At 66.9% G+C, this 56319-nt stretch carries 56 protein-coding genes (2 of these 56 only partly in view); 38 read left to right on the forward strand and 18 right to left on the reverse strand.

The features are described 5' to 3' along the window. Positions 1–283: the end of a dipeptide ABC transporter ATP-binding protein gene (locus G5V65_RS11515; RefSeq protein ID WP_165050159.1), read on the forward strand. Its footprint begins 1802 nt before the window's first position; 283 of the gene's 2085 nt are visible here — the last part of the coding sequence; the start codon falls outside the window, past its left edge; the stop codon is at positions 281–283. Between the two features lie 213 nt (positions 284–496). Here the strand turns inward: G5V65_RS11515 and G5V65_RS11520 are convergent, their stop codons facing one another. From G5V65_RS11520 to G5V65_RS11535, 4 genes are all read right to left on the reverse strand, one after another. Continuing rightward, positions 497–1096, reverse strand: coding sequence for a lytic transglycosylase domain-containing protein (locus G5V65_RS11520; protein ID WP_165050161.1), 600 nt, complete (start codon positions 1094–1096; stop codon positions 497–499). A 61-nt stretch (positions 1097–1157) separates the two neighbouring features. Further along, positions 1158–1709: a helix-turn-helix transcriptional regulator gene (locus G5V65_RS11525; RefSeq protein ID WP_165050163.1), complete on the reverse strand. Its 552-nt coding sequence runs from the start codon at positions 1707–1709 to the stop codon at positions 1158–1160. Between the two features lie 56 nt (positions 1710–1765). Then, a complete protein-coding gene (locus tag G5V65_RS11530; RefSeq protein WP_165050166.1) occupies positions 1766–2287 on the reverse strand; it encodes a cytochrome b/b6 domain-containing protein in 522 nt (173 codons plus the stop codon). A 95-nt stretch (positions 2288–2382) separates the two neighbouring features. Continuing rightward, on the reverse strand, positions 2383–2640 hold the full coding sequence (locus tag G5V65_RS11535) for a PepSY domain-containing protein (RefSeq protein ID WP_165050168.1): 258 nt from the start codon (positions 2638–2640) through the stop codon (positions 2383–2385). Between the two features lie 354 nt (positions 2641–2994). Between G5V65_RS11535 and ssb the strand changes: the two genes are divergently transcribed. From ssb to G5V65_RS11580, 9 genes are all read left to right on the forward strand, one after another. Beyond that, the gene (ssb, locus tag G5V65_RS11540; RefSeq protein ID WP_165050170.1) at positions 2995–3537 is read left to right on the forward strand and encodes a single-stranded DNA-binding protein; all 543 of its coding nucleotides are present in this window, start codon (positions 2995–2997) and stop codon (positions 3535–3537) included. A 98-nt stretch (positions 3538–3635) separates the two neighbouring features. Beyond that, on the forward strand, positions 3636–5009 hold the full coding sequence (locus G5V65_RS11545) for a vanadium-dependent haloperoxidase (protein ID WP_165050172.1): 1374 nt from the start codon (positions 3636–3638) through the stop codon (positions 5007–5009). A gap of 5 nt (positions 5010–5014) precedes the next feature. Continuing rightward, positions 5015–6607: a CRTAC1 family protein gene (locus G5V65_RS22675; RefSeq protein WP_165050174.1), complete on the forward strand. Its 1593-nt coding sequence runs from the start codon at positions 5015–5017 to the stop codon at positions 6605–6607. 72 nt (positions 6608–6679) lie between these two features. After that, on the forward strand, positions 6680–7039 hold the full coding sequence (locus G5V65_RS11555) for an SUF system Fe-S cluster assembly protein (protein WP_165050177.1): 360 nt from the start codon (positions 6680–6682) through the stop codon (positions 7037–7039). Between the two features lie 66 nt (positions 7040–7105). Then, positions 7106–7465, forward strand: coding sequence for a HesB/IscA family protein (locus tag G5V65_RS11560; protein ID WP_165050179.1), 360 nt, complete (start codon positions 7106–7108; stop codon positions 7463–7465). 304 nt (positions 7466–7769) lie between these two features. Beyond that, a complete protein-coding gene (gene tpiA / locus G5V65_RS11565) occupies positions 7770–8513 on the forward strand; it encodes a triose-phosphate isomerase (protein WP_165050181.1) in 744 nt (247 codons plus the stop codon). Between the two features lie 79 nt (positions 8514–8592). Continuing rightward, on the forward strand, positions 8593–9513 hold the full coding sequence (locus G5V65_RS11570; protein WP_165050183.1) for a DMT family transporter: 921 nt from the start codon (positions 8593–8595) through the stop codon (positions 9511–9513). A 7-nt stretch (positions 9514–9520) separates the two neighbouring features. Beyond that, entirely contained in the window at positions 9521–10744 is a 1224-nt protein-coding gene (locus G5V65_RS11575) for a cytochrome P450 (protein WP_165050185.1), read from the forward strand. A gap of 68 nt (positions 10745–10812) precedes the next feature. Continuing rightward, the gene (locus G5V65_RS11580) at positions 10813–11073 is read left to right on the forward strand and encodes a hypothetical protein (protein ID WP_165050187.1); all 261 of its coding nucleotides are present in this window, start codon (positions 10813–10815) and stop codon (positions 11071–11073) included. A gap of 19 nt (positions 11074–11092) precedes the next feature. Here G5V65_RS11580 and G5V65_RS11585 read toward each other — a convergent pair whose 3' ends face one another. Continuing rightward, positions 11093–11554 (reverse strand): Lrp/AsnC family transcriptional regulator, encoded by a 462-nt coding sequence (locus G5V65_RS11585; RefSeq protein ID WP_165050189.1) that lies wholly within the window; start codon positions 11552–11554, stop codon positions 11093–11095. 137 nt (positions 11555–11691) lie between these two features. On the opposite strand from G5V65_RS11585, the gene cobA reads away from it, so the two are divergent. The 6 genes from cobA to G5V65_RS11615 all read left to right on the forward strand — a co-directional run bounded on the left by cobA (position 11692) and on the right by G5V65_RS11615 (position 16579). Then, the gene (gene cobA, locus G5V65_RS11590) at positions 11692–12465 is read left to right on the forward strand and encodes a uroporphyrinogen-III C-methyltransferase (protein WP_165050191.1); all 774 of its coding nucleotides are present in this window, start codon (positions 11692–11694) and stop codon (positions 12463–12465) included. Further along, positions 12462–12764, forward strand: a complete 303-nt coding sequence (locus G5V65_RS11595; RefSeq protein WP_165050193.1) for a DUF2849 domain-containing protein — start codon at positions 12462–12464, stop codon at positions 12762–12764. The genes cobA and G5V65_RS11595 overlap by 4 nt, the downstream gene beginning before the upstream one ends. Positions 12765–12844: 80 nt before the next feature. Further along, entirely contained in the window at positions 12845–14515 is a 1671-nt protein-coding gene (locus G5V65_RS11600) for a nitrite/sulfite reductase (RefSeq protein WP_165050195.1), read from the forward strand. Then, entirely contained in the window at positions 14505–15263 is a 759-nt protein-coding gene (locus tag G5V65_RS11605) for a phosphoadenylyl-sulfate reductase (protein WP_165050197.1), read from the forward strand. Before G5V65_RS11600 ends, G5V65_RS11605 begins: the two co-directional genes overlap by 11 nt. Further along, positions 15260–15667, forward strand: coding sequence for a DUF934 domain-containing protein (locus G5V65_RS11610; protein WP_165050199.1), 408 nt, complete (start codon positions 15260–15262; stop codon positions 15665–15667). The genes G5V65_RS11605 and G5V65_RS11610 overlap by 4 nt, the downstream gene beginning before the upstream one ends. A gap of 75 nt (positions 15668–15742) precedes the next feature. Beyond that, complete coding sequence (locus tag G5V65_RS11615; protein WP_241250539.1) at positions 15743–16579, forward strand: ferredoxin--NADP reductase; 837 nt, start codon at positions 15743–15745, stop codon at positions 16577–16579. A gap of 171 nt (positions 16580–16750) precedes the next feature. Here the strand turns inward: G5V65_RS11615 and G5V65_RS11620 are convergent, their stop codons facing one another. Next, positions 16751–17314, reverse strand: coding sequence for a hypothetical protein (locus G5V65_RS11620; protein ID WP_165050201.1), 564 nt, complete (start codon positions 17312–17314; stop codon positions 16751–16753). Between the two features lie 259 nt (positions 17315–17573). Here G5V65_RS11620 and infC point away from each other — a divergent pair, with 259 nt between their 5' ends. Then, positions 17574–18062, forward strand: coding sequence for a translation initiation factor IF-3 (gene infC / locus G5V65_RS11625; RefSeq protein ID WP_449301103.1), 489 nt, complete (start codon positions 17574–17576; stop codon positions 18060–18062). 117 nt (positions 18063–18179) lie between these two features. On the opposite strand, the gene G5V65_RS11630 is transcribed toward infC, so the two are convergent. From G5V65_RS11630 to G5V65_RS11650, 5 genes are all read right to left on the reverse strand, one after another. Then, positions 18180–19181, reverse strand: coding sequence for a molybdopterin-binding protein (locus G5V65_RS11630; RefSeq protein ID WP_165050204.1), 1002 nt, complete (start codon positions 19179–19181; stop codon positions 18180–18182). A 2-nt stretch (positions 19182–19183) separates the two neighbouring features. Then, positions 19184–20185, reverse strand: coding sequence for an XdhC family protein (locus G5V65_RS11635; RefSeq protein ID WP_165050206.1), 1002 nt, complete (start codon positions 20183–20185; stop codon positions 19184–19186). Positions 20186–20430: 245 nt separating this feature from the next. Continuing rightward, entirely contained in the window at positions 20431–22587 is a 2157-nt protein-coding gene (locus tag G5V65_RS22105) for an OmpA family protein (RefSeq protein WP_206526779.1), read from the reverse strand. 129 nt (positions 22588–22716) lie between these two features. Continuing rightward, complete coding sequence (locus G5V65_RS11645) at positions 22717–23973, reverse strand: vWA domain-containing protein (protein ID WP_165050208.1); 1257 nt, start codon at positions 23971–23973, stop codon at positions 22717–22719. A gap of 144 nt (positions 23974–24117) precedes the next feature. Further along, a complete protein-coding gene (locus tag G5V65_RS11650) occupies positions 24118–25032 on the reverse strand; it encodes an AAA family ATPase (protein ID WP_165050210.1) in 915 nt (304 codons plus the stop codon). A 131-nt stretch (positions 25033–25163) separates the two neighbouring features. Here G5V65_RS11650 and G5V65_RS11655 point away from each other — a divergent pair, with 131 nt between their 5' ends. The 17 genes from G5V65_RS11655 to G5V65_RS11735 all read left to right on the forward strand — a co-directional run bounded on the left by G5V65_RS11655 (position 25164) and on the right by G5V65_RS11735 (position 41570). Beyond that, positions 25164–26174 (forward strand): glycosyltransferase family 2 protein, encoded by a 1011-nt coding sequence (locus G5V65_RS11655; protein ID WP_165050212.1) that lies wholly within the window; start codon positions 25164–25166, stop codon positions 26172–26174. A 198-nt stretch (positions 26175–26372) separates the two neighbouring features. Continuing rightward, a complete protein-coding gene (locus tag G5V65_RS11660) occupies positions 26373–27395 on the forward strand; it encodes a phosphoadenosine phosphosulfate reductase (protein ID WP_165050214.1) in 1023 nt (340 codons plus the stop codon). Between the two features lie 59 nt (positions 27396–27454). Next, positions 27455–28495, forward strand: coding sequence for a dihydroorotase (gene pyrC, locus G5V65_RS11665; RefSeq protein WP_165050216.1), 1041 nt, complete (start codon positions 27455–27457; stop codon positions 28493–28495). Positions 28496–28621: 126 nt separating this feature from the next. After that, positions 28622–29302 (forward strand): orotate phosphoribosyltransferase, encoded by a 681-nt coding sequence (locus tag G5V65_RS11670; RefSeq protein WP_165050218.1) that lies wholly within the window; start codon positions 28622–28624, stop codon positions 29300–29302. A gap of 227 nt (positions 29303–29529) precedes the next feature. Continuing rightward, entirely contained in the window at positions 29530–31032 is a 1503-nt protein-coding gene (locus G5V65_RS11675; RefSeq protein WP_165050220.1) for a replicative DNA helicase, read from the forward strand. An 8-nt stretch (positions 31033–31040) separates the two neighbouring features. After that, complete coding sequence (locus tag G5V65_RS11680; RefSeq protein WP_165050222.1) at positions 31041–31829, forward strand: SDR family oxidoreductase; 789 nt, start codon at positions 31041–31043, stop codon at positions 31827–31829. Between the two features lie 239 nt (positions 31830–32068). Next, positions 32069–33130: an alanine racemase gene (alr, locus tag G5V65_RS11685; RefSeq protein ID WP_165050224.1), complete on the forward strand. Its 1062-nt coding sequence runs from the start codon at positions 32069–32071 to the stop codon at positions 33128–33130. Next, positions 33127–33912, forward strand: coding sequence for an MlaE family ABC transporter permease (locus G5V65_RS11690; protein WP_165050226.1), 786 nt, complete (start codon positions 33127–33129; stop codon positions 33910–33912). The genes alr and G5V65_RS11690 overlap by 4 nt, the downstream gene beginning before the upstream one ends. After that, positions 33909–34655, forward strand: coding sequence for an ABC transporter ATP-binding protein (locus G5V65_RS11695; protein ID WP_165050229.1), 747 nt, complete (start codon positions 33909–33911; stop codon positions 34653–34655). The genes G5V65_RS11690 and G5V65_RS11695 overlap by 4 nt, the downstream gene beginning before the upstream one ends. Beyond that, positions 34655–35029: a hypothetical protein gene (locus tag G5V65_RS11700; protein WP_165050231.1), complete on the forward strand. Its 375-nt coding sequence runs from the start codon at positions 34655–34657 to the stop codon at positions 35027–35029. Before G5V65_RS11695 ends, G5V65_RS11700 begins: the two co-directional genes overlap by 1 nt. Positions 35030–35162: 133 nt before the next feature. Further along, complete coding sequence (locus tag G5V65_RS11705; protein ID WP_165050233.1) at positions 35163–35930, forward strand: DNA repair protein; 768 nt, start codon at positions 35163–35165, stop codon at positions 35928–35930. 36 nt (positions 35931–35966) lie between these two features. Continuing rightward, positions 35967–36395, forward strand: a complete 429-nt coding sequence (locus G5V65_RS11710) for a paraquat-inducible protein A (protein ID WP_165050235.1) — start codon at positions 35967–35969, stop codon at positions 36393–36395. 31 nt (positions 36396–36426) lie between these two features. Continuing rightward, the gene (gene radA, locus G5V65_RS11715) at positions 36427–37785 is read left to right on the forward strand and encodes a DNA repair protein RadA (protein WP_165050237.1); all 1359 of its coding nucleotides are present in this window, start codon (positions 36427–36429) and stop codon (positions 37783–37785) included. Between the two features lie 32 nt (positions 37786–37817). Continuing rightward, positions 37818–38411: a CvpA family protein gene (locus G5V65_RS11720; protein WP_165050240.1), complete on the forward strand. Its 594-nt coding sequence runs from the start codon at positions 37818–37820 to the stop codon at positions 38409–38411. A gap of 97 nt (positions 38412–38508) precedes the next feature. Then, a complete protein-coding gene (purF, locus tag G5V65_RS11725; RefSeq protein WP_165050242.1) occupies positions 38509–39972 on the forward strand; it encodes an amidophosphoribosyltransferase in 1464 nt (487 codons plus the stop codon). A 108-nt stretch (positions 39973–40080) separates the two neighbouring features. Beyond that, positions 40081–40743: an SDR family NAD(P)-dependent oxidoreductase gene (locus G5V65_RS11730; RefSeq protein WP_165050245.1), complete on the forward strand. Its 663-nt coding sequence runs from the start codon at positions 40081–40083 to the stop codon at positions 40741–40743. A gap of 92 nt (positions 40744–40835) precedes the next feature. Beyond that, positions 40836–41570 carry an SDR family oxidoreductase gene (locus G5V65_RS11735; RefSeq protein ID WP_165050247.1) on the forward strand — a complete coding sequence of 245 codons (735 nt, stop codon included), beginning with the start codon at positions 40836–40838 and terminating at the stop codon, positions 41568–41570. Between the two features lie 118 nt (positions 41571–41688). Here the strand turns inward: G5V65_RS11735 and G5V65_RS11740 are convergent, their stop codons facing one another. From G5V65_RS11740 to G5V65_RS11765, 6 genes are all read right to left on the reverse strand, one after another. Continuing rightward, on the reverse strand, positions 41689–42804 hold the full coding sequence (locus G5V65_RS11740) for a cystathionine gamma-lyase (RefSeq protein WP_165050249.1): 1116 nt from the start codon (positions 42802–42804) through the stop codon (positions 41689–41691). A gap of 136 nt (positions 42805–42940) precedes the next feature. After that, positions 42941–43840 (reverse strand): NAD(P)-dependent oxidoreductase, encoded by a 900-nt coding sequence (locus tag G5V65_RS11745; RefSeq protein ID WP_165050251.1) that lies wholly within the window; start codon positions 43838–43840, stop codon positions 42941–42943. Positions 43841–43849: 9 nt separating this feature from the next. After that, positions 43850–45280 (reverse strand): aldehyde dehydrogenase family protein, encoded by a 1431-nt coding sequence (locus G5V65_RS11750; protein WP_165050253.1) that lies wholly within the window; start codon positions 45278–45280, stop codon positions 43850–43852. 7 nt (positions 45281–45287) lie between these two features. After that, a complete protein-coding gene (locus G5V65_RS11755; protein WP_165050256.1) occupies positions 45288–46841 on the reverse strand; it encodes a trimethylamine methyltransferase family protein in 1554 nt (517 codons plus the stop codon). Between the two features lie 114 nt (positions 46842–46955). Then, complete coding sequence (locus G5V65_RS11760) at positions 46956–49415, reverse strand: GcvT family protein (protein WP_165050258.1); 2460 nt, start codon at positions 49413–49415, stop codon at positions 46956–46958. Positions 49416–49476: 61 nt separating this feature from the next. Next, entirely contained in the window at positions 49477–51921 is a 2445-nt protein-coding gene (locus G5V65_RS11765; RefSeq protein WP_165050260.1) for a GcvT family protein, read from the reverse strand. A gap of 115 nt (positions 51922–52036) precedes the next feature. Here G5V65_RS11765 and G5V65_RS11770 point away from each other — a divergent pair, with 115 nt between their 5' ends. After that, positions 52037–52888: a LysR family transcriptional regulator gene (locus tag G5V65_RS11770; protein ID WP_165050263.1), complete on the forward strand. Its 852-nt coding sequence runs from the start codon at positions 52037–52039 to the stop codon at positions 52886–52888. A 72-nt stretch (positions 52889–52960) separates the two neighbouring features. Here G5V65_RS11770 and G5V65_RS11775 read toward each other — a convergent pair whose 3' ends face one another. Then, entirely contained in the window at positions 52961–53617 is a 657-nt protein-coding gene (locus G5V65_RS11775) for a TetR family transcriptional regulator (RefSeq protein ID WP_165050265.1), read from the reverse strand. 144 nt (positions 53618–53761) lie between these two features. Here G5V65_RS11775 and G5V65_RS11780 point away from each other — a divergent pair, with 144 nt between their 5' ends. The 3 genes from G5V65_RS11780 to G5V65_RS11790 form a co-directional block, all read left to right on the forward strand. Further along, positions 53762–54892 carry an aromatic ring-hydroxylating oxygenase subunit alpha gene (locus G5V65_RS11780; protein WP_165050267.1) on the forward strand — a complete coding sequence of 377 codons (1131 nt, stop codon included), beginning with the start codon at positions 53762–53764 and terminating at the stop codon, positions 54890–54892. Then, the gene (locus G5V65_RS11785; protein ID WP_165050270.1) at positions 54889–56097 is read left to right on the forward strand and encodes an aromatic ring-hydroxylating oxygenase subunit alpha; all 1209 of its coding nucleotides are present in this window, start codon (positions 54889–54891) and stop codon (positions 56095–56097) included. The genes G5V65_RS11780 and G5V65_RS11785 overlap by 4 nt, the downstream gene beginning before the upstream one ends. 62 nt (positions 56098–56159) lie before the next feature. Next, a protein-coding gene (locus G5V65_RS11790) for a polyamine ABC transporter substrate-binding protein (RefSeq protein WP_165050272.1) crosses the window boundary here: on the forward strand, positions 56160–56319 show its 5' end (the start). Its footprint extends 944 nt past the window's final position; 160 of the gene's 1104 nt are visible here — the first part of the coding sequence; it begins with the start codon at positions 56160–56162; the stop codon falls past the right edge of the window.

Below are 56319 nucleotides of genomic sequence, written 5' to 3' on the forward strand. Positions count from 1 at the left end.
CCACCCCTATACCGAGGCGCTTCTCTCCGCCGTCCCCATCGCCGATACCCGCGTGCAGAAAAGCCGCATCGTGCTGGAAGGCGACATCCCCTCGGCGGTCAACCCGCCCCCCGGCTGCCCCTTCCAGACGCGCTGCCGCTGGAAAGCCCAGGTCGCGGGCGGCCTGTGCGAGAAGGAGGTGCCCCCCGTCCGCATGCTGGAGGGTGGCCATCAGATCAAGTGCCACCTGCCCGATGCAGTGCTTGCCAGCATGGAACCCGTCATCAAGATCGCGGCAGAGTAGGGCGGGGTTCACCCCGCCTCTCGCCCCGCAAAGGCGAAATCTGACACAGATTTCGCGCCGTTTCCTGACGCAGGAAACGGCCCCCTTCGGGGGCAGCGAAAGTCATGCGGCGCAGGCCGCACGCACTCTCCCCGTATCCAAAGGCTGGGCCCCGGAATTTGCGTCAAATTCCGCCGCGATTGTCTCGCGTCAGAAATCGCCCACATCGCCAGTTCAGCCGAGGATTGCCTTCACGTAATTCTCGGTCTCGGCATAGGGCGGGATGCCGTCATGCGTCTCAACCGCCATCGGCCCCGCATTATAGGCCGCCAGCGCCAGCCGCCACGAACCGAAGCGGTCATACATCATCCGCAGATAGCGCGCCCCGCCGTCCAGGTTCTCGGCCGGATCGTTGATATCCACCCCCAGAAGCCGCGCCGTATCCGGCATCAGCTGCGCCAGCCCCGTCGCGCCCTTCGGGCTGACCGCGCCCGCATTCCAGCCGCTCTCCTGCTGCACCAGCCGCAGAAACAGATCCTCGGGGATGTTGTGCCTGCGCGCGGCGGCCTTGGCCACCTCCAGGAACTCGCCCTTGTAATTGCCGCGAAAGGCCGGCAGCGGGCCGTCATCCTCTTCGCCCTCGCGCTTGGGGCGCAGCCGCTCCGATCCGGAATACTGCTTGGCCAGCCGTCCATCCAGCAGCGATTTCTGCTTCTCGAAGATGGCCAGCCTCGACTGCCCCGATCCCGAAAGGACAAGCCCCTCGGCCCGCAGCCCGCCCTCGGCAAGACCGCCCCCCAGAAGGATCACCGCTCCGAAGGCCAAAGCCCGCATGCCACCATCCCAGTCAGATCAGCGCGGACCATACATCCCCGCCGCGCCCTTGACCAGTGGGTCACGATCCCGCAGCCCCGCCCGGCCGCGCCGTCACCAGCGGCGCATTCAGCAGGTCCTCGATCAGGATGCTCACCAACTGCCCGCGCCCCTGCACCCCGGCCTTGCGGTAGATCGCGTTCAGATGCGTCTTCACCGTGCCCTCCGCCGATCCGCGCAGCTTCGCGATCTCGGCGATGGTGCAGCCCTTGATGGTGAATCCGGCCACATCCGCCTCCGATGGCGTCAGCCCCCATTGGCGAAAGTAATCCTCCATCAACTCCGCCAGCGCCCCGGCCGCCACCCCCAGCGACCTTTCCATATGCGCCTGCCGCCGGAGCAGGGCCATCAAGGCCCCCACCTCGAAGGCGATGCCCAGAAACAGCCCCGCGGTCGCCGCCAGTTCGGGCAGCATGTGCCAGGGATGAAAGCCCAGTTCACCCAGATCGGCGATCACATCCACAAGGAAGAACCCCGCGCACAGGACCTGGAACAGGATCAGCCCCAGGATGCGCCGCGGGGATCGCGGCGCGGGTCGGGGCCTGTCGCGCGTCGTCTCGAAGTCGTCCGTCATGGCATGCAGATCCGTCCTTGGTCATCGGTCAGGCCCGGGGCAGGCCAATGGCAGGCTCAGGGCAGGGTCTTGTATCCCGTCACCATGGACTTCGGAAGATTGACACCAAGTCGCAGGCTTTCCCCCACCACCGCCAGCACATGCACCACGACCGAAATCTCGGCCCAGACCACCAGCACCTGATGCACCTCCTCGACCCATTCCACACCGAAGAAGGTCAGCGTCGTCATCGCATAACCCGATGCCGCCAGTCCCGCCATGGTCAGCAGCAGGTTCCAGATCATCAGCGCGCCCAGCGGCGAATGGCCCGCATGGGCATGCCGCCGCCCCGTCGCCATGTCGCGGATCTGGCCCAGCACCGCGCCGGGCATCGGCAGGAAATCGGCAAAGCGCGCATGCCGCGTGCCGACAAGGCCCCAGACCACCCGCAGCGCGATCAAGCCCGCCACGGCATAGCCCACCCATTGATGAACCTCCCTGCCCGGCCGGGTGAAAAAGGCATTGGCCAGAAAGGCCCCCGCCAGCGACCAGTGAAAGATCCGCACCAGCGGATCCCAGACGCGCACTCTTTCCGACATCTCATCTTCCCTTGCTCTGCGGTTCGGCTCCAAAGCGGGGGGCACGGCCGCCGCAGCGCGGTCGACCCGTGCCCCCCTGCCCCGGTGACGGGCGATCAGCCCTCGTCTTCCTCATGCTCGACCTGCTTCAGATCGGCATCGAACCACAGCTCCTGCATCTTGCCGTCCTTCACGACATAGACCTCGATCAGCCCGTCTTCCGATTTGAACTGGCGCACCTCATAGCCTTCGGCGGTCAGTTGCGCGGTCAGCGTTTCCTGCGCGGCGGCGTCCACCTTGCCCTCCGACGCCATGGCAAAGGGGGCGGAAAGAAGGGTCAGGGCCAGCGCGGCCACGGCACTCTTGCGGATCATCTGTTCAACCTTTCATGTTGCGCGGCAGGGCGCTTTGCCCGGCCGTCGTCGCCCCAGATGCCACCCCGCCCCGCCCACCGGAATCCGCCGCAGGGTATAGACCGCCCCGCCTGCCCCCCTCTGCAACCCCGGTTGCAGATCCCCCCTCCCCGCCACACCCCCCTCTGCAACCCAGGTTGCAGAGCCCGGCGCGCAACTTCGCCCCCCTCCGCCCGCGCCTTCGCATTGCGGCAGGTCGTGGGGGCGGGTATAGCGTCAGGGAAGGCGTCGCAGGATGCCGGTCCGCTCTGCCCGAAGGGTTTCGTTAACCCTCAAGGGCCTAAGGTCCGCAAGAACAGATTCGGGGAGAACTCCATGGCTGGCTCGGTCAACAAGGTCATCATCATCGGCAATCTCGGGCGCGATCCCGAGGTGCGCAGTTTCCAGAATGGCGGCAAGGTGGTGAACCTGCGCATCGCCACCTCGGAAACCTGGCGCGACCGGAACTCGGGCGAACGCAAGGAACGCACCGAATGGCATTCCGTCGCCATCTTCAACGAGGCGCTCGCCAAGATCGCCGAGCAGTATCTGCGCAAGGGCTCCACCGTCTATATCGAAGGCGCGCTGGAAACCCGCAAATGGCAGGACCAGTCGGGCCAGGACCGTTACACCACCGAAATCGTCCTGCGCCCCTATAACGGCAACCTCACCCTTCTGGGCGGTCGCGGTGATGGCGGCGGCAGTGGCGGCGGTGGCGATTACGGCGGCGGCCAGGATGATTATCAGGGCGGCGGCTATTCCGGTGGCGCATCCGGCGGCGGGCGCGGCGGTTCGGGTGGCGGCTATTCCGGCGGCGGCTCGGGCGGCGCAGGCGGCGGCGGTGGCCGGGCCGACATGGACGACGAAATCCCCTTCTGATCGGCGGTCATCCCCGGCGCGGGTTTTCCTTGCAAGGAGCCCCGCGCCGTGTTTCCGTCCGGGGCAGAGGTCGCAAAGACCCGCCTCAGGGGGGAAAGATGAACATATTCAAAGACTTCTCAGCAACCCTGGCGGTTGCCCTCTGCATTCTTGCAGCACCGGCGCAGGCCCAGTCACAGGATCAGTCACAGGTCCAGTCACAGGATCAGGCACAGGATCAGGCACAGGCCGGGGCGCGCGATGACCGCGCGCAGGTGCTGGGCAGCTGGTATCGGATGATCCTCGAACTCGTCCGCCATACCCCCACCTACAGCCCCCCCGTCGCCAGCCGCGCCTTCGCCTATACCGCCCTCATCGCCTATGAGGCCACCGCCTCGGGCAGTGACCGGCTGCAATCCCTCACCGGGCAGGTCGCCGCCGTACCCATGCCCCCCCTCCGCGAGGACGGTCTCGCCTATGACGAGGATGTCATCCTCAACACCGCCCTCGCCCATGCGGTGGACGTCTATTTCTCCAACACCGGCCCCACCGGCCAACGCGCCAAGGCCGCGCTGACGAAACAGCTCGACGCCCTCACCGCCGAAGGCACCGATCCCGACACCCTCGCCCGCTCGCAGGCCTATGGCGCCGCCCTGGCCGAAGCGATCATCGCCGCCTCCGCCGATGACGGCGGCGCCGTGGTGGAAAACCTGGGCTTTCCCATGACCTACACCCTCGGCGGCGAACCGCAGGACTGGGTGCCCACCAGCCTTGTCCAGCTGCAGCAGGCCCCGCTCCTGCCCGCCTGGGGCCAGAACCGCCCCTTCACCCTGCCCGATGGCGAAGCCTGCCCCCTGCCCCCGCCCCCCGCCTATTCCGAAGACCCGGGATCAGAATTCTACAAGCAGGCGATGGAGGTCTATGACACCTCCAGATCCCTGACCGACGAACAAAAGATCATCGCCCGCTTCTGGTCCGACGATCCCATGCTCTCGCCCACCCCGCCGGGCCACTGGGTGTCCATCATCTTCGAAATCGCCGAACGCGACGCGCTTCCCGTCGAAGACCGGGTCAACGCCCTCGTCCGCCTCGGCATGGCCGTCTCCGACGGCTTCATCGTCAACTGGCGCGACAAGTATCGCTACGATCTGCTCCGCCCCGTCACCTATATCCGCCGCGTGATCGACCCGAAATGGGAACCCCTGCTGATCACACCACCCTTCCCCGAATATCCTTCCGGCCACTCCACCCAATCGGGCGCCGTGGCGCAGGTGCTGACCGCCACCTTCGGCACCCCTTTCCCCTTCACCGACAGCACGCATGAGGCCGATGGCCTCGCCCCCCGCGACTTCCCCGATTTCTGGACAGCGGCGCGCGAGGCGGGCATCTCGCGCCTCTATGGCGGCATCCATTTCCGCGCGGCCATCGACCTTGGCCTCGATCAGGGGGCCTGCGTCGGCGATCACGTCAACGCGCTGAAGACATGGAAATGATCCCGATGCGCCGCGCCCTCCTGCTCCTCGCCCTCGCCGCCGCCGCCCCCGCCCGCGCGCAGGATCCGGCGATCCCCAGCTTTGCCGAGGAAACCGCCCCCGCAGGCTTCACCCATGCCTTCACCGGCGAATGGGAATTCATGGTGGGCGGCGGAATCGCCGTCTTCGATTGCAACGGCGACACCCGCCCCGACATCTTCGCCGCCGGCGGCACCGCCCCCGCCGCCCTCTTCGTGAACGACAGCGCTCCCGCAGGCCCCCTCGCCTTCACCCCAACCCCTTCGGGGCTTGAGGAAACCTCCGTCTCCGGCGCCTACCCGCTCGATATCGACGGCGACGGCATCCTCGACCTCGCCCTCCTCCGCGTCGGGCAAGACCGGCTGATGCGCGGCCTTGGTGACTGCAGGTTCGAAGATGCCTCCGCGGCATGGGGCTTTGACGGGCTCGATCTGTGGTCCACCGCCTTTGCCGCCACATGGGAACAGGGCGCATCCCTGCCCACGCTGGCCATCGGCACCTATATCGACCGCGCGCAAGAGGCCTTCCCCTGGGGCAACTGCACCCCCAACCACCTCTACCGCCCCAAGACCGACGGGTCAGGCTACGACGCCCCCCTCCCCCTCACCCCCGGCTTCTGCGCCCTTTCGATCCTCTTCACCGACTGGGACAGGCAAGGCACCCCCGACCTGCGCGTCTCCAATGACCGCGAATATTACAAGGGCGGGCAGGAACAGCTCTGGCATGTCGAACCCGGCCAGCCCCCCCGCCTGTTCACTGAAGCAGAAGGCTGGCAGCGCCTGCGCATCTGGGGCATGGGCATCGCGCAGGAAGATCTGAATTTCGACGGCTTCCCCGAATTCTTCCTCACCTCCATGGCCGACAACAAGCTGCAGACGCTGGCCGAGATCCCGCCCCAGGGCGCGCCACTCCCCCGCTACCGCGACATCGCGCTGAAATCCGGCGTCACCGCCCACCGCCCCTATACCGGCGGCGACCTGCGCCCCTCCACCGCCTGGCACGCGCAATTCGGCGATGTGAACAATGACGGCCTGCCGGATCTCTATGTGGTCAAGGGCAATGTCTGGGCCATGCCCGATTTCGCCGAGGACGATCCCAACAACCTCCTTCTGCAACGCCCCGACGGAACCTTCCTCGAATCCGGCGACAGGTCCGGTGTCGCCTCCATGGCCCAGGGGCGCGGCGGCGCGCTGGTCGATCTGAATGCCGATGGCCTGCTCGACATGATCGCGCTCAACCGCAACGAACCCGCCCAGATCTGGCGCAACACCACGGCCAGCCCGGCCAACTGGATCGCGCTCGATCTCTCCCTGCCCGGCCCCAACCGCAACGCCATCGGCGCCTGGATCGAACTGCGCCGCCCCGATGGCCGCATCCACAGCCGCGAGGTGCAGGTCGGCGGCGGCCATGTCGGCGGCATCCTCGTCCCCCAACATTTCGGCCTCGGCCCCGCGACCAGCGCCGAAATCCGCATCCTCTGGCCCGACGGCACGGCGGGCGACTGGCAGACCCTCGCCGCCAATGCCGTCTGGCGGCTGGAACCGGGCCGCGCTCCCGTGGCCGTCACCGCCCCGAACTGATCCGTTCTGATGGCTGGACCTTGGGGCCGACAATCCCTATATATTCAGTCAAGAAACCCGACCGGAACACCCATGACCCACGCGGACAAGATCGAAGGCGCGCCCCTGATCGCCCCTTCCAGCACCGATCACCCCCTCTACGATCAGGTCGTCGAGGCCTGCCGCACGGTCTTCGACCCGGAAATTCCGGTGAACATCTTCGATCTGGGGCTTGTCTACACGATCGACATCACCGCCGAAAATGACGTCGACATCACCATGACCCTCACAGCCCCGGGCTGTCCTGTGGCGGGCGAGATGCCGGGCTGGGTCGCCGATGCGGTGGAGCCGCTGGCGGGCGTGAAATCGGTGAACGTAAAGATGACCTTCGATCCCCCCTGGGGCATGGACATGATGTCCGACGAAGCCCGCCTCGAACTCGGCTTCATGTAATCGCTTGGAAAAGCGGGGTCCGCGCCCTATCTTCAGGATCAGCGCAGTCCCCCAAAGGATCAGATCATGTTCGGCATTCCCGGCAAGCAGGCCGTGACCCTGACCCCCGCCGCCGTGCGGCAGATCGCCCGCCTGATGGAAAGGCAGGGCAGCGCGGGCCTGCGCATCGGCGTGAAAAAGGGCGGTTGCGCGGGCATGGAATACACCATGGACTATGTCACCGACGTCAATCCGATGGATGAGGTGGTGGAACAGGATGGCGCGCGGGTGATGATTGCCCCCATGGCGCAGATGTTCCTCTTCGGAACCGAGATCGACTATCAGACATCGCTCCTCGAATCCGGCTTCCACTTCAACAATCCCAACGTGGCCGAGGCCTGCGGCTGCGGTGAGTCGATCAAGTTCAAGGACCAGCCCGCCGCCTGACCCCGCGCGCGCGATCCCGCGCCCGTAGGGCGGGGTTCACCCCGCCCCCCGACACCGCCCGTAGGGCGGGGTTCACCCCGCCACCCTCGCCAACCCGTAGGGCGGGGGTCTCCCCGCCACACCCACGCAACCTGCCCCCCCGCACCGATCCCCGCCCTTTCCCGATTTCCCTGCCGAAATCGGTCTGCACCGCCTGTTGCACTGCGCGTCTGCACAAATTGTTGCACACCCCTTTCCCTTGAAACCCTTTCCCCGTAACCCTGTTTGCGCTCACATTTGCGCGCTTTGGGAACCGGAGGACAGGATGAGAAAACTCGCCGCAGGCAACTGGAAGATGAACGGCACCGCCGCCGCCCTGGCCGAGGTTTCGGCGCTGGCCCAGGCCCATCCCGCCCCCGCTTGCGACATGCTGCTCTGCCCCCCCGCCACCCTGATCGCGCGCATGGCCGATGTCGCCCGCGGCACGGCGATCAAGGTCGGCGGGCAGGATTGCCATGCCAGATCCTCGGGCGCGCACACGGGCGACATTTCGGCAGAAATGCTTGTCGATTCAGGGGCTTCGCATGTGATCCTCGGGCATTCCGAACGCCGCACCGACCATGGCGAAACCGATGCGCAGGTCCTGGCCAAGGCCGAAGCCGCCCTCAAGGCGGGCCTCATCGCCATCGTCTGCATCGGCGAGACGGAAGCCGAACGCGATGCCGGCCGCACCCTCGACGTGGTGGGAACCCAACTGCACGGCTCCGTCCCCGCCGATGCGACGGCCGCCAATCTGGTCATCGCCTATGAACCGGTCTGGGCCATCGGCACCGGCCGCACCCCCACCATCGCCGAGATCGCCGAAGTCCACGCCTTCCTCCGCGCCCGCCTCACCGCCCGCATCGGCGCGGCGGCGGCGGATGTGCCCCTTCTCTATGGCGGCTCGGTAAAGCCTTCCAACGCAACGGAAATCTTTGCCGTGCCCCATGTCGACGGTGCCCTTGTCGGCGGCGCCAGCCTCAAGGCCGCCGATTTCGGCGCCATCGTTTCCGCCCTTTCCGCGGCCTGATCGCGCCCTTTCACGTCGCCCCCGGAACAGCCCGCAGGGCCGCTCCGGGGGATGGTGCAGGGGTGATTCAGGATATTCCATGACCGCCCTTTCCCCCGCCCGCTCTCCGCTTTCCGCCAATCTCATCTGCATGGCCTCCATGCTGATCTGGGCCGCGGCCCTTCCCGCCGCCGAGATCCTGATCCGCGCCGATCCCGCACCGCTTCCCCCCATCCTGCTGAACGCCGCCCGAATGGTCATGGCCGCGGCCTTCCTGCTGCCCGTCTGGTGGCTGGTCGAAGGGGGCGCAGCGCTGCGCCGCGCCAATTGGCTGCGCGGCACGATGGTGGGATCGCTGCTGGCGCTGGGCGCGCTGCTTCTGGTCTTCGGGCAGACCCGCACCTCGGCGGTCATGGCCGCCGTGGTCTCCTCGGCCATGCCGCTGATCGGGATGACACTGGAAATTTTCCTTGATGGGCGCAGGCTTACGCCCGGAATCGTGCTGGGCCTCATGCTGTCCATCATCGGGGGCATCCTTGCCGCGGGGAATTTCGACGGCGGCCTCGGCTTCGGCATCGGCGCGCTGCTCTGCCTGGGCTCTGTCATCACCTTCACCCTCGCCTCGCGCTGGACGGTCACCGCCCTGCCCGGCCTTACCCCCCTCGGTTCCACCAGCCTCACCGTCTGCGGCGCGGCCATCACCGGCACCGCCTTTGGCCTGATCAGCCTCGCCCTCGGCTTCCCCGGCCCCAACCTCGCCGCCTTCGGCCTGACCGAATTCACGGCACTCGCCATCTACGGCATCGGCGGGCTGGCCATCAGCCAGGTGCTCTGGATCATCGCCGTGGGCAGTCTCGGCATCGCGATGTCGGCGCTGCACATCAACCTGACCCCTTTCTACGTCATGGTCTTCATGCTGGCTTTGGGCGGCACCTGGAGCTGGGTCCAGGCCCTCGGCGCGGCCCTTGTCGCGATCGGAGTGCTTGTGGCACAAGGGCTTATCCCCATCTTCCGCCGCTGACAGGCCCATGCAGACCCTTTCCCAATCCCCCACCGATCCCGCCTTCGTGCAGAACCCCTATCCGTTCTACGAACGCGCCCGCGCCACCGGCCCCTTCTTCCACTGGCAGGACTACGCCCTTGCCTGCACCCCCTCTGCCGCCGCCGTGAACGCCATCCTGCGCGACCGCCGCTTCGGCCGCGAGGCCCCCCCCGAACATGCCCCCGCCATCCCCGATCACCTGCGCCCCTTCTACGCGGTCGAGGCGCATTCCATGCTGGAGCTGGAACCCCCCCGCCATACCCGCCTGCGCGCCCTCGTCCTGCGCGCCTTCACCTCGCGCCGCATCGCCGCCCTTGCCCCGGAAATCACGCAGCTTTCCCATGACCTGATCGACGCCCTTCCCGCGGGGGAATTCGATCTCCTGCCGCATTTCGCGCAGAAACTGCCCGTCATCATCATCGCCCGCCTCCTCGGCGTGCCGGAAGAAATGGCGGATGACCTGCTGCGCTGGTCCAATGCGATGGTGGGCATGTACATGGCCGGGCGCAGGCGCGAAACCGAAGATCGCGCCGTCGCCGCGACCGAGGCCTTCGTTTCCTTCCTGCGCGGCTATGTCGAGGCCCGCCGCAACGACCCGCGCGATGATCTGATCTCGCATCTCATCGCCGCCGAAAGCGAAGGCGACCGCCTCTCCACCGATGAACTGATCACCACCTGCATCCTGCTTCTGAATGCCGGGCACGAGGCGACGGTGCATACCCTCGGCAATGGCGTGAAGACCCTGCTTGAGGCAAAGACACCCGCCACCGCCCTCGCCCCCGCAGGCATCGAGGCCACGGTCGAGGAAATCCTCCGCTACGATCCCGCGCTGCATCTCTTCACCCGCTGGGCCTATGAGGATGTCGAGGTGATGGGCCAGACCTTCCACCGTGGCGATCAGGTCGGCCTGCTGCTTGCCGCCGCCAACCGCGACCCCGGGCAATGGGACCGCCCCGACAGGTTCCGCCCCGACCGCGTCGCGAAACCCAATGCCACCTTCGGCGCGGGCCTGCATTTCTGCGTAGGCGCCCCGCTGGCCCGGCTGGAACTGCAGATCGCCCTGCCCATCCTTTTTGCCCGCCTGCCGGACCTGCGGCTGGCCGGTCGCCCGCATTATGCCGATGTCTTCCACTTCCACGGGCTCAAGGCCCTGAAGCTGAAGGCGGATCAACGCCTGCCCGCCATACCTTCGGGCAGGATTCAACCGTAAGGCTGCCTTGCCTGATCGCGCCTGCACCCCCACAACCAGATCATGGCCAAAGGGGGTGATGATACGCCGTGCTGACTGCCTTTCTCACCACCATTGCCACCTGCCTTGGCATGGGCGCCATCCTGCTGGCCGTGCGCCGCCTCTCCGGATTGCCCCGCAGCCTCTGGATCAATGTCGGGCTGACGCTGGCCGGCGGGGGTATCATCCTCATCCTCCACCTGATCACACCGGATCTGATGGGTTTCGAGACCTGGCAAGGTCTGGGGTTCGAGATCGGCAAGCACGCGCTGGAACTGCTGGTGATCCTGCTCGTCCTCGTGGCCTTCTGACCGGCGCGGCGCCAGATCCTCAGACCGGCAGCACCGTCGTGGCCTTGATCTCTTCCATGCTCAGCAGGGCCGTCACGTTGTAGATCCGCACCTCGGAAATCAGCGCCTGATAGAAGGTGTCATAGGCCCGCGCATTCTTCACCCGCACCTTCAGCACATAGTCGATATCCCCGGCCAGCCGATGCGCCTCAAGCACTTCGGGCCGCTCGCGCAGCGCCTTGAGGAACTTGCGCTGCCACTCCGCCTCATGCTCGCTCGTGCGGATCAGCACGAAGAAGCAGGCTTCCAGCCCCAGCGCCTCGGGGTCAAGGATCGCCGTCTGCCGGGTGATCACCCCAGCCTCCTTCATCCGCCGGATCCGGTTCCAGACCGGCGTCTTCGAAGACCCGACCTTGCGCGCGATCTCATCCAGCGATTGCTCGGCATCGGCCTGCAGTTCCGCAAGGATTTTCCTGTCCATCTCGTCCAGCCGGACCGCCATTCGCGAAAACCCCCTTTGCCCGGAAACACGTTCCATCTGCCGCCAGTATCGGAACAAACGTTCTTATCTGCAAGGGCGTCTGGCCCAAAACCGGGAAAATATCCTATATTCCCCACAGCAATCCGTAGGACAGCCCGATGACCGACCTGCCTCACTTCACCCCTGCCGCCGTGGCCGTCACCTTTGTCGGTGCAGGCCCCGGGGCCGCCGCGCATCTGACGCTGGGCGCCTTCCGCGCCCTGCAGGCCGCCGATGTGGTGATCCATGACCGGCTGGTGGGCGCAGAGGTGCTGGCCCTGATCCCGCCCCATGTCACCCGGATCGACGTCGGCAAGGAAGGCTTCGGCCCCTCCACCACCCAATCCACCATCAACGCCACCCTCGTCGCGCAGGCCATGACCGGCGCGCGCATCGTGCGGCTCAAGGGCGGCGATTGCGGCATCTTCGGCCGGCTGGATGAAGAGATGGACGCGCTGGAAGCGGCGGGCCTTTCCTTCGCCATCCTCCCGGGCCTCACCTCCGCCGCCGTGGCCGCGGCCAGCATCGGCCAAAGCCTCACGAAACGCGGCCGCAACGGCGCGCTGCGCATCGTGACGGGCCATGACATGGAAGGTTTCGCCGAACAGGACTGGCGCGGCATGGCCCGCGCGGGGGAGGTCGCCGCGATCTACATGGGCAAGAAATCCAGCCGCTTCATCCAGGGCCGCCTGATGATGCATGGCGCCGATCCGGCAACCCCCGTCGCCATCGTCGAAAACGTCTCGCGCCCCGAACAGCGCATCATCGCCGCCACCCTCTCCACCCTCCCCGAAGCCGTGGCGCAGGTGGACGGCCCCGCCGTCCTGCTCTACGGCCTCGCCCCCCGCCGCGCCCGCGCGGCGCTCTCCGAATTGAAGGAAGCCACCGCATGAGCCGCCGCTTCACCCCCAAGGTTGTCACCGCCAACCGCCTGCGCGAAGGCGATGTGGTCTATCTCACCGCCGATGACCGCTGGTCCCCCTTCCACCACGAGGCCGAACTGATCGAGGACGAGGCCCATGCCCAGATGCGCCTCCTGCATGGGGCGGCGCAGAAACTGGTTGTGGTCGGCGCCTATCTCGCCGATGCCAAGCCCGGCCCCAACGGCCCGGAACCCACGCATTTCCGCGAGGAATTCCGCACCCGCGGCCCCTCGAACTACAACCACGGCAAGCAGGCCGATTACGCGTAGGGCGGAGTTCACCCCGCCTCCCCCTCCCGTAGGGCGGGGTTCACCCCGCCCCCCCGACCCGAAATTCAAAGGCCGCACCGATGTACAGCTATTCCGAATTCGACGAAGCCTTCGTCCGCGAACGTGTCGCCCAGTTCACTCATCAGGTGGAACGCCGCCTCGACGGCTCGCTGACCGAGGATGAATTCCGCCCCCTGCGCCTGATGAACGGCCTCTACCTGCAACTCCACGCCTATATGCTGCGCGTGGCCATCCCCTATGGCACGATCAACCCGCGCCAGATGCGCCAACTCGCCCATATCGCCCAGACCTGGGACAAGGGCTATGGCCACTTCACCACCCGCCAGAACATCCAGTTCAACTGGCCCAAGCTGGAAGACGTGCCGAAGATGCTGCAAGCCCTGGCCGATGTGGGCATGCACGCCATCCAGACCTCGGGCAACTGCGTCCGCAACGTCACCGCCGACCATTTCGCCGGCGCGGCTGCAGATGAAATCGAAGATCCCCGCCCCGTCGCCGAACTTTTGCGCCAATGGTCCACCGACCACCCGGAATTCCAGTTCCTGCCCCGCAAGTTCAAGATCGCCATCACCGGCAGCCCGCATGACCGCGCCGTCACCCGCGCGCATGACATCGGACTGCGCATGGTGCGCAACGCGGCGGGCGAACCGGGCTTCGAGGTGATCGTGGGCGGCGGCCTTGGCCGCACCCCCATGATCGGCCACACCGTGCGGAATTTCCTGCCCAAGGCCGACCTGCTGCCTTACGTCGAAGCCGTCCTCAGCGTCTACAACACGCTCGGCCGTCGCGACAACAAATACAAGGCCCGCATCAAGATCACCGTGCATGAGACGGGCAAGGAAGAAATCACCCGCCTGATCGAAGAGCGTTTCGCCGAACTCCGCCCCCTCTTCGGCGGCAACGACCAGAAACTTCTGGCCGAAATCGAAGAGGCCTTCGCCCCCCCCGCCTTCCGCAACGCGCCGACGGACGCCTACGACGCCTTCTACAAGGCCGACCCGACCTTCCGGTCCTGGGCCGACACCAACCTCACCGCCCATCGCAACGCGCAATACGCCATCGTCACCATCAGCCTCAAGGCACATGGGGAAACCCCCGGCGATGCTACGGCTGACCAGATGCGCCTGATCGCGGACCTTGCCGAAACCTACGGCCATTCCGAAATCCGCATCAGCCACGAACAGAACGTCATCCTTCCCCATGTCCACAAGGCCGACCTCCCCGCGCTGCACGCCGCGCTGGTCAATGCGGGTCTGGGGACGGCCAATGTCGGCCTGATCTCCGACATCATCGCCTGCCCCGGCATGGATTACTGCGCGCTCGCCACCGCGCGCTCGATCCCGATCGCCCAGCAGATCGCCACCCGCTTCGACGAATTGAAGCTGGAACACGACATCGGCCCGCTGAAGATCAAGATCTCCGGCTGCATCAACGCCTGCGGCCATCACCATGTGGGCCATATCGGCATCCTCGGGCTGGATCGTGCAGGGGTGGAGAATTACCAGATCACCCTCGGCGGCGACGGCACCGAAACCGCCGCCATCGGCGACAAGACCGGCCCCGGCTTCGCCTATGACGAAATCGTGCCTGCCATCGAACGCATCGTCCGCGCCTATCTCGAAATCCGGCAGTCGCCCGAGGAAACCTTCCTCGACGCCTTCCGCCGCGTCGGGATGGACCCGTTCAAGGCCGCGCTCTACGACGAGGAAGGCGAAAAGGATGCCGCGTGACACCTCCACCCCGGAAGGCAACGTCGCAAACCGCGTTGCTCTCCTGAACGCACGTTACAAGCACCACGGGGCAACCGCGGTGCTGGAACATGCGCTCAAGGATGCCGATCTGGGAAAGGTGGCGCTCGTCTCCTCCTTCGGGGCGGAATCGGTTGTCCTGCTGCACCTCGTCTCGGTCATCGCGCCCGAAACGCCCGTCCTTTTCATCGACACGCGGATGCTCTTTCAGGAAACGCTGGATTACCAGCGCGAACTGGCCGAGAAACTCGCGCTCTGCGATATCCGCACCATCCGCGCCCATCCAGGCAAGGTCGCTTTTGAGGACCCGGACGGCACGCTGCACCAGTTCAACACCGATGCCTGCTGCGCTGTGCGCAAGATCGAACCGTTGGAGCGCGCGCTGGCCGATTTCGACGGCTGGATCACGGGGCGCAAACGCTATCAGGGCGCAACCCGCGATCAGGTCGAATTCTTCGAAGCCGAAGGCGAGACGCGCATCAAGGTCAATCCCCTCGCCCATTGGGGGCGCGAGGATCTTGAGGAATACATGGTCGAAAACCGCCTGCCCCGCCATCCGCTGGTGGCCAGGGGCTACCCCTCCATCGGTTGCGCCCCCTGCACCAGCCCCGTGAAGCCGGGCGAAGACCCGCGCGCAGGCCGTTGGCGCGGCAGCCAGAAAACCGAATGCGGCATCCATTTCATCGACGGCAAGCCCGTCCGCACCACGACGAAGGAGAACGCGGCATGACCGTGATCGTCACCGATAGCGGCTTCGGCCCCGAAGACTGGAACGCCCCCATCGTGGCGCTGGCCGACCTCGCCACGCATCAGGGCGCCGTGGATCTGTCCAATACCGACGACCCCACCGCCCTGCAGCCCCATCTCGCCGATCTCTCGCTCATCCGCGTGGCCTTCCCCGCCTTCAACGACGGCCGCGCCTTCACCATCGCGCGCCGCCTGCGGATGCTGGGCTACACGGGCCGCCTGCGCGCCCATGGCCATGTCATCGCCGACCAATACGCCATGATCCGCCGCGTGGGCTTTGACGAGGTGGAAATCCCCGAAGACCTCGCCGCCCGCCAGCCTGCCCCCCAATGGGCCTTCCGCGCCAACTGGCAGGACCACCACTATCAGGCCCGCCTGCGCGCCTGATCGGCCACACCCGCAACCTGCGACGCCCCGCGCCCTAGCCGCGCGGCCCGTCTTCCCTTATGCCCGGACCAGACCATGACCGAACAAGGTGCCACGATGGACGCCCCCGCCAGAACCGAAACGGCCAAGCCGCACCTGCCCGACGCGCAAACCGTGACGCAGGTCACGCATTGGACGGACAGGCTCTTTTCCTTCCGCGTCACCCGCCCCCGCTCCCTCCGCTTCCGTTCGGGCGAATTCGTGATGATCGGCCTTCTGGGCGATAACGGCAAACCGCTCTTGCGCGCCTATTCCATCGCCTCCCCCGCCTGGGATGAGGAGCTGGAGTTCTACTCGATCAAGGTGCCCGACGGCCCGCTCACATCCAAGCTCCAACATATCCAGCCGGGGGATGAAATCATCCTGCGCCCCAAACCCGTGGGAACCCTGGTCCATGACGCGCTCCTGCCCGGCAAACGCCTCTGGTTCCTTGCCACCGGCACCGGCCTCGCCCCCTTCGCATCCCTGATGCGCGAACCGGAAACCTACGAGAAATACGATCAGGTCATCATGATGCACACCTGCCGCGAGGTGGCCGAGCTTGAATACGGCCGCCAACTGGTGGAAAGCCTCAAGGACGATCCCCTGATCGGCGAATTGGTGGGCGACAAGCTCCTCTACTATCCCACCACCACGCGCGAACCCTTCCACCACATGGGCCGCGTGACCGACAACCTCACCTCCGGCAAGGTCTTCGCCGATCTGGGCCTGCCGCCCATGAACCGGGAAGAGGACCGCGCCATGGTCTGCGGCTCGCTCGCCTTCAACATCGACGTCAAGAAGATCCTCGAAGATTTCGGCCTGACCGAGGGCGCGAATTCCGATCCGCAGCAATTCGTGGTCGAAAAGGCCTTCGTCGGCGACGGCATCTGATCGCAGCCACGGCCTGCCCGCCCCCTCCATGACAAAGGCCGCGTCGGTTGCCCCGCGCGGCCTTGCCACTTCATCTTGGCCCAAATACCCCTGCGCCCTTTCCACCGGATACGCCGGTCGGGTCTCGGGCCCCGGGGGGTGCGGGGGGCTGGACAGCCCCCCGCTCCGCGATCAAAGCCCCAGCGCCGCGCGCACCTGATCGACCGCCGTCTGCACCAGCGCCGGGTTCGAACCCGCCGCCTCGACCGCTGCCTTCAGCGTGGTCTTCGTGGTCGCATCCAGCTGCGACGCGTCGATCAGCGCCGAAATCCGCGCCGGATCGAAATTGGCAGCGTCCAGCGCGGCAGCCGCCTCGTCCTGCACCGTGGCAGCACCCTCGGTCACCGCTGCGGTCGCGTCGGCTGCGCCCTCGGTCACCGCCTCGGCGGCCCCTTCGACAGCCTCGCCCACGGCCGCGGCCGCATCCTCGGCAGCGCCTTCCACGGCAGCGGCGGCTTCCTCGGCGGCGGCAGCAGCCGCAGCCTCGGCCTCGGCCGCAGCAGCCGCCGCAGCTTCCGCCTCGGCGGCGGCCGCCGCTTCCGCGGCCGCGGCTTCCGCCGCTGCAGCCTCTTCCGCTGCCGCCGCCGCGGCGGCGGCTTCCTCGGCCGCGCGCTGCGCCGGCACATAGCTGAACTGGTAATAGCCAAGCCCGGCCAGAACCACCACTGCCGCGCCGATCATGACATTTCTGTTCATCTCTTGTCTCCCATTCCCGGATCACTTCCGGTTGCATCGTTCATATGGACCTTCTGGCCCGGGAATTGAACCCCCCGCGGCCATCCCGGCAGCACCAACCGCCGCCTCCCGCCGCTTTTGCCTTGTTTGCCAAGCGATTCCCGTTGAAACAGCCGCCATCGCCGACTAGATTGCGCGCGCAGCCTGAAACCGCAGAAGGACCACCACCATAGCCCGCAGACCCCACAACGCCCCGCCGCAACGCGAAACGGGCCCCCGCGTGAACGATCGCATCCGTTCCCCGGAAATCCGCCTGATCGGCGCAGATGGCGAAAACATCGGGGTTGTGACCCCCGCCCGCGCCATGGCCATGGCCGAAGAAGCCGGCCTTGATCTGGTCGAGATCAGCCCCAATGCGGAACCTCCGGTCTGCAAGATCATGGATTTCGGCAAGTTCAAATACGAACAGCAAAAGCGCGAGGCCGAAGCGCGCAAGAAGCAGAAGATCATCGAGATCAAGGAAATCAAGTTCCGTCCCGGAACCGATACCCATGACTACGACGTGAAGATGCGCTCGGTGATGAAATTCCTCGACGAAGGCGACAAGGTGAAGGTCACCCTGCGCTTCCGGGGCCGCGAAATGGCGCACCAGGAGCTTGGCCTCGATCTGCTCAACCGCGTGGCCGCCGATGTGGGCGATGCCGGCAAGGTCGAGTCGATGCCGAAACTCGAAGGCCGCCAGATGGTGATGATGATCGCCCCGAAATAGGGCAGGTCCTGCCGAACCCCTGAAAAGGCCGCGCCCTACGCGCGGTCTTTTTCATGCCGCCCCCGGCAGCGCAGCCGCCCAGCGGGCGGCCCCCTGATTTTTCGCATGAAAAATCGTCTAGGTCGGCTCGCGCAATTGCGGGCGCAGCGGGATCTCCTTCAACAGCCCGCCCACCCCCATCGCCGCAATGTCGGCATCCGTCACGGCAAGGCCGCAGGCCAGCCGTTCCAGCACCCAATCCGCCCCGTTCAGCGCGGGGCTGCGCGCACAGCCCGGCAGGCCGATCACCGGCCGCCCGCCCAGACGGCCATGGAACAGCAGATTGCCCGGATCGACCGGCATGCCGAAACGGGCCACCGTCCCGCCCGCCGCCCGCACCGCCGCCGGTCCCGTATCCATCAGGTCCGACGTGGCACTCCCCGTCAGCAGCAGCACCATCTCCCCCCCGGCCCGCCGCAGCGCCCCGGTCAGCGCCGCGCCCTCATGCGGCACGCTCTCCACCCCGGTCAATCGCATCCCCAGCGCGCGCAACCGCCCCTCGACGGCCCGCCGCCCCTTCGCCGCCACCTTCGCATCCAGCCCCGGCGCCTCGGTCATCACCAGCGAGGCCTCCCGCAGCACCACCGGCATCACCCGGATCGCCGCACGCGCCAGATCCCGCGCCCGGTCCAGCGCCGCCCGCTCCACCCCATAGGCGATGATCTTCACCGTCCCCACCAGCGTGCCCGCCGTCACCCGCTGCCAGGGTGGCAGCGTGGCCAGCGTGATGGCCGGATGCACCAGGTTCATCCGGTGGATCGCCGCCTCGTCCAGCGCCACGATCCCCGGCCCCATCGCATTCAGGTTCACCCGCCCGGTAAAGGCCGTCCCCGGCTGCACCCCCTGCCCCACCGGATCGGGCACCAGCGCCGCCGCCAGCTCCGCCGCGGCCATGTCCTCGGCCACATCGCCGGGGCCCATCCGCGCCACGGTGACATGGGTCAGCCCCTGCCCCCGCAGCGCCGCGATCTCGGCCGCGCCCAGGATCACGCCCTTCCGCAACCGCCCGCCCGGCACCGGCTCGGAATGCGCCAGCACCGCCCCCGCCGCCATCTCAAGCGCCACCTCCCCGAAGAACATCCTCAGCCCTTCCGCAGGCTCTGCGTGATCTGCGCCATGATCGACACCGCGATTTCGGCCGGGCTCTTCGCGCCGATATCCAGCCCGACAGGCGCATGAATGCGCGCGATGGCCGCCGCGTCAAAGCCCGCCGCCCCCAGCCGCTCCACCCGCTTGGCATGGGTGCGCGTCGATCCCAGGCAGCCCAGATAGAACACCTCCGACCGCAGCGCCGCCGCGATGGCCGGATCGTCCAGCTTGGCATCATGGGTCAGCGTCACGATGGCCGTGCGCGCATCCGGCGCCAGCGCCGCCAGCGCCTCGTCCGGCCAGTCATCCAGGATCCGCTCGCCCGGAAAACGCGCCTCCGATCCGAAGGCGGATCGCGGATCGACCAGCGTGCAGTCATAACCGCAAAGCCGCGCCATCTGCAAAAGCGGCTGCGCGATATGCACGGCCCCCACCACGATCAACCGCAGGGGCGGGTTGTGGATCGCGATGAAACGCCCGTCCTCCTCCATCCCCGACCGGTCCGCCCGGAACCGCGCCTCCAGCGCCGCCTCCTCGCCCCGCGCGATCAGCCGCCGCGACCAGTCGCCGGGATGCACCGCCATCGCCACCGCCCGCCGCGCCGCCCGCGCCGCCACCAGATCGGCCAGCATCGCCTCGGGCAGCGCCTCGGCGCCAGCCCCCACCGGCTCCACCAGCACCCGGATCGTCCCGCCGCAGGCCAGGCCCACCGCGAAGGCCGTCTCGTCGCTGACACCAAAGCTCAGCACCCGCGACCGCCGATCCTCCAGCGCCGCCAGCGCCTCGGTCACCACCGCGCCTTCCACACAGCCGCCCGAAACCGATCCCATGATCTCGCCCGTCCCCGAAATCGCAAGCTGGCTGCCCGCCTGACGTGGGGCCGATCCCCAGGTCTCGATCACCGTGGCCAGCGCCGCGCCGCGCCCCTCACGATGCCAGCGCAGGGCGATTTCGGGCAGGCTGTCATGTTCGGCGCGTCCGCTCGTCTCGGTCATCGGCTCCTCCATCGCGGGGATCATGCGCCGCAAGCCCGCCCCGCGCCACTGGCAAAAGGTGGCAGGCCGCGGGAAAGAAGAGATCAGCCCCCGGAAAACAAACGCGCCGTGGATCAGGGATCCACGGCGCGGGTGCAATGCCGAGCAGGGAGGAACGGCACGCGTCCGGGCGGAGCAAGGGAGGGAACCGCCCGATGCAGCCACCCTGCCCGCCCCGCCCGGGCCTTGCCTTGATTCAGGTCAACTCACCGCAATTCCGCACTGCGCAGAAGCGGCGTGATCACCCGCACGGCCACGCGGCGGTTCTGCCGCTCGGCCTCCTGCGTTTCGATCCGCAGGTCGGATTCGCCATATCCCTGCACCACCATGTTCTCCGGCGGCACATCGAAATACTCGGTCAGCGCCAGCGCCACGCTTTCCGCCCGCCGGTCCGACAGCGTCAGGTTCAGCGAGGCCGCCCCCACCGCATCGGTATGGCCCTCGATCAGGAAGATCTCGCCCGGATTCTCGGCGATCATCGACCGCATGAACCGCCCCAGCGAGGCCAGCGATTCCGCCTGTTCCGCCTTGATCGCCGCCGATCCCGTATCGAAGGTGATGTTGTTCACATCCACCGTCGCCGCCAGACGGCGCACCTGCGGGATGTCGCGGATCTGGCGCAGGCTGAAGGTCCGGCCCAGTTCCTCGGCATCCAGCGCGGCCATCCGCGCCCGAAGCAGCGCATCCTCTTCCGAACTCGACAGGCTGATCACCCGTCCGCGCGGCGCGGGCAGGCGGCTGACATCAATCCGCTCCTCGGGTTGCAGATCGTTGATCAGCACCACCTCGCGGCCCAGCGAATCATAGGTCGCGCGGCGCAGCACCCGCCCCGTCGCATCGCGGATCGTCACCACCTGCGTGCCATCCCCGCGTTCGACGATGGTCCGGGTCGATCCGTCGCGGAAGCTTTCGGTCCGCACCGTCGAACCGGGGCGGCGCAGCAGCGTGTCGTCATCCTTGTAGACGTAATAGTTGCCATCCCCGCGCCGCACGACCACCCGGTCGCCCGTGTTGGACACCACCTCGTCGCGATTGGCATTGATGATTGCCCCGACGGCCAGCGCCCCAAGGGCCACCAGCCCGAACTTCTGCAGATCCGTCAGCCCGCGATCATTGCCCGAGGCCGCCGCCGCCGCCGTCGCCAGCGAGGCCGATGCAGGGGCCGAGAAATCCTGCGCCGAAGACCGCGTGCTCTCTTCGGTGATCTCCTGCACCACCACATCGGTGGCATCGGGTGCCGGGGTTGCCTCGGTGGCCGTAGCCTCCGCCGCCGCCTCGGGAACAAGCGTCAGCGCCGCGCCGGGTTCCGCCACCGCGCCGCCCTCCGGCTGGGCCAGCAATTCGCTCAGGGTTTCCACGGCCTCGACGCTGGGCGCCTCGGGCGCGGCCGGATCGACCAGAATCGCCGGATCGGTCACGGCCTCCACCGCTTCCGCCACAGGCGCATCGGCCGTGGCCTCGACCGTCGCGCCCTCCTCTGCCGGGGCAGCCTCATCCCCGGGCGCGGCTTCCGCCGGGGCTTCCTCGGTCAGCGCCTCCTCGGCCGGGGCGTCCGCCGGGGCCTCTTCGGCGACAGTCGCCTCTGCCGGGGCCTCTTCCGCCGCCCCCGCTTCTGCGGGGCTTTCCTCGACGACAGCCTCTTCCGGCGCCACCTCGGTTGCGGGGGCCTCTTCGGGTGCGGCCTCTTCCGTCACGGCGCCCTCTTCGGCCTGGCCTTCCTCGACAGGCAGAGCCTCCACCGCTTCGCCACCCGCTTCATCCGGAACCGCAGCCTCAGCTTCCGCCGCAGCCGCAGCCTCTGCTTCCGCCTGCGCGGCTGCCGCAGCCTCTGCCTCGGCCTGGGCCTGCGCTTCTGCCGCTGCCGCAGCCTCCGCTTCTGCCTGGGCCTGCGCTTCAGCCGCCGCCGCAGCCTCTGCTTCCGCTGCAGCCGCTGCTTCGGCTTCTGCCTGCGCCTGCGCTTCCGCCGCCGCTGCAGCCTCGGCTTCCGCAGCCGCCGCGGCCTCCGCCTCAGCCTGGGCCTGCGCTTCCGCTGCCGCGGCGGCCTCTGCTTCTGCCTGTGCCTGGGCTTCCGCCTCTGCCGCTGCCGCGGCTTCCGCTGCTGCGGCGGCCTCTGCCTCGGCCTGTGCCTGCGCCTCTGCGGCGGCGGCGGCCTCTGCCTCGGCTTGCGCGGCGGCCTCGGCCGCCAATTGCTCCATCACGGCATTCATGTCGCAAGGCGCATCCGCCGTGCCTTCGCACAGGACGCGCCCGTCATCCGCGATGATGCTGCCCTCTGCCGTCAGGGTCTGGGCCATCAGCGGCAGCGGCGCGACCTGGGTCAGCGCCACCGACAGAGCCGTGGTCGAGATCAGGAACTTCTTCATCGGACATCCTTTCACATTCACGCGCATCACGTCTGCGCGGCTGGGGACAGATGATCGTCTTTGGCGCTGATATGCGATATCAAGCGCCGGTTTCCGCCCCGGATCGGCATGCCCTTGCCGAGTGCCGGGTCACTCCGCCCCGATCATCGCCATCAGCCGGGCCTTCTCGCCGCTGTCGCCTGCCTCGGAAATCGCGGCCCCCAGCGCCTCGATCGAGGCGATGGAATGGCCGGCGCGGAAACTGTCCACATGGGGCAGCATCGCGCGGATGCCCATGGCGCGCGGGGCGAAGCCCTCCCAGCGCAGAAGGGGGTTCAGCCAGATCAGCCGCCGGCAGGAGAGATGCAGCCGTTCCATTTCCGCGGCCAGCGCGCCGCTGTCATCCCGATCCAGCCCGTCGGTGATCAAAAGCACCACCGCCCCCTGCCCCAACACCCGGCGCGACCAGTCGCGATTGAAGGCGCGCAGGCAGGCCCCGATCCGCGTGCCGCCCGACCAGTCCTGCGCCTCGGCCCCCGCCGCCTTCAGCGCGGCATCCACATCGCGGTTCTTCAGGTGGCGCGTGATATTGGTCAGCCGCGTGCCGAATGTGAAGGCATGCACCCGCGCCCAGCCCTGGCCTTTCCGGTTGGCCACCGCATGGACGAAATGCAGCACCAGCCGGGAATACTGGCTCATCGACCCCGAAATGTCGCACAGCACCACAAGGTTCGGCCACCGCTCCCCCGGCGCGCGGCGCATCAGGCGCGTGACCTCGCCCCCCTGCCGCAGCGCCGCCCGCAGCGTGCGCCGCCCGTCGATGCGCCGCCCGGCCAGATCGGCCACCATCCGCCGCGTCACCAGCGGGCGCACCGGCAGGGCCAGCCGGGCCAGCATGCGCCTGGCCTCGGCCATTTCGGACATGCTCATCTGTTCGAAATCGAGCGTCTTCAGCCGCTCTTCATGCGACATGGTCGCCGTGGCGTCGATCTCGATCTCGGTCTCTTCCTCGCGCAAGGCGCCCTCGCGTTCGGGCAGGTCCACCTCCCGCCCGTCCAACAAAGCCTCTGCCGCCCGCTTCTCGGCGGCATCGGCCAGGCGCTCCTCCTGCACCCCGCGCAAGGCGGGCAAGAGCAGGGTCATCATCTGTTCAAGGAATTGCGGATCGCGCCAGTAGAGGCGGAAGACCTGCTCGAACACCGCGCGCTGTTCGGGGCGGCTGACGAAACAGGCATGCAGCGTCCAGAAGAAATCCACCTTCTCGGTGAAGCCTGCCGCCTCCACCGCCCTGATGGCGTCGATCACCCGCCCCGGCCCGATGGGCAGCCCCGCCCGCCGCAGCGCCCGCGCGAAATGCGCGATGTTATGCGCAAGCTTGCCGTCTTCAGGCAGCGCCGGATCCTGCATCCTCACGCCCCGCCATGACCGGGGCGGGGGGCACCCTGCCCCCCGCACCCCCCGCATCGCCTGACCCGCAGCGCCGCGTGGGACACCGGCGTTGCGAGGCGGGTATTTGGGCCAAGATGAAGGGGCGGGCTCATCCCGGATCCCTCATGTGAAGACGAGGCCCTTCTTCACCTCATCCAGCAGCCTCTTCGCCTCGGATCCCTGGATCTTCTGGATGTCGTCCTGATATTTCAGGATCGCGCCCAGCGTATCGGCGATCACCTCGGGCGACAGCTGGATCACATCCAGCGCCAGAAGGCATTTGCACCAGTCGATGGTTTCCGCCACGCCCGGCTTCTTGAACAGATCCTCCGACCGCAGGCGTTGCACGAAGGCCACCACCTCGCGGCTGAGCGCGGCCGAAGCCTCGGGCGCGCGGGCCTGCAGGATCTCCAGCTCGCGCTCGAAGCCGGGGTAATCCACCCAGTGATAGAGGCAGCGCCGCTTCAGCGCATCATGCACCTCGCGCGTGCGGTTGGAGGTGAGGATCACGAGGGGCGGTTCGGGGGCCTTGACCGTGCCGAGTTCCGGGATCGTCACCTGGAAATCCGAAAGCGCCTCCAGCAGGAAGGCCTCGAAGGGTTCGTCGGTGCGGTCCAGCTCGTCGATCAGCAGGACCGGCGCGCCGCCGGGCTGGGGCCGCATGGCCGCCAGCAGGGGCCGCTCGATCAGATACTCCTCGGTGAAAAGCTCGGCCTTCAGCGCGTCGCGATCCGCGCCGCCGCCCGCTTCGGCCGTGCGGATCGCGATCATCTGGGCCGCGAAGTTCCATTCGCAGACCGCCGATGCCGCATCCAGCCCCTCATGGCATTGCAGCCGGATCAGCCGCCGCCCCAGACCCGCCGCCAGGACCTTGGCGATCTCGGTCTTGCCGACCCCCGCCTCGCCCTCGAGGAACAGCGGCCGGCCCAGCCGCAGCGACAGGAAGACCACCGTCGCCAGCGCGCGCGAGGCGACATAGCCCTGCCCCGCCAGCAGCGTTCCGACCGCGTCGATGGATTGGGGCAATGCCTGCACCATGTCTTCCTTCCCTGCCAAGGCCCGCGCCATGCTTGGCCCTGCCCCTGTGGCGGGTCAAGCCGCCATGGCCGCGCATGCGACCAATGGAGGGGGGCGCTTGCAATGCCCGCCCCCCATGCTATCGCTGGGCCATGCGTGTGTTGGCGATCCTGACGGTGCGGAACGAAGGCAGCTTCCTTGTGGAATGGCTGGCCCATCACCGCGCGGCGGGCATTACCGATGTGCTGGCCTTCTCCAACGATTGCACCGACGGCACCGACCTCATGCTCGACCGGCTGGAGCAGATGGGCTGGCTGACCCATCTGCGCAATGACGGCCCGCATGAGAAGGGTCCGCAATGGCACGCGCTGAAGGCCGCCGCGGGGCATCCGCTGGTGAAGGCCGCCGACTGGATCCTCGTCCTCGACATCGACGAATTCGTGAACATCCATTGCGGCGACCGCACCATCCCCGCCCTTCTGCGCGCCCTGCCCGAGGCCGATGCCATCACCCTGACCTGGCGGATGTTCGGCAATGCGGGCGTGGTCCGGCTGACCGACGATCCGGTGACCGAAACCTTCACCCGCGCCGCGCCCGATCCACTGGAATGGCCCTGGCGCGCGGTGATGTTCAAGACGCTCTACCGCAATGACGGCCGTTTCGGCCAACCCGGCGTGCATCGCCCCAAGGGCCAGGTCACCGACCGCCAGCGCTGGCATGACAGCGCCGGTCGCCCGCTGCCAGGTGGGCCGCAGCGCATCTTCTCGCCCCTCGGCCTGCCGCATTACGGCCTGGCGCAACTGAACCACTATGCGCTGGGGTCGATGGAGGGCTATCTCGTCAAGGCAGACCGGGGCCGCGCCAATCGCGATGCCTCGGCCTTTGATCTGGGATACTGGGTGGACCGCAATCATTGCGGGGTCGAGGATCGCTCGATCCTCGACCTGCCCAGCGCCGACCTGCGGGCAGAGCTGATGGCCGATCCCCGGCTGTCCGAACTGCATCACAGGGCCTTCGCCTGGCGCCAGGCCCGCTTTGCCGACCTGATGCGCGAAGAGGGTTGGCGCGCCCTGTTCGGACGGCTGATGATGACGCCCCCCACCGCGCGCCTGACGGCCGCCGAGGCGCGGATGATCTGGACCCACGCCCTGCCCGGGCGCTGATCCGCCCCTCTGCCCGGCGCGGCAGGTGCGGCCCCCGACCCTGCCTCCCGGCATGCCTTGACAGTTGACCGGAAAAGCCGCGTTCCGCAAAACAAATGCCACAAACTTGCCGTTTGCCCCGGCTAGAAGCATCGGCAAAACACAGATCAAGGCTCGGGGAATCGCCCGGCCAGACCCGAGCAGAAGGGGCCGCCGCCCATGTCAGACCGCGCCGATGGCGACCTTGCCGATCCCGACCGCGACGATGCGGATCAGCCAGGGCAGGCCCGCCCCCAGGCCGTGCTGACGCGCGAGGAATGGTTCGCCCGGATCGAGGAGCTTTGCGCCGAAGAGGGCTATTTCGAACCGCTGGGCCGCAGGCATCATGCCTATTTCCACGACGATGGCCCGATCCTTCTGGTCACCTTCGAATCGCTGGACCAGATCCTGGCGCGTGACGGGCAGATGCCCTTTGGACATGACGTTGCCCTGGCCAATGGCTGGTCGCATCTGACGATCATCTGCGAAGGGGAAACCTGGTTCCGCGATCCGGCCGTCTGGGGCTATTTCGACCGCCTCGTCGACGAGGCCTTCTTCGAGGATTTCGACCGCGTCCTCTTCTATGGTGCCGGGGCCGGCGGCTATGCCGCCTGCGCCTTTTGCGTCTGTGCCCCCGGCTCCTCGGTCCTCGCGATCAGTCCGCGCGCGACGCTCGATCCTGCCGTCGCGGGCTGGGATCACCGCAACCCTGCCCTGCGTCGGCTCGATTTCACCACCCGCTACGGCTATGCCCCCGACATGACGGAAGGGGCCAGCCGTGTCTTCGTGGTCTACGATCCCCTGATGGCCGAGAATGCCATGCATGCCGCGCTGTTCCGCGCACCCTGGGTGACGGCGCTGCCCACCCGCCATTTCGGCGACACGATCGAGAACACCATCCGCATCATGGGCCTGCTGCCTGCCCTGCTGACGGCAGCCTGCGAGAACCGGCTCGACACGCTGACCTTTGCGCGCATCTGGCGCGCCCGCCGCCGCTATGCCCCCTATCTGCGCGCCATCCTGCGCAAGGTCGATCAGGCCCAGCGCCCGAAACTGGCGCTGATGATCTGCCGCTCGGCCGTGCAGCGCCAGGCGGGGCCGCGCTTCCGCCGCAGGCTGCAGGATCTCGAAGCCCATCTCGGCCTGCCCCCCAGCGCCCCCCGGGCCGACGGGGAGGCCACCCCTGATCGCGACGGCGACTGACCCGCCCGCCGCACCAATCGGCACTGGAAAGCGCGGGCAAGTTGCGCTAGGCGCAGGGCATGACCCAGAGCCTGACCCTCCGCCGCCCCGATGACTGGCATCTCCATCTGCGCGATGGGGCCATGCTCAAGGGCGTGCTGCCCGAAACCGCGCGCCATTTCGCCCGCGCGATCATCATGCCCAACCTCGTGCCGCCGGTGGTGACGGGCGATCAGGCCGCCGCCTATCGCGACCGCATCCTCGCGGCCCTGCCCGAAGGCATGACTTTCGAGCCGCTGATGACGCTCTATCTGACCGAAACCACCGATCCCGAGGACGTGGCCGCCGCCCATGCTTCCGGCCTCGTCAAGGCGGTCAAGCTCTACCCGGCAGGTGCCACGACCAATTCCCATGGCGGCGTGCGCGATCTCGGGAAAGTCACCGCCGTGCTGGAGCGCATGGCCGAAATCGGGCTTCCGCTCTGCGTCCATGGCGAGGTGACCACGCCCGAAGTCGACATCTTCGACCGCGAGGCCGTCTTCATCGACACCGTCCTCGATCCCCTGCGCCGCCGCATCCCCGGCCTGCGCGTGGTGATGGAACACATCACCACCGAGGAAGGCGTGGCCTATGCCCGTGCCGGGGGCGAAACGCTGGGGGCCACCATCACCACCCATCACCTGATCATCAACCGCAACCACATCCTGGTGGGCGGGATCAAGCCGCATTACTACTGCCTGCCCGTGGCCAAGCGCGAGAAGCATCGCCTCGCCCTGCGCGCCGCCGCCACCAGCGGCGACGGGCGCTTCTTCCTCGGCACCGACAGCGCCCCACATGTCGATGCATTGAAGGAACATGCCTGCGGCTGTGCGGGTTGCTTCACCGCGACGAACACGATGCAGCTCCTTGCCCATGTCTTCGAAGAGGACGGCGCGCTCGACCGGCTGGAAGCCTTCAGCAGCCTGAACGGCCCCCGCTTCTATGGCCTTCCCCCGAACGAGGACCGCCTCACCCTCACCCGGGGCGCCCCCGCCCAATGGCCTGCCAAGATCTTCACCGAGGCAGGCCCCGTCACCGTCTTCGACCCGGGCTTTCCCGTCCACTGGCACGTCGAGGCCTGAACCGCGGAAAATTTTCCTGAAAATTTTCCGCCCCCCCGTTCCGAAGAATTTTTGGCAAAAATTCTTCGGTCTTGTCCCGAAAATCTTTCACTGAAAGATTTTCGGGCCTGCCGACAGGAGTTGACCATGATCCCGACCGCCTTCCCGCCGAAAGAGGAAATCGCCCGCCTGACCGCGCGGGCACTGCTGGAAATCAAGGCCGTCCATTTCAATGCCGAAACGCCCTTCACACTGGCCTCCGGCCTGCCCTCGCCCACCTATATCGACTGCCGCAAGCTGATCAGCTATCCGCGCATCCGTTCCACGCTGATGGATTTCCTGACCGTGACGGTGATGCGCGATGCCGGCTTCGAGGCCTTTGACAACATCGCCGGCGGGGAAACCGCCGGCATTCCCTTCGCCGCGCTGGTCGCCGAACGCATGGCGCTGCCGATGACCTATGTCCGCAAGAAGCCCAAGGGCTATGGCCGCAACGCCCGCATCGAAGGCGCGATGACCGAAGGCCAGCGCGTCCTTCTGGTCGAAGACCTCACCACCGATGGCGGTTCCAAACTGTCCTTCGTCGATGCAATCCGCGAGACGGGCGCAACCTGCGCCCATACCGCGGTCATCTTCTACTATGGCATCTTCCCGGAAACGACCCGGCGCCTTGCCGATCATGGCGTCGCGCTGCATCATCTGTGCACCTGGTGGGACGTTCTGGCCGAGGCGCGCGCCTCTGCGGCCTTCGATGCCGCCACCCTGGCCGAGGTCGAAAGCTTCCTGCACGATCCCCGCGCCTGGCAGGCGGCCCGCCAGGCGAAGTGACCGAAGTTTCCTGTGGGCGGCCCTGTGGATGCTTTGTGGGGGAATCGCCCGCCTTTGCGCGGATCCCGCCCCGTCCTGGTGTCCGCCGCGACAGGCAAGGCAAGATATGGTAGAATGCCCCCCTGATATCCGAGTCGGGCTGGCGTTTTCCACAGGGTTGTTCCCGCCTGTTCCACCGGATGAAAACGGGGCAGAGACGACCCCGGCAGTCCCGACCCGAGGCAGAGATGAACGAAATCGCCACCCTGCGCCCCAACCTTCCCGCCGCCCCGCAGGCGGAGGAAGAGGTTCTGCCCCAGAATGTCGAGGCCGAACAGCAACTGCTGGGCGCGATCCTGACCAACAATGATGTCTATGACCGCATCGCCAGCCTCGTGAAGGCCGAGCATTTCTTCGATCCCGTCCATCAGCGCATCTTCGAGAAGGCCGCCGCCCGCATCCAGAAGAATGCGCTCGCCTCTCCCGTCACCCTCAAACCCTTCTTCGAGGATGACGACGGGCTGAAGGAACTCGGCGGCCCGGCCTATCTGGTCCGCCTGGCAGGCGCCGCGATCTCGTCCTTCGCCGCGCGCGACTATGCGCAGATGATCTATGATCTCGCCGTACGGCGCGAACTCATCACGCTTGGCCGCGACATCGCCGCCCGGGCGGCCAAGGTCGATGTCGTCTCCGAACCCCGCGAACAGATCACCGAGGCCGAACAGCAGCTTTACAAGCTGGGGGAACAGGGCGTGGCCCAGCGCGGCTTCGTCTCCTTCCTGCGTGCCACGACCGAGGCGGTGAACTCCGCCAACGCCGCATATCAGCGCGGCGGCGGCCTTGCGGGCATCTCCACCGGCCTTGTCGACCTCGACCGCAAGCTCGGCGGCCTCCACCCCTCCGACCTTCTCATACTCGCAGGCCGCCCCTCGATGGGCAAAACCTCGCTCGCCACCAACATCGCCTTCAACATCGCCAAGGCCTATCGCCGCGGCCGCACCCATGACGGCGGCGAAGGCGCGGTCGAAGGCGGCGTGGTGGGCTTCTTCTCGCTCGAGATGAGCAGCGAACAGCTTGCCGCCCGGATCCTGTCCGAGGCCTCGGAAGTGCCCTCCGAACAGATCCGCCGCGGCGACATGACCGAAACCGAATTCCGCCGCTTCGTCGAGGCAGCGAAGTCCCTCGAATCCTGCCCGCTCTATATCGACGACACGCCCGCCCTGCCGATCAGCCAGGTCGCCGCCCGCGCCCGCAGGCTCAAGCGGACCCATGGCCTCGACGTGCTGATGGTCGACTATCTTCAGCTTCTGAAGGGCTCCTCCAAGGGCGAATCGAACCGCGTGCAGGAAGTCTCGGAAATCACCCAAGGGCTGAAGGCCATCGCCAAGGAACTCAACATCCCCGTCGTGGCCCTGTCACAGCTGTCGCGGACCGTGGAATCCCGCGATGACAAGCGCCCGCAACTGTCAGACCTGCGCGAATCCGGCTCCATCGAACAGGATGCCGACGTCGTCATGTTCGTCTATCGCGACGAATACTATCACGAACGCCTCAAGCCGCCGGAGGACGATCCGCGCTTTGCCGAATGGTTCGAAAAGATGAACCGCGTTCATGGCAAGGCCGAGGTGATCATCGGCAAGCAGCGCCATGGTCCCATCGGCACCGTCGAACTCAGCTTCGAGGGTCGCTTCACCCGCTTCGGCAACCTCGCCCAGCCCTGGCAGGGCGATGGCGACGGCGGCGGATACTGAGCCCCGCCATGGACCTGCTTCTCAAGGACAAAGTCGTCATCGTCACCGGCGGCGGACAGGGGATCGGCGGCGCGATCAGCCGCCGCCTGGCCGAGGAAGGCGCCATCCCCGTCATCCTGGCCCGCCGCCCGCCCGATCCGGCCTTCCTGGCCGATCTCGCCGCACTGCACCCGAAGGCGGGCTTCGTGCAGGTGGACCTGTCGATGGATGCCGAAATCCGCCGCGCGGTGGATACGGTCCATGCCCGCTGGGGGCAGGTCTGGGGCCTTGTGAACAACGCAGGCACCAATGACGGCGTAGACCTGAACGCAGGCCCCGACGCCTTCCGCGCCTCGCTCGACCAGAACCTGATCCATTACTACACCCTCACCCACCTCCTGCAGGACGATCTCAAGGCCCAGCAGGGCGCCATCGTGAACATCTCCTCCAAGACCGGGGTCACCGGCCAGGGCTCCACCTCGGCTTACGTCGCCGCCAAGGCCGCGCAACTGGGCCTCACCCGCGAATGGGCCGCAGCCTTCGCCCCCCATGGCGTGCGCGTCAACGCGGTGATCCCGGCCGAAGTCCTGACGCCGATGTATGACGCCTGGCTCGACACCTTCCCCGACCGCGCCGAAAAACTGGCCGAAATCACCCGCCGCATCCCGCTTGGCCAGCGCATGACGCTCGATACCGAAATGGCCGATACCGTGGTCTTCACCCTCTCGCCCCGCGCGGGCCACACCACCGGCCAATGGCTCTTCGTCGATGGCGGCTATGTCCATCTCGACCGCGCCATGGCGGGCCTGCGCGACTGACGCGCCTTCCCCTTCATCTTGGCAACAAATACCCTCCAGGGGTGAATGGCCGGGCGCGCAGCGCCCGGACAGAGGGGACGGAACGTCCCCTGACGACGGAGCCGTAGCGCGGCACGCGCGGAGGCGACAGGAAAGGCTTGCGCGAAGCGCGCCGCAAGATCACGCCTCGCCACCCCGTGATGCCCTGCCGCCAGAATTCCCTTGACCGCAGCCCCGCCCCTGCCGAAAACCCCCGCACCATGGCCACAGCTACCCTCACCATCGACCTCGACGCCATCGCCGCCAACTGGCGCGCGCTGGACCGTCTTTCCACCCCCGTCGTGCAGACCGCCGCCGTCGTCAAGGCCGATGCCTATGGCCTCGGGATCGACCGTGTCGCCCCGGCGCTGGCCCGCGCGGGCGCGCGGCGCTTCTTCACCGCCGTCGCGGAAGAAGGCGCCAGATTGCGCCAAATCCTCGGCCCCGGCCCCCAGATCGGCATCCTCGGCGGCCATATGGCGGGCGATACCGAGATGATCCACGATCTCGACCTGACACCGATGCTGAACTCGCTCCAGCAGGTCACGCGGCACCTCGAATCCCTGCCCGGCCACCCCTTCGGCATCCAGCTTGACACCGGCATGAACCGGCTCGGCATGGAAGAGGCCGAATGGCGCGCCATCGCCCCCATCGTGCTGGAGGCGGGCCCCGTCTTCCTGATGTCCCATCTCGCCTGCGCCGATGAGCCCGACAACCCGATGAACGCGGCCCAACTGGCGCAGTTCCATCACATGACCGACGGGCTCGGCATCCCGCGCAGCTTCGCCGCCACCGGCGGCATCCTGCTTGGCCCCGACTACCATTTCGATCTCACCCGCCCCGGCATCGGCCTCTATGGCGGCCAGCCCTTCGATGCGGCCCAACCCGTCGTCACCCTGTCCCTGCCCGTCATCCAGACGCGCGATGTGGCAAAGGGCGAAACCGTGGGCTATGCCAATGCCTGGACGGCCGACCGCGCGACGACCGTCGCCACCCTCTCGGCCGGCTATGCCGATGGCCTGCCGCGCACGCTCTCGAACAAGGTCCGGCTCTGGGATGGCGACACGCCCGTCCCCCTGATCGGCCGCGTCTCGATGGACCTGATCACCGCCGATATCGGCCACCTTTCCGAAATCCCGCGCAGCCTCGATATCCTCGGCCCGCATCAGGGCGTCGATGACCTCGCCGCCATCGCGGGCACCATCGGATACGAGATCCTCACCGCGCTCGGCCCGCGCTATGCGCGCCGCCATGTCACCCGGCAGACCGGGGGGCAGGCATGACCGCCCTCACCGCGCCCCTTGCCGCGCTTGGGCGGCCCGTGCTGGCCGCCCTCGCCGCCATCGGGCGCGTCACGCTCTTTGCCGCCGCCGTCATCGGCCATATCTTCCGCCCACCCTTCTACCCGCGCGAATTCCTGCATGCGCTGATGCAGATCGGCTGGTTCTCGCTCCCCGTCGTGGGCCTCACCGCCGTCTTCACCGGCGGCGCGCTGGCGCTGCAGATCTATTCCGGCGGCGCCAGGTTCAACGCCGAGTCGGTGGTCCCCTCCATCGTCGCCATCGGCATGGTGCGCGAACTCGGCCCCGTCTTGGGCGGCCTCATGGTCGCCGCCCGCGTCGCCTCTTCCATCGCGGCGGAAATCGGCACGATGAAGGTCACCGAACAGATCGACGCGCTGGTCACCCTCTCCACCAACCCGATCAAATACCTCGCCGTCCCGCGCGTCCTCGCCGCCACCTTGGCCGTCCCCGTCCTCGTCGCCGTGGGCGACGCCATCGGCATCGCGGGCGGCTGGCTCGTGGGGGTGAACCGCCTCGGCTTCAACTCCGGCACCTATCTGCAGAACACGGTGGATTTCCTGGAAAGCTGGGATGTCATCTCGGGCCTCTGGAAAGGCGCCGCCTTCGGCTTCATTGTGGCCATCATGGGCTGCTACCACGGCATGCATTCCGGCCGCGGCGCGCAGGGCGTGGGGGCCGCGACCAAATCCGCCGTGGTGGGCGCATCCGTCCTGATCCTCGCTGCCAATTACATCCTCACCGAACTGTTCTTCTCCGCATGATCACCCTCTCCGCCGTCACCAAGACCTTCGGCAAGAACCGCGTCCTGCGCGGGGTGGATCTGACCATCCCCTCGGGGCAAAGCATGGTGATCATCGGCGGCTCCGGCACCGGGAAATCGGTGCTGCTCAAATGCATCCTCGGCCTTGTGCAGCATGATACCGGCACCATCACGCTGGATGGGCAGGACGTGACGAAAGCCGACCGCGACGCCTTCCTCGCCCGCTTCGGCATGCTCTTCCAGGGCGGCGCACTGTTCGACAGCCTCCGCGTCTGGGAAAACGTGGCCTTCCGCCTGATGCGTGGCCCCACCAAGCGCCCCAAGGCCGAGGCGCGCGAGATCGCCATCGAGAAACTCCGCCGCGTCGGCCTCAAGCCAGAGGTCGCCGACCTCTTCCCCGCCGAGCTTTCGGGCGGCATGCAGAAACGCGTGGGCCTTGCCCGCGCCATCGCGGCAAGCCCTGAAATCATCTTCTTCGACGAACCCACCACCGGGCTTGACCCGATCATGGCCGGCGTCATCAATGACCTGATCCGCGAGATCGTGACAGAGATGGGCGCCACCGCCATGACCATCACCCATGACATGACCTCGGTCCGCGCCATCGCCGACCGCGTGGCCATGCTGCATGACGGCGTGATCCAGTGGACCGGCCCCATCGCCGATCTGGAAACCACCCCCGATCCCTTCGTCCAGCAATTCATCCACGGCCGCGCGACCGGCCCCATCGCCGCCGTGCGCTGATGGATGCCTGGATCCAGAACGCGCTCGCCCTGCTCTCCGGCTCCGGCATCGTGCGCGCCCTCGTGGCCGCCATTCCCGTCACCATCGCCGTTGCCGCCCTCGCAGGCTGGCGCCAGAGGGTCGAAGGCGCGGGCCTTCTGGCCCTGGCGGCCTGCGCCTTCTGCCTCTGGCTGATCCTGCCCTGGCATCCCGCCTATCTGGAACTGCATCAGGCCAGCCTGATCCTCTCCATCCTCTGCTGGCTCTGGCTGGTCTGGGCCTGGGCGCGGCATGTGCTGGGCGAATGGCCCGCGCCGATCTGGGGCCACTGGATCGTGGGAACCCTGCTCTGGATCCTGCCCGTCTGCGCGATCCTCGTGCTGGTCCTCGGCTGACTGTTTCCGCATTCGAAACAATCCCGCCCGCCACCCGCCACTGTCGCACCAGAACCCGGAACCATCGAAAAACATTTGCCGAATCTGCCCGCCCTGCGCTTGCCTGCATGGGGTAATGAGTGTGGTGGTGCCGATGTCCCCTGTCGTTTCAGGCAATCTCAGGATTGCCCTGCAGATCCTGCAATCCGCGGCCAGCGGTCTTGTCCTGCTTCTCGCCCTTGCCCTGACGGGGGCAAGCCTGCTCGCCGCCCTCGGCCATCTGCCCTGGCCCGACATCGCGCTCGCCTTCGGGGGCCAACCCCTGCCCCATGCCGGGATCTGGGCGCAACTCGGGCTGAACGCCTTCCTCCTGCTGCTCTGCCTCTTCCTGCCCGCCAATGCCCGCATGGCGCGGCTTGAACGCAGCCACCGCTCCTTCGCCATGGGGCTCGAGGATGTGGCCCATGCCTATCGCATCGCCCATGCCGCCGATCGCGCGGGCGTCTTCGCCCTGTCGGGCGAATTCGAATCCCTGCGCGCCCGCCTTGCCCATCTGCGCGATCATCCCGATCTGGCCCATCTCGAACCCGAACTCCTGCAACTCGCCGCACAGATGAGCTTTCAGACACGCGATCTTGCCCATACCTATTCCGATGCCCGCGTCGCCCGCGCCCGCGAATTCCTGAAACACCGCCAGGAAGAGGCCGCCACCCTGACCGAACGCATCGCCCTTGCCCGCCACATCACCGATGACCTGCGCCGCTGGCTCACGGATATCGAATCCGAGGAACGCCAGGCCGAAGTTCAGATCAAGCGGCTCGAGGCCGACCTGCGCGATATCCTGCCCCAGCTCGGCTATGCGATGGAACCGGACGAACCCCGCGATGCCACCGTGGTGCAACTGCCAAAGCCGGGGAAATGACTTGAACCCATGGCGCGGGGCGGGCCAGATGCGCCCATGCGCCCCGCTGTCCTTCTCAACCTCTCGCTCCTGATCCTCTTTCCCGTGGCATGGTTCGCGCCGCTTCTGCGCGCGGGGCTGCTGCCGCTGTTCGGCCTGTCGGAAATCTCGGTCGTCACCGGGCTGCAATCGCTCTGGTCCACAGATCCGGCGCTGGCCCTTCTGGTCAGCTTCCTCGCCCTCTTCGCCCCCTATGCCAAGGTCCTGGGCCTCGCGCTGATCGACTTCCGCCTCCTCTCGCCCCGCGCCCTGCCCGCCCTGCGCGTCCTGGGCCGCCTCGCCATGGCCGATATCTTCCTTGTCGCCCTCTACATCGTGCTGGCAAAAGGCCCCGGCTTCGGCACCATCGAAACCGCCTGGGGCCTCTGGCTCTTCACCGCCTGCGTGGGCCTCTCGCTGCTTCTCTCCCACCGCCACCGCCCTTGAACCCCCGCCACCGACCCGCTACCCAATGGGCATGAGCAAATCCTCCCCCGCCTTCACCTGCACCGCCTGCGGCGCCGTCCACCGCAAATGGGCGGGCAAATGCGATGCCTGCGGGGCCTGGAACTCCATCGTGGAAGAGGCCCCCCTCTCCACCGGCCCCAAATCCCTTGGCGCCAAGGGCAAGACCATCCCCCTCACCGACCTCGCCACCGAAGAGGCCCCGCCCCCCCGCGCGGCCTCGGGCATGGAGGAGCTTGACCGCGTCCTCGGCGGCGGCCTCGTCCCCGCCTCGGCCATCCTCGTGGGCGGCGATCCCGGCATCGGGAAATCCACCCTGCTGCTGCAGGCCACCGCCAGCTTCGCCCGGCGCGGCCTCAAATGCCTCTACATCTCGGGCGAAGAGGCCGCGGCCCAGGTCCGCATGCGCGCCCAGCGCCTGGGCCTGACCGATGCCCCCGTCGCCCTCGGTGCCGAAACCGCGCTGCGCGACATCCTCACCACGCTCGATGCCGAACGCCCCCAGCTTGCCGTCATCGACTCGATCCAGACCATGTGGCTGGATACGGTCGAGGCAGCCCCCGGCTCCGTCTCACAGGTCCGCGCCGCGGCGCATGAACTTGTCACCTTCGCCAAACGGCGCGGCGTCGCCATCATCCTTGTCGGCCATGTCACCAAGGAAGGCCAGATCGCCGGTCCCCGCGTCGTGGAACACATGGTCGATACCGTCCTCTATTTCGAAGGCGAACGCGGCCACCAGTTCCGCATCCTGCGGGCCGTCAAGAACCGCTTCGGCCCCGCCGATGAGATCGGCGTGTTCGAAATGACAGGCGATGGCCTGTCGCAGGTCACCAACCCCTCGGCGCTCTTCCTGTCGGATCGCGGCCAGTCCAGCCCCGGCTCCGCCGTCTTCGCGGGCATCGAAGGCACAAGGCCGGTCCTGACCGAAATCCAGGCCCTCGTCGCGCCCTCCAACCTCGGCACGCCGCGCCGCACGGTCGTCGGCCTCGATAGCGGCCGCCTCTCCACCATCCTCGCCGTGCTGGAATCCCGCTGCGGCATCCCCTTCGCGGGCCTTGACGTCTTCCTCAACGTCGCGGGCGGCATGCGCGTGTCGGAACCCGCCGCCGATCTCGCCGTCGCCGCCGCCCTCCTTTCCGCCCGCGAAGATGTGGCGCTTCCGCCAGACATGGTGCTTTTCGGCGAAATCTCCCTCTCTGGCGCCCTCCGCCCCGTCGGTCAGACCGAAAACAGGTTGAAAGAAGCCTCGAAACTTGGTTTCTCACAGGCGATTGCGCCGGACCGCTCCAAGATCGGGGCGGAAACGGGGATGCGGGTGCGTCAGATGCCCGACCTCACGGCCTTCGTGGGCGAGATGTTCGGGGCGGGCTGATCCTCCCCGGCAGGACAGGAGCAGGACGGCACATGGAAGGTTTCACACTGATCGACGCGGTCGTTGCCGGCGTCATCGTGCTTTCGGCGATCCTCGCCTATTCGCGCGGCCTCGTCCGCGAAGCCATGGCCATCGTCGGCTGGATCGGCGCGGCGCTGGTGGCCTTCCTCTTCGCCGAACAGGTGCAACCCCTCGTCAAGGAACTGCCCGTCGTGGGCGAATTCCTCGGCGACAGTTGCGAACTCTCCATCATCGCGGCCTTCGCCGTGGTCTTTGCCGTGGCGCTGATCCTCGCCTCGCTCTTCACGCCGCTCCTCTCCTCGGCCATCCACCGCACCGCGCTTGGCGGCCTCGATCAGGGCCTTGGCTTCCTCTTCGGCGTCGCGCGCGGCGTGCTTCTCGTCGCCGTGGCCTTCCTCGTCTATGATCGCGCCGTGGCCTCCAACGCCATCCCCATGGTCGATGACAGCCGCTCTGCCAAGGTCTTCGCCTCCTTCCAGGACAATATCGACGCCCAGATGCCGACCGATGCCCCCGGCTGGATCGTCGCCCGCTACAACGACCTCACGCAGGTCTGCGTCGGCACCGCCGCCCCGGCCGAAACCGCCCCCGCCACCTCGGGCTGATCCGTCGCCGCATCGCAGCACAGGCCAAAGGGGGCGTGACTTCCCCCTGACAAAGCACTAGATCAGACGCACAGCTTTCCTCGGATTCGGAGGCCCCATGCGCCCCTTCCTCTCGCACCCCTTCGATGATGACAAATTGAAGGAGGAATGCGGCGTATTCGGCGTGATCGGCGTCGCCGATGCGGCAAATTTCGTGGCCCTCGGCCTGCATGCCCTGCAGCATCGCGGGCAAGAGGCGGGGGGGATCGTCTCCTACGATCCCGAACAGGGCTTCAACTCCGCCCGCCGCTTCGGCTATGTCCGCGACAATTTCACCAAGGCCGACGTGATGGATACCCTGCCGGGCGAACTGGCCATCGGCCATGTGCGCTATTCCACCGCAGGTTCCAAGGGCGCGACCGCCATCCGCGACGTGCAGCCCTTCTTCGGCGAATTCTCCATGGGCGGGGCGGCCATCGCTCATAACGGCAACCTGACCAATGCCGCCGCCCTGCGCCGCGAACTCATCGAACGCGGCTCGATCTTCCAGTCCTCTTCCGACAGCGAATGCATCATCCACCTGATGGCGCGGTCGATCCAGAAGACGATCCCCGAACGCATCAAGGATGCGCTCCGCCGCGTCGAAGGCGCCTTTTCCGTCGTTGCCATGACGCGCACCAAACTCATCGGGGTGCGCGATCCCCTTGGCGTCCGCCCCCTCGTCCTCGGCCGGATCGGCGATCACGGCTGGGCGCTCTCGTCGGAAACCTGCGGTCTCGACATCATCGGTGCCGATTTCATCCGCGAAATCGACCCCGGCGAGATGGTGGTGATCGAGAACAACAAGGTCGACAGCTTCCGCCCCTTCTCGCCCGCCAAATCGCGGTTCTGCATCTTCGAACATGTCTATTTCTCGCGCCCCGACTCTATCCTCGGTGGCCGCTCCGTCTATGAAACCCGCCGCCAGATCGGCGTGGAACTGGCGCGCGAAGCGCCGGTCGAGGCCGATCTCGTCTGCCCCGTCCCCGACAGCGGCACCCCCGCCGCCATCGGCTTCGCGGCAGAGTCCGGCATCCCCTTCGGGCTTGGCATCACGCGCAACCAGTATATGGGGCGCACCTTCATCGAACCGACCGAACAGATCCGCAACATGGGCGTGCGGCTGAAGCTCAACGTCAACCGCGCCCTGATCAAGGGCAAGCGCGTGATCCTTGTCGATGACTCGGTCGTCCGCGGCACCACCTCGCGCAAGATCAAGGACATGATCCTCGATGCAGGCGCGGCCGAGGTCCACTTCCGCATCGCCTCCCCCCCCACCGCATGGCCCTGCTTCTATGGCGTCGACACGCCCGAACGCTCCAAGCTCCTCGCCGCCACCATGTCCGAGGATGAGATGCGCGACTGGATCGGCGTCGACAGCCTGAAATTCATCTCGCTCGACGGCCTCTACCGCGCTGCGGGCGAGGCGGCGGGCCGCGATGCTGCCAATCCGCGCTATTGCGATGCCTGCTTCTCGGGCGATTACCCGGTCGCCCCCTCGGACAAGATCGAGGAAGGCTTCCAGATGAAGGCCGCCGAGTAATCCGTCCGCCCCATCAGGCGCTGGACCGCCACCGCTGGCCAGAAGGCGCACTTGCCCCTTCAGCTTGTATGAATTACCCACGCCCGGCCAGCTACGGAGCCTGATCCCATGACCCAGAAGATCGCCCTCGTCACCGGCGCCTCGCGCGGCCTCGGCGCGGCCATGGCCGAACAGCTTGCCCTGCGCGGCTGGCATGTCGTCGCCGTCGCCCGCACAGTGGGCGCGCTGGAGGAACTCGATGATCGCGTGAAATCCGCGGGTCTCCCCGGGGCCGGCACGCTGACGCTCGCCCCCATGGACATCACCAATGACGATGCCATGCGCCATCTCTGCCGCTCCATCCATGATCGCTGGGGCCATCTCGATCTCTGGGTCCATACCGCCATCCACGCCGCCCCTCTCGCCCCCATGGGCAGCCTTGATGCCAAGGACTGGGAAAAGTCCATCGCCACCAACACCCGCGCCACGGGCCTGCTGATCCCCATGGTGGACCCCCTCCTGCGCGCCGCCCCCGATGGCGGCACGGCCTTCTTCCCCGATGACCCCAAGGGTGGCGAAAAGTTCCACGGCGCCTATGGCGCAACCAAGGCCGCGCAGATGGCGCTGGCCCGATCCTGGGCCGCCGAAGCGGCGAAACACGGCCCGCGCATCCTCATTGCCGAACCCGCCCCCATGCCCACCGCCACCCGCGCCCGCTTTCACCCCGGTGAAGATCGCGCAAGACTTGCCGATATCCGCAGCGAGGCAAGCCGCCTCCTCGATCTGATCTGACCCTCGGCGCAAACTGACATGTCAGTTTGCCCTTGCCCCGGCGGGCCGCTTCCGCTTGACTGCGCGTCACAAGGATAAGGGATCACCGCACCATGCGCCTCGCCGGAAAGACCGCCTTCTGTACCGCCTCCGGAGCCGGGATCGGCCTTGCCACCGTCCGCGCCTTCAAGGCCGAAGGTGCCCGTGTCATTGCCACCGACATCAGCAGCAAGGCGGTCGAAGACCTGCGCGCCGAAGGGTTCGAGGCGCACCGCCTCGACGTGACCGATGGCACAGCCGTCGCCGCCATGGCAGCCAAGGTTGGCGCCGTCGACATCCTCTTCAATTGCGCGGGCTTCGTCCATGCGGGCACGATCCTCGATTGCGAGGAAAAGGATTTCGACTTTTCCTTCGAGTTGAACGTCAAGGCGCTCTACCGCGTCACACGCGCCTTTTTGCCCGCGATGCTGGAAAACGGCGGCGGTTCAATCGTCAACATCGCCTCGGTCGCCTCCTCCATCATCGCGGCCCCCAACCGCTTCGTCTATGGCGCAACCAAGGCCGCCGTGATCGGCATCACCAAATCCATCGCCGCCGACTATGTGACGCGCGGCATCCGCTGCAACGCGATCTGCCCGGCCACGGTGGAATCCCCTTCGCTGGAACAGCGGATGCGCGCGCAAGGCGATTACGAGGCCGCGCGCGCCGCCTTCATCGCGCGCCAGCCCATGGGCCGCATCGGCCAGCCCGAGGAAATCGCCCATCTCGCGGTCTACCTCGCCTCCGACGAGGCCGCCTTCCTGACCGGCCAGGCGATCAACATCGACGGCGGCTGGACCAACATCTGACATCGGGCGCAGCGAAAATTCTTCTGCGAAGAATTTTCGCCCCACCACCGACCCGGAAGATTTTTCTACGAAAAATCTTCATCTTCCTGAAAATTCTTCGCTGAAGAATTTTCAGCCCTCAAACAACCGCCAGCGCCTCCTCGATCCCGGCCCAGAGCGCCTCGACCGGCTCCACCCCGATCGACAGCCGCAGGAACCCGTCCGGCACGGCATCGCCCCAGCGCGCGCGGCGTTCGCCCGCGCTATGGGTGGACCCGAAACTCGTCGTCCGCGCCATATAGGGGCAGGCCGCAAGGAACCGCTCGGCCGCTTCGGCACTCTCAAGCACCATACCGATCAGAAAGCCGAATCCCCGCGCCTGCCGCGCCATCACCGCATGCGCGGGATCGCCCGCAAGCCCCGGATAGCGCAGCCCCCCGACCTTGGGATGCGCGGCCAGCCGTTCTGCAATCACCTGCGCGCTCGCGCACATCCGCGACAGGCGCAGTTCCAGCGTCTCGATCCCGCGATGCACCAGCCAGGCCTCGAAGGCCCCCGGCACCGCACCCGACAGTTTCCGCCAATCCCGCACCCGCGCCATCAGCCCCGCATCCTGCCCCGCGACATGACCGAACAGCACATCCGAATGCCCCCCCGGCGCCTTGGTATCCGCCGCGACCACAAGATCGGCCCCAAGGTCCAGCGGGCGCTGCAGCACCGCCGTCAGCGTCGTGTTATCCACGATCACCGTCGCCCCGGCCGCCTTGGCGCGCGCTGCGACGGCGGCGATGTCGCAGGCATCCAGACCCGGATTCGAAGGTGTCTCGACATAGACGATCCCCGCCCCGGTGAAATCGGCCTTGTCCATCTCCACCGTCGGCACATAGTCCAGCGTCACGCCGAAGGGTTTCAGGAACCCTTCCGCGAAAAGCCGCACGGTGTAGTAACCGTCCGAGGGCAAAACGACCCGCCGCCCCGGCGTGACGGCGGCAAACAAGGCCGCCGAAATCGCCGCCATCCCCGAGGGAAAGCTGATGCAGGGCGCGCCTTCAAGGACGGCAAGCTGCGCCTCCACCTCTTCCCATGTCGGCATCGACATGCGCCCATAAAGGAACCCGCCCAGATCGCTGCGCGGCAGGTGATAGGTCGCCGCACTCACCAGCGGCGGCGTCACCGGATCGCCCTGCTCCAGCCGCGCCGCGCGATGGTGCAGCAGGTCGGCAAAGCGGCGGTCGTCCTCGGGGCGGTTCGTCATGGCGCAGATCTCCTTTGCGCCGACCCTTTCCCGGCAGCAGGCGGAATGCAAGGCAGGACGTGGCGCGGGATGGAGAGACCCGGGGGCGCTTCGCCCCCCGGACCCCCCGAGGATATTTGAGAACAGATGAAGTGGCCTATTCCAGACGTGCCGGGAACCCCGCCGCCCGAAGATCCGTTCCCAGCGCATCCTCCAGCAGTTTCACGATCTGCGTCGATTGCGCCGTCCCGCCATAGACCGCCTTGCCCTTCATGAAGGTCTGGTTGGTCAGCGACGCAAGGTCCAGCGGCACCCCGAATTCCTTCCCGAACCCCATCGCGAAGCCCAGATCCTTCAACGCCAGATCCATGGTGAAGGCGATGTCATAGCTGCCGTTCAGGATGAGCTGCCCCTCCGTCTCATGCACGAAGGACGTCCCCGAGGATGCCGCGATGGCCTCCCAGGCCGTCTTCAGGTCCAGCCCCCCGCGCTTGGCCAGCATCAAGGCCTCGCCATCCGCCACCAGATGGATGAAGGCCAGCATGTTGGTGATCACCTTGATGATCGCGGCACTGCCCAAGGGCCCCATGTGGAAGATGCGGCTGCCGATCGCCTGCAACGCCGGGCGATGCATCTCGAACAGGTCGGCATCCCCGCCCACCAGCACCGTGATCTCGCCCCGCGCCGCCAGATGCACGCCGCCTGTCACGGGGGCCTCCAGCAGCCGCACGCCCCCCGTTCGCGCCAGCCCCGCCAGCCGCAGGATATCCTCGCGCCCCAGGGTCGAATTCTCGATCCAGGTGGCCTCCGGCTTCATTGTGGTCAGCAACTGCGCCAGCACCGCCTCGGACACGGCAGGCGAGGGCAGGCAGGTGAAGACGTGATCCACCTGCGCCGCCACCTCTGCCGGGCTGTCGGCCACCGTGGCCCCCATCGCCCGGTGCCGCTCTGCCAGGGCAGGATCGCGGTCATGGACCACGACCTCATGCCCCGCCCGGATCAGGCTGGCCGCCAGATGCCCGCCAAGGTTCCCCAGCCCAACATATCCGTATTTCATTCCAGCCCCTTACGCCCCATGCCCCACGATGGCCTTGACCTCGCAGAAGTCATGGATGCCCCAATCGGCATATTCCCGGCCATTGCCCGATTGCTTGTATCCGCCAAAGGGCGCGAAAGTATCCCAGGCCGGATAGTTCAGGCTCACCTGCCCCGCGCGCAGGCGGCGACCCACGGCCACCGCCTCGGCCGTCGGCCCCTGCACATAGGCGGCAAGGCCATAGACCGTGTCATTGGCCATCGCCACGGCCTGATCCACCGTCTCATAGCCGATCACCGACAGGACAGGACCGAAGATTTCCTCCCGCGCGATGGTCATGTCATTGGTCACATGACCAAAGATCGTGGGCCGCGCGAACCAGCCCCGGTTCAGCCCGGCAGGCCGCCCCACGCCGCCCGTCACCAGTGTTGCCCCCTCGTCGATCCCTTTCTGGATCAACCCCTGCACCTTGTCGAACTGCAGCTTGGAAATCAGCGGCCCCATCGTCACCGCGGGATCGTTCGGATCGCCCACGACCACGGCTTCCGCCGCCTCCTTCGCCACGGCAAGCGCCTCATCCATCCGCGCGGCAGGCACGAACATCCGCGTCGGCGCATCGCAGGACTGCCCCGTATTGCCGAAACATCCCTCGACGCCGCCCGCAACCGCCGCGGCCAGATCGGCCCCCGGCAGGATGATATTGGCCGACTTGCCGCCCAGTTCCTGCGCCACCCGCTTCACCGTCGGCGCCGCCGCCGCCGCCACCGCCGTGCCGGCCCGGGTCGATCCGGTGAAGGACACCATATCCACCTCCGGATGCGCCGACATGCGCGCGCCCACCTCCGGCCCGGTCCCGTTCACCATGTTGAACACACCCGCCGGCACCCCCGCCGCATGGCAGACCTCGGCGAACAGCACCCCCGACAGGGGCGCGATCTCCGACGGCTTCAGCACCATGGTGCAGCCCGCCGCAATGGCGGGCGCCACCTTGCAGGCGATCTGGTTCATCGGCCAGTTCCAGGGCGTGATCAGCGCGCAAACCCCGATCCCTTCACGGATGATCAGCGTATCGCCCCGCATCTCTTCCCAATGGAATTCCTTCGCCGCCTTGATCGTGCTTTCGATATGCACCTGCCCCGCCCAGGCCTGCGCCTCGCGCGCCCAGGCCATGGGGGCGCCCATCTCGGTCGACATGGCAACCGCGAATTCCTCATAGCGCTTGTTGTATTCGGCAAGGATCGCCTCCAGCAGCGCGATCCGATCCTTGGCCTTCCAGGCGGTGAACCCGTCAAAGGCCGCCCGCGCCGCCGCAATGGCCCGATCCGCATCGGCCACCGATCCCAGCGCCACCTGCGCCACGATCTCCTCGCTCGCCGGATTCTCCACCCCCATGGTGCTGCCTCCCAGCGGCGCCACCCATTCCCCGTTGATGTAGAACTTCGAAAGATTTGCGTAGGTCATTGTTCCCTCACCGGAAATAGATGTTGAACCGCGCCCTGATCGCGGCGTCGATCTCGGGCTCCACCCGGCAGCCCGCCTTGGACAGGATCTCATTCTTGCGCCGGATCGCGCCATCCAGCAACAGGGGTTTGCCCGCCTCGTTCCATTCCTTCGGGCTCATCCGGTTGCCCACCTTGGGATAGACATATTCCGTCTGCATCAGGCTCAGCGTCTGGTCCGATCCCAGATAATGCCCCGGCCCGCCCAGACAGACCTCCTTCATTGCCTCGATGGAGGTGCTGTCTTCCGTCACATCAATCCCCCGCACAAGCCGCATCGCCTGCCCCAGCAGATCATCGCCCAGCACAAGGCTCTCCAGACAGAACCCCAGCAGCGAGGCATGCATCCCCACCGCCTCATAGCACATGTTCAACCCGGCAAGGCCCGCCAGTGCATTGGTGATCCCCTGCTCCCATCCCGCCTGCATGTCCGGCAGCTTGCTGTCCGAAATCCCCGACGCCGCGCCTCCGGGCAGCCCATAGAACCGGTGCATCTGCGCACAGCCCGCCGTCAGCAGCGCCTGCTCCGCAGACCCCCCGCTCATCGCCCCCGTCCGCAGGTCCGAAACGAAGGGCCAGGTCCCGAAAATCGCGGGCGCCCCTTTCTTGATCGCATTCACATAGACGACGCCTGCCAGACATTCCGCCACCGCCTGCACGATGGTCAGCGCGATGGGCGCCGGCGCCGTCGCCCCTGCCTGCCCCGCAGACAGCAGCAGCATGGGCATCCCCCGCCGGATGCAATCCTCCATCGTGATGCAGGACTCTTCCGCAAACTTCATCGGCGGCACGACAAAACAGTTGGAGTTGGAAACGAAGGGCCGCTCCACCCACTTCTCCTCGCCCCCGGCCACCATATAGAGCATGTCGAAGCAATCCGCGACATGGGCAGGATCGCTAAAGCTCGTCCCCACATGCTTCTTCGTGCCCGCAAGACAGGCGTAAAGCGTGTTCAGGTCCATCTCGCGATTGTCCACCACATCGCGGCAGACCATCGTGCGCTGGTAGAAATGGATGTTGTCGAGGTTATCGACCAGCCGCGCCCCGTCATACAGGTCCTGCGCGGTGGACTCGCGATAGTCCAGCGTGATCGGGTCGACGATATGCACCGCCGCCCCCGCCGTGCCGAAATGCACATTCGTCCCGGTCAGATGCAGATCATGCTTCGGATCGCGGGCATAAAGCGTGATATCCCGCGCCGCCACCGCCAGCATGTCCTCGACCAGCGCGCGGGGGAACCGCAGCCGCCCGTCATCCCCTTGGATGGCCCCGGCGGCGGTCATGATCTCCACCCCCGATTTCGGCGCCTGGCTCAGCCCGATCACCTCCAGCGCCTCCAGCGCCGAGGCATGGATCTTCGCCATCCCCGCCTCCGTCAGCGGCTTGTACTGCCCCCCCGGCATCCCCCCGCGCACGGGCCGCACATCATCCGCCAAAGGCGCCGCCCGCAGCGCCACCCGCGCCGACCGCCCGCCCGACCGCCGCGCCCGTGCCGGTTCGCAAACCTCACCGATATCGCTCATTCCGCAAGCCCTTTCGTCTCGGCCCAAATACCCATCTTCCCCGCCTCCACCCCGCGCCACATCCGTGGTCCCGCGCCGGGGGGTCCGGGGGGCCGCATGGCCCCCCGGGTTCGATCACATCCGCACCCGCTCCGATTTCGGGTCGTGCATCGGCACCAGCGACGCCACGGCCGCATGCCGCACCCCCGCCACCTCGATCTCGTAACGCGACGCCAGGACCTCCGCCTCGCTCTCCCCCGTGCAAGGCACATAGCCCATGCCCACCGCCCCGCCGAGGAAATGCCCGTAATTCCCGCTCGTCACCGGCCCCACGATCCGCCCATCCCGCACGATCGCCTCATTGTGGAACAGCATGACCGACGGGTCCTCCACCCGGAACTGCACCATCCGACGGCTCAACCCCGCCTCGGCCTTGCGCAGCACCGCATCCCGGCCCGTGAACCCCGCCTTCTTCTTCGACACGGCAAAGCCAAGCCCTGCCTCCAGCACATGATCCTCATCGGTGATGTCATGGCCCCAATGCCGATAGGCCTTCTCGATCCGGCAAGAATCCAGCGTATGTATCCCGCACAGCGTCAGCCCAAGCCCCGCCCCCGCCTCTTCCAGCGCCTCGAAGACATGCGCCGTCTGGTCGGAACTCACATACAGCTCCCAGCCCAGTTCGCCCACGTAAGTTACCCGATGCGCCCGCGCCAGGCCCATGCCCACCTCGATCTCCCGCGCCATCCCGAACGGATGCGCCGCGTTGGAGAAATCGTCCGGCGACACCGCCGCCATCAGGTCCCGCGCCTTGGGTCCCATGATGCACAAAACCGACTCCGCCGCCGTCATGTCGGTAATGACCACGAACTCATCCGCCCGCGCCCGCCTCAGCAACGCCAGATTGCGCTGCAACGTCGCCCCCGGCACCACCAGCAGGAAAGCCGTCTCTGACAGCCGCGTGACGGTCAGGTCCGCCTCGATCCCGCCGCGCGCGTTCAGGAACATCGTATAGACGATGCGCCCCACCGGAACATCCACCTCCGCCGAACAGACCCGGTTCAGGAAGGCGCACGCATCCCGCCCCTCCACCCTGATCTTGCCGAAGGACGTCATGTCAAAGAACCCGACCCCCTCGCGCACGGCCATATGCTCGGCCTTCTGGTTCTCAAACCAGTTCTGCCCCTTCCAGTCATAGCGGTATTCCCGCTCCTGCCCCGGACGCGCGAACCAGTTCGCCCGCTCCCAACCCGCGACCTCGCCGAACACCGCGCCCCGCGCCTTCAGATGCTCATGCAGCGGCGTCCGCCGCACGCCCCGGCTCGTCTCCACCTGCCGGAAGGGGAAGTGGTCGGCATAAAGCAGCCCCAGCGTCTCGCTCACCCGCTCCTTCAGATAGGCGCGGTTGCGCTGGAAGGGCTGCGCCCGGCGGATATCCACCTCCCACAGATCGAAGGGCGGCTCTCCTTCCGTGATCCAGGACGCCAGCGCCATCCCCGCGCCCCCCGATCCCGCGATGCCCACCGAATTATACCCCGCGGCAATCCAATACCCCCGCAACTCCGGCGCCTCGCCCAGATAATAGCGGTCATCCGGCGTGAAACTCTCAGGCCCGTTGAAGAACGTATGGATCCCCGATGTCTGGAACAAAGGCATCCGGTCCATCGCCTTCTCAAGGATGGGCATGAAGTGATCCCAATCCTCGGGCAGCGTGTCGAACATGAAATCCTCGCGGATCCCCCCCATCCCCCAGGGCTTCGCCTTGGGTTCAAAGGCGCCGATCATCATCTTGCCCGCGTCCGATTTGTAATAGGCGCATTCATCCGGCACCCGCAGCACAGGCAGATGGCCCAACCCCTCCACGGGTTCGGTGATCAGGTAGAAATGCTCGCAGGCATGCAGCGGCAACGTCACGCCTGATTGCGCCGCAAGGTCGCGCCCCCACATCCCCCCGCAATTCACCACCACATCGGCGCCAATGAACCCCGGCTCCCCGTCCGAGGACACATAATCCACCCCCGTCACGCGCCCCCCCGCCTGACGCACACCCACCACCTTCGTATGCTCGAAAATCTGCGCGCCCCGCATCCGCGCGCCCTTGGCAAGCGCCATGGCGATATTGGCCGGGTCGCATTGCCCGTCCAGCGGCAGATGCACCGCCCCCACCACGTCCGAAACGTTCAGATGCGGATACATCTCCTTGACTTGGGCAGGCGAGATTTCCGCCACATCCACCCCGAAGATGCGCGCCACGGTGGCCTGCCGCAGCAACTCCTCCCGCCGATGCTCGGTCAGCGCCACCGAGATGCTGCCCACCTGCCGCATCCCCGTCGCCACCCCCGTCTCCGCCTCCAGCTTGACGTAAAGGTCCGCCGAATACTTCGCCAGCCGCGTCATGTTCGCCGACCCGCGCAACTGCCCGATCAGCCCCGCCGCATGCCATGTCGTGCCAGATGTCAACTGCTTCCGCTCCAGCAGCACCACATCCGTCCACCCGGCCTTGGCCAGATGATAGGCCACCGAACAGCCCGACACGCCCCCGCCGATCACCACCGCCCGCGCCCGCACCGGAATTCCCATCGCCCTGCCCTTCATCTGTTCTAAAATATCCTGCGGGGGGTCCGGGGGGCGCAAAGTCCCCCGGTCCCGCAGCCGATCACGCGCGCAACCGCTCGTTCTTCGCATCCCACAGCGGCGCATCCTCGCAGACCACCGCCCGGCACCGCTCGCCGAAGATTTCCACCTCGACCACCGTCCCCGGCACCGCGAGGTCCGCCCGCAGCATCCCCAGCGCCACGACCTTTCCAACCCGATGCCCGAAATAGCCGCTCGTCGTCTCCCCGACGACGGCCCCCTCATGCCACAGCGTCGACATGTAAGGCGGATCGCACTCCCCCGCTTCCACGGTCAGCGTCACGAAGCGCTTGGATACGCCCCGCTGCCTCTCCGCCTCCAGCGCGGCCTTGCCCCGGAAGTCGGGCTTGGCCCAATCCACGAACCGCTCCAGCCCGCCCTGCAAGACCGTGTAATCGGTCGAAAGGTCCCCCTTCCACGCCCGATACCCCTTCTCCACCCGCAAGGAATTCAGCGCGAACATCCCGAAGGGCCGCAGGCCCAAGGGCCGCCCCGCCGCCATCACCGCGTCAAAGACCGCAGGCGTATCCGCCACGCGGGAATGGATCTCCCACCCCAATTCCCCGGCAAAGCTCACCCGGAACAGCCCAACCTCCGCCCCCGCGATCCGCGCCATCTGAAAGGTCAGCCAGCCCTTGCCCAGATCGGCCTCGCACCCCGCCGCCACCAGAACCTCGCGCGCCTTCGGCCCCGTCAGGATCTGGGTCGACCATGCCTCCGTCTCATCCACCAGCGTCAAACCGGCAGGCAAGGTGGACAAGAGCCACTCCTTGTCATGCATCTGCGCGGTCGCCGCCGTGATCAGCAGCACCTCCTCCTCCGCGATCCGCGCCACCGACATCTCGGTGACGATCCGCCCCTTCCCATCCGCGAAATAGGCCAGCCCCAGCCGCCCCACCCCCGGCACGCGTCCCGTGATCTGCGCCGACAGCCACGCCACCGTCCCCGCGCCCGTCACCCGGAACCGGCTGAACCCCGGCAGGTCGAGGATGCCGCAGGCATCCCGCACCGCGAGGCACTCCTCCCGCACCGCACCGAACCACGGGCCTTCCCGGTCCCAGGTCCGCTGCGCCGCCTCGCTCACATCATCGCCGGGCCGCGCATACCACAGCGCCCGCTCCCACCCGTTATATGGCCCGAACTGCGCCCCCATCGCCGCCGTCCGGTCATGCACCGCCGACAGCTTCTTCCCCCGCCCCACAGGCCAGACGTGATGCGGGAAATGGATGGCATATTCATGCCCATAGACCTCCATCCCCTTCTCCACGCAGTATTGCGGGTCCTCGAACCCGGTAAAGCGGCGCGGATCACAGGACCACATGTCCCATTCCGTCGCCCCCTCTGTCACCCATTCGGCCAGAACCTTGCCCGCCCCGCCCGCCTGACAGATGCCAAAGGTGAAGACACAGGCCTCGAACGCATTCGGCACACCGGGCATAGGCCCGATCAATGGGTTCCCGTCCGGGGTATAGGGGATAGGCCCGTTGATCACCTTGGTCAGATTGGCCTGCCCCAGCAGCGGCACCCGCGCCATGGCGTCGTTGATATGCCACTCCAACCGCTCCAGATCATCCGGGAACAGCTGGAAGGAAAAATCCTCCGGCATCGGATCATCGGGCGTCGCCCAATGCGCGCGGCAGGGGTTCTCATACGGCCCCAGATTGAACCCGTATTTCTCCTGCCGCAGGTAATAGGACGAATCCACATCCCGCAGCAGCGGCAGCTTGTGACCCACCCCCTTGGACCACGACTCCAACTCCGGGATCGTGTCGAACAGCAGATACTGATGGCTCATCACCATCATCGGCAGATCGCGCCCGAACATCTTGGCGACCTCGCGCGCGTAGTAACCGGCGGCATTTACCACGATCTCGCAGCGGATCTCGCCCTTGGGCGTCTCCACCACCCACTCGTCGCCCTCGCGCCGCACACCCGTCGCGGGGCAGAACCGCTCGATCCGCGCCCCCATCGCCCGCGCCCCCTTGGCCAGCGCCTGCGTCAACTGCGCGGGGTCGATGTCGCCGTCATAGGGGTCATACAACGCCCCCGTCAGATCATGCGTCTCAAGGAAGGGATAGCGCGACCGGATCTCATCGGGCGACAGGATATCAAGGTCCATCCCCTGATACCGCCCCATCCCCACGACGCGCTTGAACTCCTGCAACCGCTCGCGGCTATGCCCCAGCCGCACCGACCCGGTCACGTGATAGTTCATCGGGTAATCGACGGCCTCCCCCAGCCCCCGATACAGCTGCGCCGAATAGCGCTGCATGTTCATGATCGACCAGCTGGACGAAAAGGTCGGCACGTTCCCCGCCGCATGCCAGGTGGACCCGGCAGTCAATTCGTTCTTCTCCAACAGGACGCAATCCGTCCACCCCGCCTTGGCAAGGTGATACAGCGACGACGCCCCCACCGCGCCCCCGCCAATGATCACCACCCGCGCGCTCGTGGGAAAATCCGCCATCTCGCCCTCCGTCCATTCCGCGCGGAAGGATGACAGCCAAACCCTGCCCTTTCAATTCGGCCCCGACCCGCCTATTGATCGGAAAACCCGATTAGGCAGCCCCCCTCACGCACCCATGCAGATCGACCATCTCGAAACCTTCCTCGACCTCTGCGAAACCCGCAGCTTCAACCGCACGGCAGAACGGCTGGGCCTTACGCAATCCACCATCTCCGCCCGCATCGCCGCCTTGGAACAGGCGCTGGGATCAAAACTCTTCACCCGCTCCCGCGCCGGAACCGACCTCACCACCGAAGGTGCGCGGTTTGAGCCCCATGCCCGCGCCCTGCGCCATGAATGGCACGAGGCGCGCCGCCGCATCCAGGTCCCCGACCGCGCCGCCCACCTGATCCGTCTCGGCATCCAGAACGACCTTGCCGCCCAGCATATCGGCGAATGGATCGCCGATTTCCGCCGCGCGCTCCCCGATACCGCCTTCTACATCGAACCCGATTATTCCAACCAGATGTGCGCCGATGTCCTGACGGGCATCCTCGACTTCGCCGTGATGTATTCCCCCAAACCCCACCCCGACCTGCACTTCTCGGAACTGGGCGAAGTCACCTATCGCATGATCAGCACCGACACCGACCGCCGGGCCGAGGTGAACCCCCAGACCTTCATCTTCGCCCATTTCTCGCCGATGTTCGAAGCGATGCACCGCGACCTGACGCCGGAATTCGCCTCCGCCCCCGTCTCGGTGGGCCAAAGCGCGACGGTCGCCTCCCTCCTCACCGCGATGGGCGGCGCGGGCTATGTGCTGGAACGCACCGCCACCCAGATGCTCGCCTCGGGCCGCTTCCGCGAGGTGACGGATGCCCCAGTCCTGCGCCAGCCGGTCTATGCCGCCACCCACCTGCGCCACCGCATCACGCCCCTGCACCGCAAGCTCCACCGCATCCTGCAGCGCCGCCTGACGGGGCGCTGACCCCGGGATCAGCTGCCTCTCGGTGCATACGCCCTGCTGCACTGCGCATCTGCACCGGGCGTTGCACACCCTTCAGGGCCCGGAAAGCCGCCCCTCGGCCCCGAAGTGCCGCGGAAAGAAGGCCGCCGCCGCCGCCCAGACCGTGGCCATCGCCTCCTCCCGGTCATAGGGTGCCTGCATCGTCATCAGGTCCAGCCAGACCCCTTCGGTCACCACCCGCAGCACCCGCGCGATCCGCCCGGCATGGCCGGGATAGCCGCCAAGACTTAACAGATCATCGCAAAGACGCTCCAGAACATCCTGATATTCCTGATCATTTGATCCGCAATGCTCCTGGTACATCGGGCGGCTCTGCGCCTCACCCCAGAAGGAACACCAGGCCGCCAGCTTTTCCGGCGTGCAGATCGCCGGGGCGAAATCCGAAGCCATCAGCGCCGCGATCCTGTCGGCGGGGTGATCCGACGCCCCCGCCAGCGCCGCCTGCCAATTGGCGCGATACTCCTCCGACAGGTGATCCAGCGTCGCCGCCAGCAGCTTTTCCTTTGATTCAAAATGGAAATTTGCCAATCCATGCGAAAGCCCCGCCCGCCGGGCCACCTCGCCCAGCGTGGTGCGCGCATAGCCATGGTCGGCCATCACGGCGATGGTCGCCTCGATCAGTTGCAGCCGGCGCTCCCCCCGGCTCAACTTCCGGCGCGGCGCGGCGACAGCTTCCGTCAAACTGGCCATTTTCCATCCTCGCCCATCACTCGCCCATCCTTTCCATAGCCGCATGGCGCTGGAAAACAAGGGATTTCCGCAGTCTTCACCATTTTGATTGACAGTTCAATCAGATTCCAGCGACCATCTGCAAAGCTGTAAATGAGATTCCCGATGCCCGCCCCCCAAGGCCCGCTGCTCGATCACTGCCCCCCCGGCTTGCCCCCGGACGCCTATCGCGGCGCCGACTGGTTCGTCCGCGAAATGGCGGGGCCCTGGTCGCGCCACTGGGTCGCCGCGGGCCGCCTCTCCGATCTGCCGCCGGGCCGGATGCGGCGCATCATGGTGGGCGCGCATCCCGTCCTGCTCTGCCATGATGTTGGGGGGAAACTCTCCGCCTTCCACAACATCTGCCGCCATCGCGGGGCCGAGCTTTGCGCAGCCGGGGAACAGCCGCTGGGCAAGCGCATCTCCTGCCCCTATCACGCCTGGGCCTACAGCGCCGCCGATGGCCGCCTCATCGCCACCGGCCATGCCCGCCCCACGGCGGATTTCGATGCCGCGTCCCATGGTCTGCGCCCGGTCGCGATCAAGGTCTGGAACGGCTTCATCTTCCTGTCCTGCGCCGAAGATCCCGCCCCCCTCAGGGCGGATGTTCCCCTGTCGATTTTCGACAATTGGCCCATGGATCAATTGGTTACAGGTCATCGTTGGGAAAACGAGATTGCCTGCAACTGGAAGGTTTTCTGGGAAAACTACTCCGAATGCCTGCATTGCCCCGGCATCCATCCCGAACTCTGCGATCTGGTCCCGGTCTATGGCAAGGGCGTCATGGCCCATGACGAGCGCCCCGACTGGACGCCCGACCAGCCCCCCGCGCCCCCCCTGCGCAGCGGCGCGCAAAGCTGGACTCTGACAGGCCTGCCCGCCGCCGCCCCCTTCCCCGGTCTGACCGCCGCCGAACGCGCGGCGGGGCATACCTTCCTCACGCTCTGGCCCTCTCTCTTCGTCGTGGCCCATGTCGATTACGTCCGCTCCGTCCGCGTGGAACCGCTTTCCCCCACCCGGATGCGCCTGGTTGCGGAATGGCATTTCGCCCCCGAAACCCTTGCCGACAGCGCCTTCGATCCCGCCCAGGTCGCGGCTTTCGCGAAACTTGTTCTCACACAGGACGCCGCCGCCTGCGAGATGAACCAGCGCGGCCTTTCGGCACCCGCCGCCATGACCGCCCGCCTGATGCCCGAGGAATACGAGCTTCACCGCTTCCACCAATGGGTGCTTTCCGAGATGGAGATCCCGACATGACCACGCATCCCCTGCGCTCTCAGCCCGTTCCCAACAGTTGGGACAGGCGCGGCCTTCCGGGCTGGACCTATCATTCCCCGGCGCTGTTCGATCTTGAACGCGACCATGTCTTCCTGAACCACTGGCAGGTGGTCGGCCATGTGAACGACCTGCCCGAAAAGGGCGACTGGATCACCTATGACATGCTCGGCGAACGCGCCGTCGTGATGCGTGGCGCCGATGGCGAGGTGCGCGCCTTCCACAACCTCTGCCGCCACCGCGGCGCGCGTGTGGTGGATGGCGACCGGGGCCAGTGCCGCGGCTCCATCGTCTGCCCCTTCCACGGCTGGGTCTACAACCTTGACGGCACCCTGCGCGGCGCGTCGCAGCCCACCAGCTTCGACAGCATGGATCGCGCGAAGTTCGGCCTGAAACCCATTGAAATGCAAACATTCCACGGGTTCATATTCCTGCGTTTCCACCCCGGCCCGCAGGCCGATATCGCCGATCTCCTCGCCCCCTTCGATGCCGATTTCGCCGCCTACCGCACGGCTGACATCCTGCCCGTCGCCACGCCTTACTGGTCAACCGAACTGCCGGTGAACTGGAAATCCGTCCGCGATGTCGACAATGAAGGCTATCATGTCCCCCTCGCCCATCCGGGCCTGCAGGATCTTTATGGCCGCGACTATCGCGACATCTTCCTGTCCGACGGGCTGAACATCTCCATCGGCCGCTACGGCGATACGCCCGGGCGGCTCTGGTCCGTGCGCCACTACAACCGCCTGTCCCGCGCGCGCGATCACCTGCCGCCGCATCTGGCCGGGGCCTGGACCTATTATGGCCTATTCCCCCAGATCGTCTTCGCCTTCACCCCGGAAGGCGTTCAATACTATCACGAAATCCCGCTTGGCCCCGGCCTTACCCGGCTGACCGGCCGCCTCTATCGCAACCCCGATGAATCCCGGCAGGAACGGCTTGCCCGCTACCTTGCCATGCGGATCGACCGCGACACCTCGGCCGAGGATCAGCAGCTTTCGATCTGGTCGAACGAATCCATGAAATCCTCGGCCTTCGACAATTTCCACCTCTCCGATCTGGAATGGGGCCTGCGCCGCCACCATGACGACCTGCGCGCCCTTCTGCCCGTGATGAAACTCGACACCCCCCCGCCCGAGGATCGCATGGCCGCGGTCAATCAGGAAATGCTTGGCGCGACAGGCTGATCGCGCTTAGCCTTGCAGGATCAAGACCGGAACACCGGCACGCAGACAACAGGGAGACCGCCATGAAACTGACCCGTCGCAACGCCCTTCTGACGCTTGGCAGCACCTTGGCTGTCCCCTATGTCCGCCCCTCCTGGGCGCAGGCCGGCACCGTGAATGTCTACAACTGGTCCGACTATATCGGCGAAACCACCATCGCGGATTTCGAAGCCGAAACCGGCA

The sequence above is a fragment of the Paragemmobacter kunshanensis genome (genome assembly GCF_011059185.1).
Lineage (GTDB): Bacteria > Pseudomonadota > Alphaproteobacteria > Rhodobacterales > Rhodobacteraceae > Paragemmobacter > Paragemmobacter kunshanensis.

What these genes read in the sequence shown, in the direction of transcription:
- alr (WP_165050224.1), top strand. Translation starts at nt 32,069, where the DNA reads ATGGCCACAGCTACCCTCACCATCGACCTCGACGCCATCGCCGCCAAC.
- G5V65_RS11775 (WP_165050265.1), bottom strand. Translation starts at nt 53,617, where the DNA reads ATGGCCAGTTTGACGGAAGCTGTCGCCGCGCCGCGCCGGAAGTTGAGC.
- G5V65_RS11695 (WP_165050229.1), top strand. Translation starts at nt 33,909, where the DNA reads ATGATCACCCTCTCCGCCGTCACCAAGACCTTCGGCAAGAACCGCGTC.
- G5V65_RS11720 (WP_165050240.1), top strand. Translation starts at nt 37,818, where the DNA reads ATGGAAGGTTTCACACTGATCGACGCGGTCGTTGCCGGCGTCATCGTG.
- G5V65_RS11690 (WP_165050226.1), top strand. Translation starts at nt 33,127, where the DNA reads ATGACCGCCCTCACCGCGCCCCTTGCCGCGCTTGGGCGGCCCGTGCTG.
- G5V65_RS11545 (WP_165050172.1), top strand. Translation starts at nt 3,636, where the DNA reads ATGAACATATTCAAAGACTTCTCAGCAACCCTGGCGGTTGCCCTCTGC.
- pyrC (WP_165050216.1), top strand. Translation starts at nt 27,455, where the DNA reads ATGACCCAGAGCCTGACCCTCCGCCGCCCCGATGACTGGCATCTCCAT.
- G5V65_RS11765 (WP_165050260.1), bottom strand. Translation starts at nt 51,921, where the DNA reads ATGGCGGATTTTCCCACGAGCGCGCGGGTGGTGATCATTGGCGGGGGC.
- G5V65_RS11740 (WP_165050249.1), bottom strand. Translation starts at nt 42,804, where the DNA reads ATGACGAACCGCCCCGAGGACGACCGCCGCTTTGCCGACCTGCTGCAC.
- G5V65_RS11760 (WP_165050258.1), bottom strand. Translation starts at nt 49,415, where the DNA reads ATGAAGGGCAGGGCGATGGGAATTCCGGTGCGGGCGCGGGCGGTGGTG.
- tpiA (WP_165050181.1), top strand. Translation starts at nt 7,770, where the DNA reads ATGAGAAAACTCGCCGCAGGCAACTGGAAGATGAACGGCACCGCCGCC.
- G5V65_RS22105 (WP_206526779.1), bottom strand. Translation starts at nt 22,587, where the DNA reads ATGAAGAAGTTCCTGATCTCGACCACGGCTCTGTCGGTGGCGCTGACC.
- G5V65_RS11610 (WP_165050199.1), top strand. Translation starts at nt 15,260, where the DNA reads ATGACCGTGATCGTCACCGATAGCGGCTTCGGCCCCGAAGACTGGAAC.
- G5V65_RS11615 (WP_241250539.1), top strand. Translation starts at nt 15,743, where the DNA reads ATGACCGAACAAGGTGCCACGATGGACGCCCCCGCCAGAACCGAAACG.
- G5V65_RS11710 (WP_165050235.1), top strand. Translation starts at nt 35,967, where the DNA reads ATGCGCCCCGCTGTCCTTCTCAACCTCTCGCTCCTGATCCTCTTTCCC.
- G5V65_RS11750 (WP_165050253.1), bottom strand. Translation starts at nt 45,280, where the DNA reads ATGACCTACGCAAATCTTTCGAAGTTCTACATCAACGGGGAATGGGTG.
- G5V65_RS11555 (WP_165050177.1), top strand. Translation starts at nt 6,680, where the DNA reads ATGACCCACGCGGACAAGATCGAAGGCGCGCCCCTGATCGCCCCTTCC.
- G5V65_RS11575 (WP_165050185.1), top strand. Translation starts at nt 9,521, where the DNA reads ATGCAGACCCTTTCCCAATCCCCCACCGATCCCGCCTTCGTGCAGAAC.
- G5V65_RS11785 (WP_165050270.1), top strand. Translation starts at nt 54,889, where the DNA reads ATGACCACGCATCCCCTGCGCTCTCAGCCCGTTCCCAACAGTTGGGAC.
- G5V65_RS11735 (WP_165050247.1), top strand. Translation starts at nt 40,836, where the DNA reads ATGCGCCTCGCCGGAAAGACCGCCTTCTGTACCGCCTCCGGAGCCGGG.
- G5V65_RS11700 (WP_165050231.1), top strand. Translation starts at nt 34,655, where the DNA reads ATGGATGCCTGGATCCAGAACGCGCTCGCCCTGCTCTCCGGCTCCGGC.
- G5V65_RS11705 (WP_165050233.1), top strand. Translation starts at nt 35,163, where the DNA reads ATGTCCCCTGTCGTTTCAGGCAATCTCAGGATTGCCCTGCAGATCCTG.
- G5V65_RS11560 (WP_165050179.1), top strand. Translation starts at nt 7,106, where the DNA reads ATGTTCGGCATTCCCGGCAAGCAGGCCGTGACCCTGACCCCCGCCGCC.
- G5V65_RS11670 (WP_165050218.1), top strand. Translation starts at nt 28,622, where the DNA reads ATGATCCCGACCGCCTTCCCGCCGAAAGAGGAAATCGCCCGCCTGACC.
- G5V65_RS11620 (WP_165050201.1), bottom strand. Translation starts at nt 17,314, where the DNA reads ATGAACAGAAATGTCATGATCGGCGCGGCAGTGGTGGTTCTGGCCGGG.
- ssb (WP_165050170.1), top strand. Translation starts at nt 2,995, where the DNA reads ATGGCTGGCTCGGTCAACAAGGTCATCATCATCGGCAATCTCGGGCGC.
- G5V65_RS11745 (WP_165050251.1), bottom strand. Translation starts at nt 43,840, where the DNA reads ATGAAATACGGATATGTTGGGCTGGGGAACCTTGGCGGGCATCTGGCG.
- G5V65_RS11655 (WP_165050212.1), top strand. Translation starts at nt 25,164, where the DNA reads ATGCGTGTGTTGGCGATCCTGACGGTGCGGAACGAAGGCAGCTTCCTT.
- G5V65_RS11520 (WP_165050161.1), bottom strand. Translation starts at nt 1,096, where the DNA reads ATGCGGGCTTTGGCCTTCGGAGCGGTGATCCTTCTGGGGGGCGGTCTT.
- radA (WP_165050237.1), top strand. Translation starts at nt 36,427, where the DNA reads ATGAGCAAATCCTCCCCCGCCTTCACCTGCACCGCCTGCGGCGCCGTC.
- G5V65_RS11650 (WP_165050210.1), bottom strand. Translation starts at nt 25,032, where the DNA reads ATGGTGCAGGCATTGCCCCAATCCATCGACGCGGTCGGAACGCTGCTG.
- G5V65_RS11630 (WP_165050204.1), bottom strand. Translation starts at nt 19,181, where the DNA reads ATGTTCTTCGGGGAGGTGGCGCTTGAGATGGCGGCGGGGGCGGTGCTG.
- G5V65_RS11730 (WP_165050245.1), top strand. Translation starts at nt 40,081, where the DNA reads ATGACCCAGAAGATCGCCCTCGTCACCGGCGCCTCGCGCGGCCTCGGC.
- G5V65_RS11530 (WP_165050166.1), bottom strand. Translation starts at nt 2,287, where the DNA reads ATGTCGGAAAGAGTGCGCGTCTGGGATCCGCTGGTGCGGATCTTTCAC.
- G5V65_RS11535 (WP_165050168.1), bottom strand. Translation starts at nt 2,640, where the DNA reads ATGATCCGCAAGAGTGCCGTGGCCGCGCTGGCCCTGACCCTTCTTTCC.
- G5V65_RS11660 (WP_165050214.1), top strand. Translation starts at nt 26,373, where the DNA reads ATGTCAGACCGCGCCGATGGCGACCTTGCCGATCCCGACCGCGACGAT.
- G5V65_RS11675 (WP_165050220.1), top strand. Translation starts at nt 29,530, where the DNA reads ATGAACGAAATCGCCACCCTGCGCCCCAACCTTCCCGCCGCCCCGCAG.
- G5V65_RS11680 (WP_165050222.1), top strand. Translation starts at nt 31,041, where the DNA reads ATGGACCTGCTTCTCAAGGACAAAGTCGTCATCGTCACCGGCGGCGGA.
- G5V65_RS11600 (WP_165050195.1), top strand. Translation starts at nt 12,845, where the DNA reads ATGTACAGCTATTCCGAATTCGACGAAGCCTTCGTCCGCGAACGTGTC.
- G5V65_RS11585 (WP_165050189.1), bottom strand. Translation starts at nt 11,554, where the DNA reads ATGGCGGTCCGGCTGGACGAGATGGACAGGAAAATCCTTGCGGAACTG.
- G5V65_RS11605 (WP_165050197.1), top strand. Translation starts at nt 14,505, where the DNA reads ATGCCGCGTGACACCTCCACCCCGGAAGGCAACGTCGCAAACCGCGTT.
- G5V65_RS11755 (WP_165050256.1), bottom strand. Translation starts at nt 46,841, where the DNA reads ATGAGCGATATCGGTGAGGTTTGCGAACCGGCACGGGCGCGGCGGTCG.
- G5V65_RS11770 (WP_165050263.1), top strand. Translation starts at nt 52,037, where the DNA reads ATGCAGATCGACCATCTCGAAACCTTCCTCGACCTCTGCGAAACCCGC.
- G5V65_RS11525 (WP_165050163.1), bottom strand. Translation starts at nt 1,709, where the DNA reads ATGACGGACGACTTCGAGACGACGCGCGACAGGCCCCGACCCGCGCCG.
- purF (WP_165050242.1), top strand. Translation starts at nt 38,509, where the DNA reads ATGCGCCCCTTCCTCTCGCACCCCTTCGATGATGACAAATTGAAGGAG.
- G5V65_RS11635 (WP_165050206.1), bottom strand. Translation starts at nt 20,185, where the DNA reads ATGACCGAGACGAGCGGACGCGCCGAACATGACAGCCTGCCCGAAATC.
- G5V65_RS11780 (WP_165050267.1), top strand. Translation starts at nt 53,762, where the DNA reads ATGCCCGCCCCCCAAGGCCCGCTGCTCGATCACTGCCCCCCCGGCTTG.
- G5V65_RS22675 (WP_165050174.1), top strand. Translation starts at nt 5,015, where the DNA reads ATGCGCCGCGCCCTCCTGCTCCTCGCCCTCGCCGCCGCCGCCCCCGCC.
- G5V65_RS11645 (WP_165050208.1), bottom strand. Translation starts at nt 23,973, where the DNA reads ATGCAGGATCCGGCGCTGCCTGAAGACGGCAAGCTTGCGCATAACATC.
- G5V65_RS11570 (WP_165050183.1), top strand. Translation starts at nt 8,593, where the DNA reads ATGACCGCCCTTTCCCCCGCCCGCTCTCCGCTTTCCGCCAATCTCATC.
- G5V65_RS11595 (WP_165050193.1), top strand. Translation starts at nt 12,462, where the DNA reads ATGAGCCGCCGCTTCACCCCCAAGGTTGTCACCGCCAACCGCCTGCGC.
- cobA (WP_165050191.1), top strand. Translation starts at nt 11,692, where the DNA reads ATGACCGACCTGCCTCACTTCACCCCTGCCGCCGTGGCCGTCACCTTT.